This is a genomic window from Streptomyces gobiensis (genome assembly GCF_021216675.1).
Taxonomy (GTDB): Bacteria; Actinomycetota; Actinomycetes; order Streptomycetales; family Streptomycetaceae; genus Streptomyces; species Streptomyces gobiensis.
Genome location: NZ_CP086120.1, coordinates 394,906 through 451,796 on the forward strand (window position 1 = coordinate 394,906; position 56,891 = coordinate 451,796).

At 68.2% G+C, this 56,891-nt stretch carries 51 protein-coding genes and 3 rRNA genes (1 of these 54 running past the window's edge); 13 read left to right on the plus strand and 41 right to left on the minus strand.

All coding sequences use genetic code 11. The annotated features are described in order from the left end of the window. Positions 1-44: 44 nt before the first annotated feature. From test1122_RS01930 to test1122_RS01975, 10 genes are all read right to left on the minus strand, one after another. Positions 45-491, minus strand: a complete 447-nt coding sequence (locus tag test1122_RS01930; RefSeq protein ID WP_232267407.1) for a YidB family protein — start codon at positions 489-491, stop codon at positions 45-47. Between the two features lie 129 nt (positions 492-620). Then, positions 621-1,643 (minus strand): pseudouridine synthase, encoded by a 1,023-nt coding sequence (locus test1122_RS01935; protein WP_232267408.1) that lies wholly within the window; start codon positions 1,641-1,643, stop codon positions 621-623. Positions 1,644-1,656: 13 nt separating this feature from the next. Further along, positions 1,657-2,310: an SMC-Scp complex subunit ScpB gene (gene scpB / locus test1122_RS01940; RefSeq protein WP_232267409.1), complete on the minus strand. Its 654-nt coding sequence runs from the start codon at positions 2,308-2,310 to the stop codon at positions 1,657-1,659. Further along, on the minus strand, positions 2,307-3,434 hold the full coding sequence (locus test1122_RS01945) for a segregation/condensation protein A (RefSeq protein WP_232267410.1): 1,128 nt from the start codon (positions 3,432-3,434) through the stop codon (positions 2,307-2,309). The genes scpB and test1122_RS01945 overlap by 4 nt, the downstream gene beginning before the upstream one ends. Before the next feature lie 167 nt (positions 3,435-3,601). Further along, positions 3,602-4,234 carry a hypothetical protein gene (locus test1122_RS01950; protein WP_232267411.1) on the minus strand — a complete coding sequence of 211 codons (633 nt, stop codon included), beginning with the start codon at positions 4,232-4,234 and terminating at the stop codon, positions 3,602-3,604. Next, entirely contained in the window at positions 4,231-5,412 is a 1,182-nt protein-coding gene (locus tag test1122_RS01955) for a ParA family protein (RefSeq protein ID WP_232267412.1), read from the minus strand. Before test1122_RS01955 ends, test1122_RS01950 begins: the two co-directional genes overlap by 4 nt. A gap of 342 nt (positions 5,413-5,754) precedes the next feature. Further along, positions 5,755-6,870 carry an alanine dehydrogenase gene (gene ald / locus test1122_RS01960; RefSeq protein WP_232271712.1) on the minus strand — a complete coding sequence of 372 codons (1,116 nt, stop codon included), beginning with the start codon at positions 6,868-6,870 and terminating at the stop codon, positions 5,755-5,757. 201 nt (positions 6,871-7,071) lie between these two features. After that, complete coding sequence (locus test1122_RS01965) at positions 7,072-9,096, minus strand: tetratricopeptide repeat protein (RefSeq protein ID WP_232267413.1); 2,025 nt, start codon at positions 9,094-9,096, stop codon at positions 7,072-7,074. A gap of 514 nt (positions 9,097-9,610) precedes the next feature. After that, the gene (locus test1122_RS01970; protein WP_232267414.1) at positions 9,611-10,240 is read right to left on the minus strand and encodes an NUDIX domain-containing protein; all 630 of its coding nucleotides are present in this window, start codon (positions 10,238-10,240) and stop codon (positions 9,611-9,613) included. 3 nt (positions 10,241-10,243) lie between these two features. After that, positions 10,244-11,890, minus strand: a complete 1,647-nt coding sequence (locus test1122_RS01975) for a CTP synthase (RefSeq protein ID WP_232271713.1) — start codon at positions 11,888-11,890, stop codon at positions 10,244-10,246. A 314-nt stretch (positions 11,891-12,204) separates the two neighbouring features. Here test1122_RS01975 and test1122_RS01980 point away from each other — a divergent pair, with 314 nt between their 5' ends. Continuing rightward, the gene (locus test1122_RS01980) at positions 12,205-14,016 is read left to right on the plus strand and encodes a glycoside hydrolase family 15 protein (protein ID WP_232267415.1); all 1,812 of its coding nucleotides are present in this window, start codon (positions 12,205-12,207) and stop codon (positions 14,014-14,016) included. A 36-nt stretch (positions 14,017-14,052) separates the two neighbouring features. Here the strand turns inward: test1122_RS01980 and test1122_RS01985 are convergent, their stop codons facing one another. Both test1122_RS01985 and test1122_RS01990 read right to left on the minus strand, forming a co-directional pair. Then, positions 14,053-14,592: a beta-1,3-glucanase family protein gene (locus test1122_RS01985; RefSeq protein WP_479685730.1), complete on the minus strand. Its 540-nt coding sequence runs from the start codon at positions 14,590-14,592 to the stop codon at positions 14,053-14,055. Next, positions 14,589-15,515 carry a glycoside hydrolase family 16 protein gene (locus tag test1122_RS01990; protein WP_232267416.1) on the minus strand — a complete coding sequence of 309 codons (927 nt, stop codon included), beginning with the start codon at positions 15,513-15,515 and terminating at the stop codon, positions 14,589-14,591. The genes test1122_RS01985 and test1122_RS01990 overlap by 4 nt, the downstream gene beginning before the upstream one ends. A 110-nt stretch (positions 15,516-15,625) precedes the next feature. On the opposite strand from test1122_RS01990, the gene test1122_RS01995 reads away from it, so the two are divergent. Then, entirely contained in the window at positions 15,626-16,657 is a 1,032-nt protein-coding gene (locus tag test1122_RS01995; protein WP_232267417.1) for a LacI family DNA-binding transcriptional regulator, read from the plus strand. 9 nt (positions 16,658-16,666) lie between these two features. Here the strand turns inward: test1122_RS01995 and test1122_RS02000 are convergent, their stop codons facing one another. The 6 genes from test1122_RS02000 to test1122_RS02025 all read right to left on the minus strand — a co-directional run bounded on the left by test1122_RS02000 (position 16,667) and on the right by test1122_RS02025 (position 23,355). Beyond that, positions 16,667-17,824: a glycosyltransferase family 4 protein gene (locus tag test1122_RS02000; protein WP_232271714.1), complete on the minus strand. Its 1,158-nt coding sequence runs from the start codon at positions 17,822-17,824 to the stop codon at positions 16,667-16,669. Between the two features lie 244 nt (positions 17,825-18,068). Further along, entirely contained in the window at positions 18,069-19,811 is a 1,743-nt protein-coding gene (gene recN / locus test1122_RS02005) for a DNA repair protein RecN (RefSeq protein WP_232267418.1), read from the minus strand. Positions 19,812-20,266: 455 nt separating this feature from the next. Further along, positions 20,267-21,160: an NAD kinase gene (locus tag test1122_RS02010; protein WP_232271715.1), complete on the minus strand. Its 894-nt coding sequence runs from the start codon at positions 21,158-21,160 to the stop codon at positions 20,267-20,269. Positions 21,161-21,168: 8 nt separating this feature from the next. Beyond that, a complete protein-coding gene (locus test1122_RS02015; protein ID WP_232267419.1) occupies positions 21,169-21,990 on the minus strand; it encodes a TlyA family RNA methyltransferase in 822 nt (273 codons plus the stop codon). Positions 21,991-21,997: 7 nt separating this feature from the next. Next, entirely contained in the window at positions 21,998-22,273 is a 276-nt protein-coding gene (locus tag test1122_RS02020) for a hypothetical protein (protein WP_232267420.1), read from the minus strand. A 59-nt stretch (positions 22,274-22,332) separates the two neighbouring features. Next, positions 22,333-23,355 carry an HAD hydrolase-like protein gene (locus test1122_RS02025; RefSeq protein ID WP_232267421.1) on the minus strand — a complete coding sequence of 341 codons (1,023 nt, stop codon included), beginning with the start codon at positions 23,353-23,355 and terminating at the stop codon, positions 22,333-22,335. 126 nt (positions 23,356-23,481) lie between these two features. On the opposite strand from test1122_RS02025, the gene test1122_RS02030 reads away from it, so the two are divergent. After that, positions 23,482-24,744: a DUF1015 family protein gene (locus test1122_RS02030; protein WP_232267422.1), complete on the plus strand. Its 1,263-nt coding sequence runs from the start codon at positions 23,482-23,484 to the stop codon at positions 24,742-24,744. Positions 24,745-24,767: 23 nt separating this feature from the next. On the opposite strand, the gene test1122_RS02035 is transcribed toward test1122_RS02030, so the two are convergent. The 6 genes from test1122_RS02035 to test1122_RS02060 form a co-directional block, all read right to left on the minus strand. Then, a complete protein-coding gene (locus test1122_RS02035; protein WP_232267423.1) occupies positions 24,768-25,472 on the minus strand; it encodes a tetratricopeptide repeat protein in 705 nt (234 codons plus the stop codon). Beyond that, entirely contained in the window at positions 25,451-26,212 is a 762-nt protein-coding gene (locus test1122_RS02040) for a hypothetical protein (RefSeq protein WP_232267424.1), read from the minus strand. Before test1122_RS02040 ends, test1122_RS02035 begins: the two co-directional genes overlap by 22 nt. A gap of 209 nt (positions 26,213-26,421) precedes the next feature. Continuing rightward, positions 26,422-26,538, minus strand: a 5S ribosomal RNA gene (gene rrf / locus test1122_RS02045). Between the two features lie 105 nt (positions 26,539-26,643). Continuing rightward, positions 26,644-29,769, minus strand: a 23S ribosomal RNA gene (locus test1122_RS02050). A 310-nt stretch (positions 29,770-30,079) separates the two neighbouring features. Further along, positions 30,080-31,612: ribosomal RNA gene (locus test1122_RS02055) — 16S ribosomal RNA — on the minus strand. Together the 16S, 23S and 5S rRNA genes form the textbook arrangement of a ribosomal RNA operon. Before the next feature lie 402 nt (positions 31,613-32,014). Further along, on the minus strand, positions 32,015-32,686 hold the full coding sequence (locus test1122_RS02060) for a DNA-3-methyladenine glycosylase (RefSeq protein WP_232267425.1): 672 nt from the start codon (positions 32,684-32,686) through the stop codon (positions 32,015-32,017). Positions 32,687-32,721: 35 nt separating this feature from the next. On the opposite strand from test1122_RS02060, the gene test1122_RS02065 reads away from it, so the two are divergent. Continuing rightward, entirely contained in the window at positions 32,722-33,504 is a 783-nt protein-coding gene (locus test1122_RS02065; RefSeq protein WP_232267426.1) for a sporulation protein, read from the plus strand. 11 nt (positions 33,505-33,515) lie between these two features. On the opposite strand, the gene test1122_RS02070 is transcribed toward test1122_RS02065, so the two are convergent. Together test1122_RS02070 and test1122_RS02075 are read right to left on the minus strand one after the other, a co-directional pair. After that, positions 33,516-33,962 (minus strand): barstar family protein, encoded by a 447-nt coding sequence (locus tag test1122_RS02070; protein WP_232267427.1) that lies wholly within the window; start codon positions 33,960-33,962, stop codon positions 33,516-33,518. Continuing rightward, positions 33,959-34,378, minus strand: a complete 420-nt coding sequence (locus test1122_RS02075) for a guanyl-specific ribonuclease (protein ID WP_232267428.1) — start codon at positions 34,376-34,378, stop codon at positions 33,959-33,961. Before test1122_RS02075 ends, test1122_RS02070 begins: the two co-directional genes overlap by 4 nt. 80 nt (positions 34,379-34,458) lie before the next feature. Here test1122_RS02075 and test1122_RS02080 point away from each other — a divergent pair, with 80 nt between their 5' ends. Together test1122_RS02080 and test1122_RS02085 are read left to right on the plus strand one after the other, a co-directional pair. Next, positions 34,459-34,998 (plus strand): YbhB/YbcL family Raf kinase inhibitor-like protein, encoded by a 540-nt coding sequence (locus test1122_RS02080; RefSeq protein WP_232267429.1) that lies wholly within the window; start codon positions 34,459-34,461, stop codon positions 34,996-34,998. A gap of 324 nt (positions 34,999-35,322) precedes the next feature. Continuing rightward, positions 35,323-35,832, plus strand: a complete 510-nt coding sequence (locus test1122_RS02085; protein WP_232267430.1) for an HNH endonuclease — start codon at positions 35,323-35,325, stop codon at positions 35,830-35,832. A gap of 102 nt (positions 35,833-35,934) precedes the next feature. Here the strand turns inward: test1122_RS02085 and test1122_RS02090 are convergent, their stop codons facing one another. The 3 genes from test1122_RS02090 to test1122_RS02100 form a co-directional block, all read right to left on the minus strand. Then, positions 35,935-36,870 carry an SPFH domain-containing protein gene (locus tag test1122_RS02090; protein WP_232267431.1) on the minus strand — a complete coding sequence of 312 codons (936 nt, stop codon included), beginning with the start codon at positions 36,868-36,870 and terminating at the stop codon, positions 35,935-35,937. A gap of 73 nt (positions 36,871-36,943) precedes the next feature. Further along, a complete protein-coding gene (locus test1122_RS02095; RefSeq protein ID WP_232267432.1) occupies positions 36,944-37,366 on the minus strand; it encodes an NfeD family protein in 423 nt (140 codons plus the stop codon). 79 nt (positions 37,367-37,445) lie between these two features. Next, positions 37,446-38,237, minus strand: a complete 792-nt coding sequence (locus test1122_RS02100) for an ABC transporter ATP-binding protein (RefSeq protein ID WP_232267433.1) — start codon at positions 38,235-38,237, stop codon at positions 37,446-37,448. 118 nt (positions 38,238-38,355) lie between these two features. Between test1122_RS02100 and test1122_RS02105 the strand changes: the two genes are divergently transcribed. Beyond that, complete coding sequence (locus test1122_RS02105) at positions 38,356-39,144, plus strand: hypothetical protein (protein WP_232267434.1); 789 nt, start codon at positions 38,356-38,358, stop codon at positions 39,142-39,144. Positions 39,145-39,216: 72 nt separating this feature from the next. Here test1122_RS02105 and test1122_RS02110 read toward each other — a convergent pair whose 3' ends face one another. From test1122_RS02110 to test1122_RS02125, 4 genes are all read right to left on the minus strand, one after another. Continuing rightward, positions 39,217-39,456, minus strand: a complete 240-nt coding sequence (locus test1122_RS02110; protein ID WP_232267435.1) for a chaplin — start codon at positions 39,454-39,456, stop codon at positions 39,217-39,219. A gap of 196 nt (positions 39,457-39,652) precedes the next feature. Beyond that, positions 39,653-39,898 carry a chaplin gene (locus test1122_RS02115; protein WP_232267436.1) on the minus strand — a complete coding sequence of 82 codons (246 nt, stop codon included), beginning with the start codon at positions 39,896-39,898 and terminating at the stop codon, positions 39,653-39,655. 169 nt (positions 39,899-40,067) lie between these two features. Continuing rightward, positions 40,068-40,709 (minus strand): response regulator, encoded by a 642-nt coding sequence (locus tag test1122_RS02120; protein WP_232267437.1) that lies wholly within the window; start codon positions 40,707-40,709, stop codon positions 40,068-40,070. Beyond that, the gene (locus tag test1122_RS02125) at positions 40,702-41,841 is read right to left on the minus strand and encodes a GAF domain-containing sensor histidine kinase (protein WP_422396903.1); all 1,140 of its coding nucleotides are present in this window, start codon (positions 41,839-41,841) and stop codon (positions 40,702-40,704) included. The genes test1122_RS02120 and test1122_RS02125 overlap by 8 nt, the downstream gene beginning before the upstream one ends. A 332-nt stretch (positions 41,842-42,173) precedes the next feature. On the opposite strand from test1122_RS02125, the gene test1122_RS02130 reads away from it, so the two are divergent. Further along, positions 42,174-42,659: a lytic transglycosylase domain-containing protein gene (locus test1122_RS02130; protein ID WP_232267438.1), complete on the plus strand. Its 486-nt coding sequence runs from the start codon at positions 42,174-42,176 to the stop codon at positions 42,657-42,659. A gap of 81 nt (positions 42,660-42,740) precedes the next feature. On the opposite strand, the gene test1122_RS02135 is transcribed toward test1122_RS02130, so the two are convergent. Continuing rightward, entirely contained in the window at positions 42,741-45,323 is a 2,583-nt protein-coding gene (locus test1122_RS02135) for an FHA domain-containing protein (RefSeq protein WP_232267439.1), read from the minus strand. A gap of 287 nt (positions 45,324-45,610) precedes the next feature. On the opposite strand from test1122_RS02135, the gene serB reads away from it, so the two are divergent. Beyond that, the gene (gene serB, locus test1122_RS02140) at positions 45,611-46,855 is read left to right on the plus strand and encodes a phosphoserine phosphatase SerB (RefSeq protein WP_232267440.1); all 1,245 of its coding nucleotides are present in this window, start codon (positions 45,611-45,613) and stop codon (positions 46,853-46,855) included. A gap of 165 nt (positions 46,856-47,020) precedes the next feature. Here the strand turns inward: serB and test1122_RS02145 are convergent, their stop codons facing one another. From test1122_RS02145 to test1122_RS02155, 4 genes are all read right to left on the minus strand, one after another. Then, entirely contained in the window at positions 47,021-47,536 is a 516-nt protein-coding gene (locus tag test1122_RS02145) for a SixA phosphatase family protein (RefSeq protein ID WP_232267441.1), read from the minus strand. A gap of 85 nt (positions 47,537-47,621) precedes the next feature. Continuing rightward, complete coding sequence (locus tag test1122_RS02150; protein WP_232267442.1) at positions 47,622-47,831, minus strand: hypothetical protein; 210 nt, start codon at positions 47,829-47,831, stop codon at positions 47,622-47,624. Positions 47,832-48,129: 298 nt separating this feature from the next. Further along, positions 48,130-48,246: an SGM_5486 family transporter-associated protein gene (locus test1122_RS26540; RefSeq protein ID WP_277879787.1), complete on the minus strand. Its 117-nt coding sequence runs from the start codon at positions 48,244-48,246 to the stop codon at positions 48,130-48,132. A 17-nt stretch (positions 48,247-48,263) separates the two neighbouring features. Next, positions 48,264-49,565, minus strand: a complete 1,302-nt coding sequence (locus test1122_RS02155) for a CynX/NimT family MFS transporter (RefSeq protein ID WP_232267443.1) — start codon at positions 49,563-49,565, stop codon at positions 48,264-48,266. Between the two features lie 63 nt (positions 49,566-49,628). Between test1122_RS02155 and test1122_RS02160 the strand changes: the two genes are divergently transcribed. Next, a complete protein-coding gene (locus tag test1122_RS02160; protein WP_232267444.1) occupies positions 49,629-50,309 on the plus strand; it encodes a FadR/GntR family transcriptional regulator in 681 nt (226 codons plus the stop codon). 290 nt (positions 50,310-50,599) lie between these two features. On the opposite strand, the gene fabI is transcribed toward test1122_RS02160, so the two are convergent. Beyond that, the gene (fabI, locus tag test1122_RS02165) at positions 50,600-51,361 is read right to left on the minus strand and encodes an enoyl-ACP reductase FabI (RefSeq protein ID WP_232267445.1); all 762 of its coding nucleotides are present in this window, start codon (positions 51,359-51,361) and stop codon (positions 50,600-50,602) included. A 5-nt stretch (positions 51,362-51,366) separates the two neighbouring features. Beyond that, entirely contained in the window at positions 51,367-52,071 is a 705-nt protein-coding gene (fabG, locus tag test1122_RS02170; protein ID WP_232267446.1) for a 3-oxoacyl-[acyl-carrier-protein] reductase, read from the minus strand. A gap of 230 nt (positions 52,072-52,301) precedes the next feature. Here fabG and test1122_RS02175 point away from each other — a divergent pair, with 230 nt between their 5' ends. The 3 genes from test1122_RS02175 (at position 52,302) to tyrS (ending at position 56,740) form a co-directional block, all read left to right on the plus strand. Next, complete coding sequence (locus test1122_RS02175; RefSeq protein WP_422397055.1) at positions 52,302-53,783, plus strand: TldD/PmbA family protein; 1,482 nt, start codon at positions 52,302-52,304, stop codon at positions 53,781-53,783. 88 nt (positions 53,784-53,871) lie between these two features. Continuing rightward, positions 53,872-55,272: a metallopeptidase TldD-related protein gene (locus tag test1122_RS02180; protein WP_232267448.1), complete on the plus strand. Its 1,401-nt coding sequence runs from the start codon at positions 53,872-53,874 to the stop codon at positions 55,270-55,272. A gap of 58 nt (positions 55,273-55,330) precedes the next feature. Next, positions 55,331-56,740 (plus strand): tyrosine--tRNA ligase, encoded by a 1,410-nt coding sequence (tyrS, locus tag test1122_RS02185; protein WP_232267449.1) that lies wholly within the window; start codon positions 55,331-55,333, stop codon positions 56,738-56,740. A gap of 91 nt (positions 56,741-56,831) precedes the next feature. Here the strand turns inward: tyrS and test1122_RS02190 are convergent, their stop codons facing one another. Next, on the minus strand, positions 56,832-56,891 hold the final stretch of the coding sequence (locus test1122_RS02190; RefSeq protein ID WP_232267450.1) for a GlsB/YeaQ/YmgE family stress response membrane protein. The gene runs 213 nt beyond the window's last position; the window shows 60 of its 273 coding nt (coding positions 214-273); the start codon falls outside the window, past its right edge; it ends in the stop codon at positions 56,832-56,834.

Sequence of the window (56,891 nt, forward strand, 5' to 3'; positions counted from 1 at the left end):
TCCTGACCAGCGTAACGACCGCCTGATGAGGCACCGGCCGGGAGTCAGCCCCGGGCGCGCGTCCGCTGCTCGACGACCTCCCGCAGGGAGCCGCCCGAGGGGACCCGGCCGCCGGGGGTGAGCGCGTCGACAGCCGTTGGCAGGCTCTGGGCGAGCTGGTCGGCGGCCTCTTCCGGGGAGACCCCGGCCTGCTGGGCGACCTGCTCAAGCGCGCCCTCGGGCAACGCCTTGGTGACCTGCTCGGCGGAGACCGGCTCATTCTCGTCGCCGGACACCCAGGACCGGGCCTGATCGCCGAGCCCGCCCGCGCTGAGGCACTTCAGCAGGCCCTCCAGGGGGTTGACGCTCCCCCCGCCGCCCTGCGACTCCAGCAGCCCAAGGAGCGCCGCCAGGACGTTTCCGGCCATGTCCGTGTCCGCGCCGCCGGTCCCGCTCTGCTTGCCGAGCAGTCCGCCGAGAAGCCTCTCGAGGCCGGGGTCATCGCCTGCCATGGTGCGCGCCTTTCGTAGCGGCTGTTCCCTCCGTAATTCTCCGGGTCTGTACCCATTACGCCACTCGGCCAGTGGCGCGCGGGCGGCAAGGCGGAGGCCGCCGCCGCGCGGGCCAGGCCTGCCTGGACCCTAGAGACCGACCTCGTTCATCAGCATGCCGACCTCGGTGTTGGTCATCCGGCGCAGCCAGCCCGACTTCTGGTCGCCCAGGGCGATGGGGCCGAAGCGGGTGCGGACGAGCTTGTCGACCGGGAAGCCCGCCTCGGCGAGCATCCGGCGGACAATGTGCTTCCGGCCCTCGTGCAGGGAGACCTCGACCAGATAGTTCTTGCCGGTGTTCTCGACGACCTTGAAGTGGTCGGCGCGGGCGTAGCCGTCGTCGAGCTTGATGCCGTCCTTGAGGCGCTTGCCGAGGTCGCGCGGGATGGGGCCCTGGATGGCGGCGAGGTAGGTCTTACGGACGCCGTAGCGGGGGTGAGTAAGGCGGTGGGCGAGCTCACCGTGGTTGGTGAGCAGGATGAGGCCCTCGGTCTCGGTGTCGAGACGTCCGACATGGAAGAGCCGGGTCTCCCGGTTCTGGACGTAGTCGCCCAGGCACTGGCGGCCCTCGGGGTCCTCCATTGAGGAGACCACTCCGGCTGGCTTGTTGAGGGCGAAGAAGAGGAACGACTGGGTGGCGATGGTCAGCCCGTCGACCTTGATCTCGTCCTTCTCCGGGTCGACCCGCATCCCCTGCTCGATGACGATCTTCCCATTGACCTCGACCCGGGCCTGCTCGATCAGTTCTTCGCAGGCGCGGCGGGAGCCAAGACCCGCACGGGCGAGGACCTTCTGCAGCCGCTCGCCATCCTGCTCGCCGAAGGTTTTGGGCATTTTTGCCTGCGGTTTGTCGTGGCGGGCGCGGTTGCGCTCCTCGATCTGCGCGTCGTACTCCCGGGGGCGGGCCGGTGCGGTCCGCTTACGGCCGGCCTTGCCGCCCCCCTTGGGTCCGGGGCCGCCCTTGGCCCCGCCCGTGCCGTGGCGGCGCTCCTCGGGGCGGGGGCGGCCGGAGCCCTTCTGCTTGTCGTCGCGGCCTCCCCCAGCCCTGGGCTGGGCGGGGCGCCCGCTCGCGCCCCGGTAGTTCCGGTTGCTGTTCCTGCCGCTGCTTCGCATCAAAGGTTCCGTCTTACGTCTGGGGATCGCCGCTGTCGTCTACATCGAACGACGGCACGCCCTCCTGGCTTTCGCCCTCGACGGCGTCCGCCTCGGGGAGGAAGGGCGCCAGCTCCGGTAGTTCATCCAGGCCGCGCAGGCCCATCCGCTCCAGGAAATAGTGCGTCGTCACATACAGGATCGCACCTGTTTCAGGTTCGGCGCCCGCCTCCTCCACCAGACCGCGCTGCAACAGGGTACGCATCACACCGTCGCAGTTCACTCCGCGTACCGCCGAGACCCGTGAGCGGCTGACGGGCTGCCGGTAGGCGACCACGGCGAGGGTCTCCAGCGCGGCCTGGGTGAGCCGGGCCTGCTGGCCGTCCAGGACGAAGTTCTCGACGGCGTCGGCGTACTCGGGGCGCGTATAGAAACGCCAGCCCCCGGCGATGAGCCGCAGCTCAAAGCCGCGGCGCTGCTGGGCGTACTCATCGGCGAGCTCACGCAGCGCGTCGGCGACGGCGCGCCGGGGGCGCTCCAGGACCTTCGCCAGGTGTTCCTCGGTAGCGGGCTCATCGACGACCATGAGGACCGCTTCCAGGGCTGGCTTGAGCTCCAGCTCGGCGACCGTGCTGGTCCCGGTGGGTGGCTCCTGGGGGCCGGACGGCTGGGCTGTCTCGTCACTCATGAGCTCGTTTCTTCCTCTCGCTCCCGCTGCTGTGGCTCCTGGTCGAACTCATCCGTGACCAGCGGCCGCGCCTCTTCGCCGCCGCTCCAGCGGACGGTGAGCGCACCAAGCGCGTCCTCCTGGTCGAGAACGACCGCGCGCTCACGGTAGAGCTCGAGGAGGGCGAGGAAGCGGGCGACGACGGTGAGGGTGTCGGGGGCGTCCGCGGTCAGCGTCTGGAAGCTGGCCTCACCCAGCTCGCGCAGCCGGGCGATGACCACCTCGGCCTGTTCCCGCACGCTGACCAGTGGGGCGTGAATGTGGTCGACGTAGACCTGTGGCTTCGGCTTGGGCTGCATCGCCTTCACGGCGAGCTTGGCGAATCCCTCGGGGCCGATGCTGATGACGACCTCGGGCAGCAGCTCGGCGTGGTGTGGTTCGAGACCGACCGTACGGGGGTGGCGGCGGGCCTCGGCCACCAGCCGGTCGGCGAAGATATCGGCGATCTGCCGGTACGCGCGGTACTGCAACAGCCGGGCGAAGAGCAGGTCGCGGGCCTCCAGCAGGGCGAGATCGGCCTCGTCCTCGACCTCGGCGGCGGGCAGCAGCCGGGCGGCCTTGAGGTCGAGCAGGGTCGCGGCGACGACGAGGAACTCGGTGGTCTGGTCGAGATCCCAGTCCGGGCCCATGGCGTGGATGTGTGCCATGAACTCATCGGTGACCTTGGAGAGGGCGACCTCCGTGACATCCAGCTTGTGCTTGGAGATCAGTTGGAGGAGCAGATCGAAGGGCCCCTCGAAGTTGTCGAGGACAACCTTGAACCGGCCGTCGTCAGGCTCCACCCCGGCTTCGCGATCCACCACCGCAGCCGGTCCGGCCTCCGGACCGGACTCCGGTCCGGACCCCGACCCGGATTCCGTTCCGGTCTCAGGCCCGGACTCAGGCTCCGGGGCGGGCTTCCGCTGCGGCTCAGTCTGCGGGGCGGGGGCGGGGGCGGGAGCCGCGTGCGATTCCGGCTCCGGCTGCTCCTGGGGCTCCCGTACGGTCTCCGGTCCGGCCGCCTCCGCAGGCGCGGCCCCCGGCCCCCGGCCGAGGGCACGGCGGGGTGCTCGGCGGGCGGGCACAGAGTCGTCGGAAGCGGTCATCGCGGGGCAGACTACCGCCCAGCCATCCCGTGACACTCACGGCACAAGGCCGCCCCGGACAGCAACCATCAATTGCGCAACCCTTCCCCGAGCAACCAGGTCTGCGAGTGGGGGCACCTCCCAGCGTTAGCTGGGGGAGGCGCCGGTTCAGGCGCGAAAACCCCCGCTTACCGTCCGCGCAGGCGGCGGACGAGGATGCTCGCGTCGCCACGTGACTCAAGGTCGGCGAGTACCACGGCCACCGCTTCCCGGACGATACGGCCGCGGTCGACGGCGAGCCCATGTTCACCACGGAGCACAAGCCGGGCGTGTTCGAGGTCCATCAGCTCCTCGGCGGAGACATAGACCGTGATCTTCTCATCATGGCGCTCCCGCCCGCTGGGGCGGCGCGGCGCGGACCGTCCGCGGCGCTGTGCGCCTCCCCCGGCCGCCTGGCGGCCGCTCTTCGCCGGAGCTGGCTGCTGGCCCGTCCTGGCGCCGCGGGGCTGGCCCGTGCCCTGTTGTCCCGGCACCGGACCCTTGGCGGAGCCTGTGGCGCGCGGCTGCGGGGCCTCTCGGCCGCTGTGCTCGTCCGCGGCGGCCGGACTTCCCGGCTGCGCGGGCGCACCCCCGACCTCACCACCGCCGGACTCCTCCGCCACGGTGTGCTCGGCGGCGGCGGACTCCCCGGTCGGGGCAGGCACCCGGGCACCGGACGCTCCGCCGGAGACCTCACCGTTGGCCTGCTGCTGAGGGGAGGAGGACTGCACCGCGGACCCCCCGGTCGTGCGGAACAGTTCGTCGGCTGCCGGGAGACTCACTCGGCGTGGCACCGGGCGAGCACCTCCCTGGCAAGCTGGCGATAGGCGGCGGCGCCCACGGAGTTGGAGGCGTATGTGGTGATCGGCTCACCGGCGACCGTGGTCTCCGGGAAGCGGACCGTACGCCCGATCACCGTGTGGTAGACGTTGTCGTCGAACGCCTCGACCACCCGGGCCAGCACTTCTCGGCTGTGCACGGTACGCGAGTCGTACATCGTGGCCAGGATCCCATCGAGCTCCAGCTCCGGGTTGAGCCGTTCCTGTACCTTCTCGATGGTCTCGGTCAGCAGCGCCACCCCGCGCAGTGCGAAGAACTCACACTCCAGCGGCACGATCACCTTGTGCGCGGCGGTCAGCGCGTTGACCGTCAGCAGGCCCAGCGAGGGCTGGCAGTCGATGACAATGAAGTCGTAGTCGGCCAGCAGCGGCTGCAACGCGCGCTGCAGTGTCGACTCTCTGGCGACTTCGCTGACCAACTGCACTTCCGCGGCTGACAAATCGATATTGCTGGGCAGCAGGTCCATCCCCGCGACCGCCGTCTTCAGCAACACCTCGTCGGGCGCCATACCCCGCTCCATGAGCAGGTTGTAGACGGTCAGATCGAGCTCCATCGGGTTGACGCCGAGACCGACCGAGAGCGCGCCCTGCGGATCGAAGTCGACGAGCAGCACCCGGCGGCCGTATTCGGCGAGCGCGGCGCCCAGGTTGATGGTCGAGGTGGTCTTGCCGACCCCGCCCTTCTGGTTGCACATCGCGATGATCTTCGCCGGGCCGTGCTCGGTGACGGGTCCGGGGATCGGAAAGTACGGCAGCGGGCGGCCCGTTGGCCCGATGCGCTCACGGCGCTGGCGGGCCGCGTCAGGCGCGAGCGTGGCCGCGTACTCGGGATCCGGCTCGTACTCCGCGTCGGGGTCGTAGAAGTGACCCTGGGGGAGGTCGCCGTAGGGGGCGTCATCGTAGTCGGCGAGACGGTCGGTCTTGCCGCCCGTACGGTCGCCGGCCATGGCGTTCACGTGGTGTCCGTCCATGCTCTGGTGGGCTGTCATGCTTGGTGGATCCTGGTGGGCGGTGAAGGTGTGGACAGCGACGGAGCCGACAGCCTTGAGCCCCGCGGGCCCCTGGCCCAGCGCAGGCGCTCCTGGTTGACCACCCCCGGGAGTAAATGTCGACTCATTCACAAGTCGTCTTACCTCCTTGGTGACCAGGAAATTTCTAGACAGGTCAGCGTGGCACCATGCCGACGGTTGGCGACTCTATGGCGTGTCGGTGGTTCGCAGCAACACAATCCGCCGGACACGGCACGATGTGTCGGCAATCGAACACCCGGCTGTCAAGGGCGCAAGACGCGGGTCCCCGAGGTTTTCGGGGCATGCGAAAGGGTTAATCACCGCCACTCAAGGCGAGTTGACCCAGCATAGAAAAATAGCCGATACGGCACCGGCCGGACCTCGGTCGCCAAGGTCCGGCCGGTGATGTCGCGTTGGTGATGTTGACGTCTGTCCCTGACGTCACACCCCGGGTCAGCCCAGCAGCTTACCCAGCTCGGCATGCTCCAGCCCGTGTGCCTCGGCGACCGGACCGTAAACGACCTCGCCGTCATGAGTGTTGAGGCCCTTGGCCAGCGCCGGATCACGGCGCAGCGCCTCCACCCAGCCGCGGTTGGCCAGCTCGACGATGTACGGCAGCGTGGCGTTGGTCAGCGCGTAGGTCGAGGTGTTGGGCACCGCGCCGGGCATATTGGCCACGCAGTAGAAGACCGAGTCGTGCACCCGGAAGGTGGGCTCGGCATGCGTGGTGGGACGGGAGTCCTCGAAGCAGCCGCCCTGGTCGATCGCGATGTCGACAAGGACACTTCCCGGCTTCATCCGGGAGACGAGCTCATTGGTGACCAGCTTCGGTGCCTTGGCACCGGGGATGAGCACCGCACCGATGACCAGGTCGGCCGCCAGGACCGCCTTCTCCAGCTCGTAGGCGTTGGAGGTGACCGTCTGCACCTTGGTACCGAAGATCTTGTCCGCCTCGCGGAGCTTGTTGACGTCCTTGTCGAGCAGGGTGACATGGAATCCCATGCCGACCGCGATCTGGGTGGCGCTCCAGCCGGAGACACCGCCACCGATGACGACGGCCCTGCCCGCGTGCACACCCGGGACGCCACCCGGCAACACACCGCGTCCGCCGGCCGACCGCATCAGGTGGTACGCGCCGACCTGCGGGGCGATCCGGCCCGCGACCTCGGACATCGGGGCGAGCAGCGGCAGCGCGCGGTTCGCCGTCTCGACGGTCTCGTAGGCGATGGCCGTGGTGCCGGACTCCAGCAGGGCGTCGGTGCACTCGCGGGAGGCGGCGAGGTGGAGATAGGTGAAGAGCGTCTGGTCCTTGCGGAGCCGGTGATACTCCTCGGCGATCGGCTCCTTGACCTTCAAGAGCAGATCGGCGGTGGCCCACACCTCGTCCGCGGTGCCGAGGATCTCGGCTCCGGCGGCGGTGTACTCCTGGTCGGCGATGGAGGAGCCGAGACCGGCGCCCTGCTCCACGTAGACCTGGTGGCCGTTGCGCACGAGCTCGTGCACGCCGGCCGGCGTGATGGCCACGCGGAACTCGTTGTTCTTGACCTCGCGGGGGATACCGACCTTCACGTCGATCACGGTCCTTGATTCTGGGGTGCTGGAGATAGCGGGGCGTATCCGTCTGCGTCGGCATATACCGGCATAGAGGGGAGATACCAGAAGCAGCCGGGATGCCCACGGCTCAGCCAGTCTAATGAAGGATCTCGCCGTGTCCAGCCTTACAAAGAGCCAATCTTTTACTGGATCACTATGGATTTCGTAGGTGAGGCCTCAGAGGGTGTCTTCACTTGGGGACGAATCGGATGTTTTCCTCAGCAGCCGGTCCGCCACCGCACGGTGTGCCCGCGCCCCCGCTGTTTCACCCACCCGTTCACAAGTGTCCGCCAGCCGCAGGCTCAGTGCCGCCTGCAGCCGGTCGTCCCCGGCCTTGCGGGCCACATACAGGGCGTCGTAGCAGGTGCGCAGGGACTCCCGCGGGCGTCCCGCGTACTCCTGCACCCGCGCCACCTCGCTCAGCGCCCGGGCGAAGGCTTGCGGATTCCGTTGCCGCCGGTACACCGCGGCGGCCGCGCGCCAGGCGTGCAGTGCCTCGCCCCACTGCCCGGCATAGACCTGCACAGCGCCGATCCGGCTGTGCAGCCGGGCGGCGCCGTCGAGGTCGCCCTGGGTCTGGCACAGCGCGAGCGCCCGCCCGTACCAGTCGGCGGCGCGCGACCAGTCCGCCAGCTCGGCATAGGTGCCGCCCAGGGCGTCCATGGCCCGTACGGCGGCCTCCGTATCGCCGCCGCCCCGGACACCGCCATCCGCCCGAGCGGCCTCCAGAGCGGCACGATAGCGGGCCAGCGCCTCGGTCAGCCGTCCGGACCAGGCGTCCAGATCGCCGAGGTTGAGCAGGGCGGCGGCCCGCTCACGGTGCAGCTCACGGCGCTCGGCCACCCCGAGGACCAGCTCATGCAGCCGGTACTGCTCAGGGGCGACCTGCTCGGGTGTGCGGTGCGCGTTCAGCGCACGGGCCAGGGCGGCGATAAACCGCCGGGCGAGGTTGTCGAGCTCGCCTCCCCCGACTGCGAGCCGGGCGGCCGCGAGCAACGCGGGCAGCCGGGAGTCCAGCCAGGCCGCGGCCGCCGCGGGCGTGCCGAAGCGCATCGAACGCGGCTGACCGGCCAGCTCCCGGCGGGGCTCGGAGCCCTCCGGCTCGGTGATGGCCCAGCAGGAGTGCAGCTGCCGTACGGCCCGCTCCAGCATCCGGGCCCGGGCCAGCAGCACATCGGCCGGGCGCTCTCCAGCGGCCAGCAGTTCGCGCAACAGCGGATCCAGACAGCCGGGCACCCGGTAGGACTGGGCATCGCCGGGGTGCAGCAGACCGAAGCGGGCGAAGTCGTCGAGGGCGCTCTGGGCGTCGGACACCGAGCAGCCCGCGAGGGCGGAGGCGAGATGCGCGTCGACAAACCCGTCCGGGGCGAGAGGGAGCAGCCGGAGCAGCCGGGCGGCAGACGACGGCAGCACCTCATGGAGCAGCCGGAAGGCCCGGTGGAGCGGCCGGGGCTCATCAGACACCTCCGCGAGCCGCCGCGCCGCGTCCAGGACGGAAGCCTGCGGGTTCGCGGTGAGCCAGCCGCCCAGCAGGGTCAGCGCGGCGGGCAGATGGGCACAGGTCTCGGCCAGCGCCTCGGCGGCGCGGGGATCCACGGTGATACGGATCCCGGTGCCGGCCCGCTGGGCGAGCAGCTCAACGGAGGCCCAGCTGTCCAGGCCACCCAGGGTGCAGGGCCGGACATCCGGTACCCCGGTGAGCGGCCCCTCGGCGGTGGCCAGCACCAGGCAGCTCCGGGACTCCGGCAGCACCTCGACCAGCTGCTCGGCAGCGGCTACCTCGTCCAGGAACAGCAGAGCCCTGCGGCCGCTCAGTGCGGCCCGCAGGGCTTCGGTCAGCTCCTCCGCGGCCGCCCCCGGCGGTGCGGGCACCGCGGCCGCGTCCAGCAGATCCCGGGCGACGCGCTCCACGGGCACGACGCCACCGCCTGGATCGGTGAGCCGGACGCGCAGGATCCCATCGGGGTAGTCCTCGGCCACCTGCCGGATGAACTCCTCCGCGAGCGCGGTCCGGCCGGAACCCGGCTGCCCCGCGATCAGCAGCACCCGGCTGCGGTTGGCCGGTTTACCGGAGAGCGTGTCGAGCCCTGCGCGCTCGAGATCGGCCCGCATCTGGGCCAGCTCGCGCTCCCGGCCGACAAATCCCGCTGCTGCCCCCGCAGCCTCCGTGGGGGCGTTGCTGTGCACCACCTGATCCGTCACGGGCTGAGCGTAGTTCAGTGACCAGGCCATCACGCGATACGACAGGCGGCCGATCACCGCATCGGATCATCCCCGCGGTGCGGCTCCGCCGCGCGGCGGGGCTCCCCCCGGCTCCCGGGTGCCGCGGGTGGGTTTCCCCAATTCCCGCCCCTTCCCGTAACCGGGGCTTCGCCCCGGGCCCCCCGGGGTTGACCGAGTGCGGGCCGGTGGGCGGTGTTGTGCCCACCAAGCGTCGCGAGCCCCGTTGCGGGGCGGGCCGGAGCGTCGTGGCTGATGTGGGCGGGTGGTTGCGTAGCAGGGTGGACCTACGCCCCTCGCGGGGCTGGGGGCACCTCCCAGCGATAGCTGGGGGAGAGTGCCCACAACACAGGGTGGGGTCTGGGGGGCGGCAGCCCCCAATTTCGGGAAGGGGCCGGGTCAGGGGAACCCCACCGCCGACAACGGCGGCCGAAGCCCTCGGGGCGCCCCAGCGCCGAGAGGCGCGAGGGCGCCGCTGAAAAAGCGGTGGTCGCCGTCAGGAAAAAGGGCGGGCGGGCCATTCCGCGTCGGCTGGGCGCAGGGCGTCCACGCCATCGCCCGCCAGCGCGGCGCTGAGCGCGAGCACACCCACAGCGAGGCAGTTGTTGTGCAGCTCGCCCGCCAGCACGCCATGGACCAGATCCGCGAGGGGTGCCCTCTCCAGCTGCATGACGGCCTCCTCCTCGAAGACCTCGAAGCGTTCCCCCTCCGCCTCGGACAGCTCACGGGCGAGGAAGATCCGTACGGCCTCGTCACAGCCGCCTGGCGTCGTGTAGACGTCGGTGAGGACCCGCCAGTCCTCGGCCTTGACGTGCGCCTCCTCGTACAGCTCGCGCTGTGCGGCGCGCAGCGGGTTCTCACCGGGGACGTCGAGCAGCCCCGCCGGGATCTCCCACAGCTTCTGCCGCACCGGGTGCCGGTACTGGTTGAGCACCAGCACCCGGTCCTGGTCGTCCAGGGCGAGCACGGCGACCGAGCCGGGGTGCACCTGGTAGTCACGCCGGACGATCTTCCCGTCCGGCATGACGACGTCATCCGTACGGACGCTCGTCTTGTTGCCGGTGAAGGGGGTGGCGGTCGCGATGACCTCCCACTCCTCCGGGGTGTCCCAGAGCAGCTCCGCCATCGGTCAGACCCCCTGCCGGCGCGCGACGGCGGCCTTGACCAGGCCCGCGAAGAGCGGGTGCGGTCGGGTGGGACGGGAGCGCAGCTCGGGGTGAGCCTGGGTGGCGACCAGGTACGGGTGCGTCTCGCGCGGATACTCGACGTACTCGACGAGCTTGTTGTCCGGGGAGGTGCCGGAGAAGACGATCCCGGCCTTTTCCAGCTCGCCACGGTAGGCGTTGTTGACCTCGTAGCGGTGGCGGTGTCGCTCTTCCACATACGGCTGGTCGCCGTAGACCTCGCGGACGATCGAGCCCTCGGCGAGCTTCGCCGGGTACATACCGAGCCGCATGGTGCCGCCCATATCGCCCTCACCGGCGACGATGTCGAGTTGTTCCTCCATGGTGGAGATCACCGGATGCGCGGTGGCCTGGTCGAACTCCGTGGAGTTGGCGGCCTCGATGCCCGCCAGGTTGCGGGCGGCCTCGATGACGATGCACTGCAGCCCCAGACAGAGCCCGAGCAGCGGGACCTTGTTCTCCCGGGCGTAGGTGATCGCTGAGACCTTGCCCTCCACACCACGGTCGCCGAAGCCGCCCGGTACGCAGATGGCGTCCGCGTCGCCCAGCTGCTTCTTCGCGCCCTCGGCGGTCTTGCAGTCGTCCGAAGTCACCCACTTGATCTTGACACGGGTCCGGTTGGCGAAGCCGCCCGCACGGATCGCCTCGGTGACCGACAGATAAGCGTCGGGCAGGTCAATGTACTTGCCCACCAGCGCGATGGTGACCTCGTGGTCGGGCTGGTGGACCCGGCCGAGCAGGTCATCCCACTGGGTCCAGTCCACATCGCGGAACGGCAGATCGAGGCGGCGCACCACGTAGGCGTCCAGGCCCTCACTGTGCAGCACCTTGGGAATGTCGTAGATCGACTTGGCGTCGATGGCGGCAACGACCGCGGCATCGTCGACATCACACATCAGCGAGATCTTGCGCTTGATCGCGGTCGGCACCTCGCGGTCGGCGCGCAGCACGATCGCGTCCGGCTGGATGCCGATGCTGCGCAGCGCCGAGACCGAGTGCTGGGTCGGCTTGGTCTTGAGCTCGCCGGAGGGGCCGATGTAGGGCAGCAGCGAGATATGCACAACGAAGACATTGTCCCGGCCCACCTCGTGACGGACCTGGCGGACGGCCTCAAGGAACGGCAGCGACTCGATGTCGCCGACGGTACCGCCGACCTCGGTGATGACCACGTCGACATCCTCGGTCGCCATCCGGCGGATGCGGTGCTTGATCTCATTGGTGATGTGCGGGATGACCTGCACGGTGTCGCCCAGGTACTCACCACGCCGCTCCTTGGCGATCACCGAGGAGTAGACCTGGCCGGTAGTGACGTTGGCGGACCCGTCGAGGTCGACATCGAGGAAGCGCTCGTAGTGGCCGATGTCCAGATCGGTCTCGGCGCCGTCGTTGGTGACGAACACCTCACCGTGCTGGAACGGGTTCATCGTGCCAGGGTCGACATTGAGGTAGGGGTCGAGCTTCTGCATGGTGACCCGCAGGCCACGCGCCTTGAGGAGCGCCCCCAGGCTGGAGGCGGTGAGGCCCTTGCCAAGCGAGGAGGCGACACCCCCGGTGACGAAGAGGTGCTTGGTCGTCATGGATTTGGGCGGCATAGCCAAGAGGGGGCTCCCGTGGTCGCGAGGTGAGATGCGCATCAGCTCCCCTTATGCACTAGGGGTGCCGTCGCTGCGGTTCGGGGGTTTGTCGCCCTCCGCTCCACGGGCTACCAGGGTATCAGTCAATAAGAGAGGTCCTGCGATGCAACGTGAGGTGGTTAATACGTCAACGATGCCACCTCAGCGGCTTCCCCGACCTATCGTGACCATGGAGCGGATCAATGGTCCGCGACGTATCCTGCTCGGATACTCGATTGGGCAGGACGAAAGAATCGCACGTCCCATGGGGCGTCGCCGCAGTTCGACTGGAGATGCACGTGGCCGGGCGCATCGAGGATTACGCACTCATTGGGGATATGCAGACCGCCGCCCTCATTGGCAGGGATGGCGCAGCGGACTGGCTGTGTCTGCCCCGATTTGACTCCCATGCCGTATTCGCGGGCCTGCTGGGCACCGAGGAGCACGGCCTGTGGCGACTGGGCCCTGCCCCGGAGCGCGACGACGATGAGCCGCTGCCGGCGACCCGGCGCCGGTACCGTGGCGACTCGCTCATCCTGGAGTCGGAGTGGGATACCCCGCACGGCACCGTAAGAGTCACCGACTTCATGCCACCGCGTGACGGCGCACCCCAGTTGGTGCGGATCATCGAGGGCCTGAGCGGCCGGGTCCAGATGCGCTCCACGCTGCGTATGCGCTTCTCCTACGGCTGGGTCGTGCCGTGGGTGCACAAGGTGGGCCACCGCACGGTGGCGGTCGCGGGCCCCGACTCCGTATGGCTGGACACCGATGTCGAGACGCACGGCGAGCATCTGACCACCTACTCGGACTTCACCGTGTCTCCGGGCGAACGGATCTCCTTCACTATCAGCTGGCAGCCCTCGCACAAGGAGCCGCCCGCGCTGCCGGAGCCCGAGGTGGCGCTGGAGACGACCCAGGACTTCTGGCGCGAATGGGTTGAGCACTGCACGTATCACGGCCCCTACCGGGAAGCGGTCATCCGCTCGCTGATCACCCTCAAGGCTCTCACCTATGCCCCGACCGGTGGCATCATCGCCGCACCGACCACCTCGCTGCCGGAGGAGATCGGCGGCGTCCGGAACTGGGACTACCGCTTCACCTGGCTCCGCGACGCGGCGATCACTCTGTCGTCCCTGCTGCGCACCGGTTACCACGAGGAGGCCCGTGCCTGGCGCGAATGGCTGCTGCGCGCGGTAGCGGGCGATCCCGAGAACCTGCAGATCATGTACGGCATCGCGGGCGAGCGGGAGCTGGGCGAGACGGAGCTGACCTGGCTGCCGGGTTACGAGGGCTCCAAGCCGGTCCGGGTCGGCAACGGCGCGGCAGGCCAGCTCCAGCTCGATGTCTATGGCGAGGTCACCGAGGCGCTGCACCTGGCCCATATGACAGGGCTGGCCCGCAATGACTACGCAAGCCTGCTCCAGGTCAAGCTGATCCGCTACCTCGAAGATCACTGGGGCGAGCCGGATGAGGGGATCTGGGAGGTGCGCGGACCGCGTCGGCAGTTTGTGCACTCCAAGGTGATGGCCTGGGTCGCCGTCGACCGCACGGTCAAGCTGATCGAGTCGGGCGATGTCGATGGCCCGCTGGAGCGGTGGCGCGAGCTGCGCGACGACATCCATCGCGAGGTCTGCGAAAAGGGCTACGACAAGGAGCGCAACACCTTCACCCAGTTCTACGGCTCCCAGGAGCTGGACGCCTCACTGCTGCTCATCCCGCAGATGGGCTTTCTGCCACCGGACGACAAGCGGGTGATCGGCACGGTGGAGGCGATTCAGCGGGAGCTGTCCACGGAGGACGGCTTTGTGCTCCGCTACCCGACCACGGGCGCGGAAGCCGGCATCGACGGCCTTGAGGGCGACGAGGGGGCCTTCCTGGCCTGCTCGTTCTGGCTGGCGGACGATCTCGCGATGATCGGACGGGTCGACGAGGCACGGCAGCTCTTTGAAAAGCTGCTGTCCCTGCGGAACGACCTGGGGCTGCTCGCCGAGGAGTGGGATCCCCGGCTACAGCGCCAGGTCGGGAACTTTCCGCAGGCCTTCAGCCATGTTCCGCTGATTGACACCGCGCTCCGGCTGACCGCTTCCGGCGCGTACGGCGGCTGATCGGCACCTCCTGGGGTAGCTGGGGGAGGCGCCGGTTCAGCGCAGAAGCGGCGTCAGGGTCAGGGTGATCTGCTGGGGGGCGCTGTCCTCGATGTAGGAGGCAAAGCCCGCCACATCGTCAAAGGCGAAGGCATAGGCGCGGCCGTCCTCGGTCGCGGCGTGCATGGCCTTGGCGTAGTGGTGGGTGAGCTCCCCCCGGTAGAAGTCGGCGGGGTCAGTGGCCGGCTGAGCGGTATGGCTGTGTGCCGTGGTGCGGTTCAGGGATGCCGCGAGGATCGCGGCGACCGGCCCCGTGATCTCGTCGTTGGGTGCGGCCAGAGCACCGTCGCAGAAGAACACATCACGGGTGCTGGGCCGGTCGAAGATCACCTTGCCGGGCCCGTGGAAGATCAGCCGCCCCTCTGCCACGCGTCCCGTGAACTCACCGGCGTTGGTGGTGATGGTCAGGTCCCGGCTTTCGCAGGCCGACCACACCTGGTCGATATACGGGTCGAGGTAGTCCTCCGGGAAGCGCCCGGCGTCCAGACCGTGCCCCGGGGCGAGGACGCCGCGGAGCAGCGTCCTGCGCGTCATCACGGCCGCCCCCCGCCGCTCTGCTGTACGGAGACATAGTCGACGAGCATGAACGCGCCGGGTTCGGTGGCGTCGGTGGGGGTGGGGTGCCCGGCGACGGCGTCCGGGAAGGCGCCGCCCATGGCGAGGTTCAGCAGGACGAAGTGGCCATGGTGGGTGGCGTCGGCCCAGGTCTTGGCGTCCATATCGGCGGAGCTGACGGAGTGATATTCCCGGCCGTCGAGGTACCAGCGCAGATACTCGGTGGATCCAGTGCGGTCCAGTTCGAGCGCGTAGGTGTGGAAGTCGTCGGCGCAGCCCGGGCACTCGGCAGAGCCGCCCAGCCCCTCGGTCTCCTTGCATGGGCCGCCGGGGTTGACGCCGCAGTGCAGCACGCCCCAGGTGCGGTCGAGACCGTTGACGTTCTCCATGATGTCGAACTCACCGACACCGGGCCAGTTCCAGTAGTTGCCCCGGTAGTCAGCGCCCAGGGTCCAGAAGGCGGGCCAGTAGCCGAGCGCCGCGTCACCGGAGGTGTCGGGCAGCTGGATACCTGCCTCGATACGGAGCTTGCCGCCCTCGGGAGCCGCGAAGTCGGTGCGCCGGGTTTCAATCCGGCCGGAGGTCCAGGTGGCACCGTCCTTCAGCGCGGTGATCCTGAGGTGGCCTCCGCCGTCCAGCTGAAGGTTGGCCGGGTCGTCGGTGTACGTCTGTATCTCACCGGTGCCCCAGTTGGGCGGGCCGCCCTCATAGCCGGTGCCGGTGTCGACGATCCAGTCGTCACCGGATGGCAGGGATCCTGCCGCGCCGTCGAAGTCGGTGCGCCAGACCTCTGCCAGCGCGACGGGGTCCGGCTCCTGCGCGCTTGCGGCGGGGAGACAGAAAGCCGCCAGCGCCGCAAGGGAGGTCCCGGCGGCGGCCAGCCATCGCCGTTTATTCATGCCCATGTCATACGCTCCTCAATGCGTGGGGGTGAGAGCGCTCTCATGCCGTGACTCTGCACAGTGCCGACCGCGAGCGGTAGCGTCAAGACTCCGCGAGAGAATTGGAGTTCGATGTGCACGGTTCCCGCCCCACCCTTGAAGCGGTCGCCGCCCATGCCGGGGTGTCCCGGGCCACCGTCTCGCGGGTGGTCAACGGTGGTGCGGGGGTGCGCGATGAAGTACGCAAGCGGGTCCAGCAGTCGGTGACGGCACTTGGCTACATACCCAACAGCGCGGCGCGTTCGCTGGTCACCCGGCGCACCGGGGCGATCGCCGTGGTGATCGCCGAGCCGGAGACAAGGGTCTTCTCCGATCCCTTCTTCGCCCAGCAACTGCGCGGCATCAGCCGGGAGTTGTCCCGGCATGACCTGCAGCTCCTGCTACTGCTTCTGGAGCAGCGCACGGACTACGACCGTATCGGCCGTTATCTGTCCGGTGGACATGTCGACGGCGCGCTGATGTTCTCGCTGCACCGCGACGATCCGCTGCCCGCGATGGCCACGGATTCCGGGCTGCCCACCGTATTCGGCGGACGGCCCGGCTGGGAGAAGGCGGAGCGGGAACCACGGCCGCTGTATGTCGATACGGACAACCGGGGCGGCGCCCGTCAGGCCGTGACACACCTCCTGAAACGGGGCCGCCGCCGGATAGCCGTCATCACCGGGCCGCTGGATCAGACCTCGGCGCTGGACCGGCTGACGGGGTACCGGGACGCACTGGGCGTGACCGAGGCTGACCCGGCGCTGGTGGCCGACGGTGACTTCACCGCGGAGGGCGGCGAGCGCGCCATGGCCCAACTTCTGGACCGCTGCCCGGAACTGGACGCCGTCTTCGCGGGCAGCGATCTGATGGCCACCGGTGCGCTGCGGGCGCTGCGGGCCCGGGGGCGGCGGGTACCCGAGGATGTCGCGGTGGTCGGCTATGACGATCTGGAGCCCGCCGCCTGGGCGGAACCCGCGCTGACCACGGTGCGTCAGGATGTCCAGGAGATGGGCGCGATGATGGCCGCTCTGCTGCTGCGCCATCTCGGCCTCGGAGAGGAGGGTGAGCCACCGCCCACCCCCGTCATCACCCCGGCGCGGCTGGTCATACGGGCCTCCACCTGACCCGTGCGCTCAGCGGCCGGAGTGCGCCAGCTCATCGTAGACACTCAGCACCTGGGCGACGGTGGTGTCCTCGGTCGGCCAGGCGGCCGCCTGGGCACGGCCCGCCGCGGCCAGGCCCACCCGGCGCGCGGGGTCGGCCAGCAGCCCGGCGACGGCGGCGGCCAGCGCGTCGGCATCGCCGTAGGGCACCAGCACCGCGGCGTCACCGACCAGTTCCGGTACCCCGCCGACCTCGGTAGCCACCAGCGGAACCCCGGCGTACAGCGCTTCCTGGGCGAAGAGTGATCGCGCTTCCCAGGAGCCGGGGAGCACGGCGACATCGGCGGCGGCGAGCAGTCGAAGGGCGTCATCGCGTCGGCCCAGCAGCCGTACCGGCAGCGCCTCTGTGTCAATCCGGTGCTGCATCTCGGCCCGCCGCGTGCCTTCCCCCGCGATGGCGAGGAGTGGCGGTGGGCCGAGATGGCGCCAGGCGCGGGCCGCGGTGAGGAGGGAGTCGTGCCCCTGGTGCGGTTCGAGCCGTCCGATGGTGAAGACCAGGGGCCGCTCCACGGCGCCGAGTTCGGCACGCACCTTGGCGTGCAACCGGTCATCGTCACCGTACGGCGGTGGCGATCCCGGCGCCGCACCGTCGTCCTGGGCGCTGCGCGGCGCCGGGATGGCCACCGGCGCCAACCGGGCGTCGCGGGCGCCCCGTCGGCGAGCCCGTTCCACCAGGTCAGAGCTGGCGCCGAGCACCACCTTCGCCGCCTTGGCGACCCTTCGCTCCAGCAACCGCATCACCTGGGCCCGGAAGCCCTCCGTATGGGCCCGGGTGTGCCAGGTGACCACCAGCGGAATCCGGCGGCGCCGTCCACCCAGCGCGAGCGCCGCGAGCAACCCGGCGCGCAGCCCATGGGCGTGCACCAGATCGGCGTCGGCACAGACGGCTCGCAGCATGGAGACGGCCTCCGGCTCGGTACGGGCCGAGGTCGGCGCGAAGTGGGCCCCGGCGCTGGTGAAGCCGTAGCTCAGCTCGGCACCGCGCGGCGCGCAGACGGTCACCCGTACCCCGCGCGCGACCAGTCCCTCGGCGAGAGAGCGCACATGCGCCCCGGTACCCGCGCTGCCGCCGCCGAGGACCTGGACGGTGTGCAGCGACGCCTGGGCGTGCGGGGACAGTGCGGACATGCTGCTCACAACGGGTCGGACTCCTGGGTCGGATACATCGAGTACGTCAGGTATGTCAGATACGCAGTCGGGCGCAGCGCCCAGGATGCCAGCCCACGGGAGCGCGGTGACACCGCCGTCCAGCCGCTGCCGCGTCACTGAGCGGCCGCCACCACGCATGACCACCCACCTGGCCTAGTCAGGGCCTTGGTCAGCCCTCACCCAGCCCTCACCCAGTCGTCACCAGTCGTCACCCAGTCGTTACTCAGCCACTCTTACGGGCGGCGGCCAGCAGCTCTTCGGCATGCGCACGGGCCAGTTCGGAGTCCTCCTGCCCGGCGAGCATCCGGGACAGCTCGCGCACCCGGTCCTCGCCCACCATCGCCTGCACGCCGCTGCGGGTCACCGAGCCGTCATGCGTCTTCTCCACGACGAGGTGACGGTCGGCGAAGGCCGCGACCTGGGGCAGATGGGTGACGACCACGACCTGCGCGGTCTTCGCCAACCGGGCCAGCCGTCGGCCGACCTCGACCGCCGCCTTGCCGCCGACACCCGCGTCGACCTCGTCGAAGAGATAGGTGGGCACGGGATCGGCCCCCGCGAAGACGACCTCGACCGCGAGCATCACCCGGGACAGCTCACCGCCCGAGGCGCCCTTGGCGATCGGGCGCGGCGGCGCACCGGGGTGCGGGGCGAGCAGCAGCTCGACCTCGTCGGCGCCGTGCGGGCCGAAGGCGACGGTGCGGCCGCCGACCTCGATGCCCTCGGGATCCTCGGTCTGCCGCAGCTCCACGGTCACCCGGGCGTGTGGCATGGCGAGTTCGCCGAGTTCCTCGGTGACCGCGTCGGCGAAGCGCTTGGCCGCGTCGGTGCGCGCGTCGGTCAGGATCTGTGCCTGGGCGGCCAGTTCGGCGCGCAGGGTGTCGCGCTCGGTGGTGAGCGTGCCGATACGGTCGTCATCGCCCTCCAGGTCCGCCAGCCGGGCCGCGCTCTGTTCGGCCCAGGCCAGGACGGCCGAGACGTCCTCACCGTATTTGCGGGTGAGATGGGTGAGCGTGGCGCGGCGCTCCTCAACGGCGGCGAGCCGCAGCGGATCGGCGTCCAGATTGTCGGCGTATCCGGCGAGTTCGCCCGCCACATCGGAGAGCAGGATGGAGACCTCACCGAGCCGGTCGGCAAGCTGGGCCAGCGCCGGGTCGTGGGCGCGTACGGCCTCCAGCGCCCGGTGAGCGCCCGCGACCAGGGTGGCGGCGTCCACCCCCTCGGAGTCGGCGGGATCGCCTGCGAGGGCGCCATGAGCGGTGGTGGCGGCGGAGGCCAGGGCCTCGGCGTGCCCCAGCCGCTCGGCCTCGGCGGCGAGCTCGGTGTCCTCGCCGGCACGTGGCTCGGCTGCGGCGATCTCATCCAGGCCGAAGCGGAGCAGATCGGCTTCCTGGGCGCGCTCCCGGGCCCGGGTGGTGAGCTCCGTCAACTCGGCTGTGACGGCGCGCAGCCGCTTGTACGCCTCCGCATAGGCGGCCAGCGGCACGGAGACGGCCTCCCCCGCGTAGCGGTCGAGCGCCTGCCGCTGCCGGGCGGGGCGCAGCAGCCCCTGCTGGTCGGTCTGGCCATGCACGGCGACGAGGTCATCGCTCAGCTCGGTGAGCAGCCCGACGGGCGCGGACCGGCCGCCGACATGGGCGCGGGAGCGGCCCTCGGCGGAGACGGTACGGCTGATGAGCAGCGCCCCCTCATCGAGCTCGGCGCCCGCCTCCTGGGCCCGCCGCGCCGCGGGCGCGTCTGGCGGGACGACGATACGGCCCTCCACGACGGCGGCTTTGGCGCCGACCCGTACGAGCGCCGCGTCCGCGCGTCCGCCGAGCAACAGCCCAAGGCTGGTGACGACCATGGTCTTGCCCGCGCCGGTCTCACCGGTCACCGCGGTGAAGCCGGGGGACAGCTCGACCACGGCGTCGTCGATCACGCCCAGGGCTCTGATCCGCATCTCCTCCAACACGGATACGACCATACGAGGTTCCCAGCGGTTTCCGCACAGTGCCCCACAGCGGGCTCCCCCTGCGGGCGCCCGGTTACGCGGTGCCGGAGTGGGTTTCCCCTAAGCCCGCCCCTTCCCGCTGTACCGATATGCGGCTCCGCCGCGTGCGGGGCTTGCGCCCCGGGGCCCGGGGTTTGCCGGGTGCGGGCCGGTGGCCGGTGTTGTGCCCACCAAGCGTCGCGAGCTCCGTTGCGGGGTGGGCCGGAGCGTCGTGGCTGGTGTGGGTGGGTGGTTGCGTAGCAGGGCGGGCCCACGCCCCTCGCGGGGCTGGGGGCACCTCCTGGGGGCACCCCCAGCGTTAGCTGGGGGAGAAGTCTGGGGGAGAGTGCCACAACATGGGGGTGGGGGTCTGGGGGCGAAGCCCCCAGTTTCGGAAAGGGGCGGGTTAGGGGAATTCACCCGCAGCGGTGCTCAGCCCGCAGCGGGAATCAATGCGGGGCGCCGCGCCAGCCTGCCACCGGCAGGGCGAACTTCGCCACGAGACGGTCGGTGAAGAGGGCATGGTGCAGCCGGGCCAGCCGCACCGGCACCCCACCGCGCCGCACCTCCACCCGGGCCCCCGCGGGCAACTCCACCGTGCGCCGGCCATCACACCACAGCACCCCGTGCGGGGTCTCCGGCTGCACCTCCACAGCGAGCACCGAGTCGGGGGCGGTGACCAGCGGCTTGGCGAAGAGGGCGTGCGCGCTGATCGGCACCATCAGCAACGCCTCGACCTCCGGCCAGACGACCGGACCGCCCGCCGAGAAGGCGTAAGCCGTTGAGCCGGTCGGGGTGGCACAGACGACCCCGTCACCGCCGAACCGGGAGACCGGACGGCCGTCAACCTCAATAACAACCTCCAGCATCCGCTCGCGCGCGGCCTTCTCGACCGAAGCCTCGTTCAGCGCCCAGTCGTTGTACACAACCCGTCCGTCGGTACGGACCAGGATGTCCAGGGTCATCCGCTCCTCGACCTCGTAGTCCCGTCTCACCACCCGGTCGACGACCCGGTCGAGGTCATCGCGCTCCGCCTCCGCGAGAAAGCCGACCCGCCCCAGGTTGACGCCGAGCATCGGCACCCCGGAGGTCCGCGCGAACTCCGCGCCACGCAGCAGGGTGCCGTCCCCACCGAGCACGACCAGCAGCTCACAGCCCTCCAGGACGTCCGGCTTGGCCTCGACGGCCTCCACCGAGTCGGGCAGCGGCAGATCGCACGCCTCCTCGGCCAGCGCCCGTACCCGGATCCCACTGCGCAGCAGCCCCTGAACGACCAGCTCCGCGCTGCGGATGGCGGCGGGGCGGCCGGTGTGGGCCAGCAGAAAGACGGTACGGTCGCTCATCTCGGTCGTCACTGGGGGCCCTCCGCCACGGCACGGTCGACTTCCGCCGGGTCGAGGTCAGGCGCCCCGGCGCGCAACCACAGAAAATACTCGACGTTACCCGACGGTCCGGGCAGCGGACTGGCGGTCACGCCGAGCACGCCGAGGCCGAGCCGCGCGGCTTGGCCCGCGACGGTGCGTACCGCCTCAGCGCGCAGCTGCCCGCTCCGTACGACACCGCCGCTGCCCAGCCGCTCCTTGCCCACCTCGAACTGCGGCTTGACCATCAGCACCAGATCGGCGCCGGGAGCGCAGCAGCGTACGAGCGCGGGAAGCACGAGTCCCAGTGGGATGAAAGACAGATCTCCAACGACAAGGTCCACGGGCTGACCACCGATCTCCTCCAACGTCAACTCTCGTACGTTGGTACGGTCCCTGATGGTGACCCGCTCATCGCTCTGCAGCGACCAGGCGAGCTGTCCGTAGCCGACATCGACCGCGACGACCTCGGCGGCCCCGGCGCGCAGCAGCACATCGGTGAAGCCGCCCGTCGACGCTCCGGCGTCCAGCGCCCGACGCCCCTCGACCTTCAGGCCCTGCGGGGTGAACGCAGCCAGGGCGCCCGCGAGCTTGTGGCCGCCCCGGGAGACATAGTCCGGGTCGTTCTCGTCCTCCCGGACGACGATCGCCGCACTGGTCTCCACCTGGGTGGCGGGCTTGGTCGCGGCTGTCCCGCCGACGGTGACCCGGCCGGCGGCGATGAGTTGGCTGGCGTGCTCGCGTGAGCGGGCCAGTTTGCGGCGCACCAGCTCCGCGTCGAGTCGACTGCGGCGCGTGCGTGTTCCGGCCACCTGTGGTTCAGCTCCCGGGGTTGTGCTGGTCGAGCGCGGTCAGCGTGGAGCGCAGACCGCGGTGCACATCTTCGTACACCTCCAGATGACCCGAGACGGCGAGGTGGTCGGCGTCCTCCAGCCGTCGTAGCTGTGCGTCGACCTCCGCGTGTCCGGTGGGCACGACCCCCACCCCGAGAGGGAGCGTCCCCTCCTCATCCGTGCACTCGCGATCCGTGCACTCGCGCGGAGAGCTCAGCTCCTCCGGCTCACCCGGCTCACCACTGGGAATCGCCTCGTCCATACCCACGACGCTACACGGCGGCCCGCCGTAGGGCGGCCGTGACTCAGGGCTGCTGCCGGTCACAGCCCGAGCCGTGCCAGTGCCTTCCCCGGGTCCAGCTCACACACCCCGTCACCGGCCGCCGTCCAGGCCGCCGCGCACAGTGCCCGCAGGCCATCCAGCGGCTCGCCCTCCCCATCCAGGCCGAGGGCACCCGCGCCCGCCCGCGCGGTCCAGCCGCCACAGCGCCAGTCCACGCCTTCCGGCACGACTCTGGGGTGCGATATCAGCAGCCCGCGCAGATCCGCCGCCACATAGGTCGGCCGGTGCTCCGGGCGCGCCATAAGCAGCTGTGTCCCGTCGGTCACCCCGGTCAGCACCAGGAGCGAATCAACGCGCCCCTCGTGCGCCCCCTCGATGTCCGTGTCCAGTCGGTCCCCGATCACCAACGGCCGCTGTGCGCCCGTGCGCAGGATGGTCTCCCGGTGCATCGGCAGCTGAGGTTTCCCGGCCACCTGGGGCTCCGGCGCATCCCGCATCCACCGAGTGGCGATCCTCACGACCTCGACGGCTGCCCCGTTCCCCGGGGCGATGCCCCGGCCGCTCGGGATCGTCAGGTCGGTGTTGGACGCGAACCACGGCACCCCACGGCCCACCGCGATCGCCACCTCGGCCAGCCGCCCCCAGGGCAGCTCAGGGCCGCCGTAGCCCTGCACCACCGCCGCCGGGTCATCGTCCGCAGACTCCACCACCGTCAGCCCGCGCTCCCGCAGGGCGACCCGCAGGCCCGCGCCGCCAGCGCACAGCACACGCGCCCCTTCGGGCACCTGCTCAGCGATCAGCCTTGCCACAGCCTGTGCGGAGGTGATGACGTCCGTGGGCTCGGCTTGAACTCCGAGCCTGGTCAGATGGTCGGCCACCGTCTGCGGAGTGCGCGCGGCGTTGTTGGTCACATACGCCAGACGCATCCCGCCGCTGCGGGCCGCCGCCAGCGACTCCACCGCATGCACGACCGCCTCACCGCCCGCGTACACGACCCCGTCCAGGTCCAGCAGCGCCGTGTCATACGCGTCGCTCAGCGCCCGCTCGGAAGATCGCAGCATGGGTGTCCCGCTCCTCGTCATTCTCCCGGGCCTGGTACGCCATTCACCCGGACCTTGCACGCCCGTGCTTCCGATCATCCCTCACCCGCCCCTCCCCCAGAGCGCCGGGCGACATAGCATTCATGGATGCATGCAGACGGTCTCCGACTCGCCCCCTTCCGTGGCCTTCGGTACGCCCCGGAGCGGGTCAGCAGCCTTGCCGCCGTAACCTCACCGCCGTACGACGTGGTGGTCCGGCCCGATGGTGTGCTTCAGCTGGAGACCGCGGATCCGTACAACATCGTCCGGCTGATCCTGCCACAGACGGCTGACCCGGCCGCCCGGCACCGGCAGGCGGCCGACACCCTGCGCGAGTGGGAGTCCGCCGGTGTGCTCACCCGCGATCCCCAGCCGGCCCTCTATGTCTACGAGCAGCACAAGGGTGACGTCCTGCAGCGAGGTCTGATCGGCGCGCTGCGGCTGACCCCGCCGGAGGACGGCATTGTGCTGCCCCATGAGGATGTGATGCCCGAGGTCGTCGAGGACCGCGCCGCCCTGATGCGGGAGACGGCGGCCAATCTGGAGCCGCTGCTGCTCTCCTACCGGGGCAACGGCACCGCGACCGGCGCCACCGCCGTCATCGAACGTACCGTCCGTGGCACGCCGTTGCTGTCGACCACCACCGAGGACGGTTTCTCGCATCGCGTCTGGTCGGTCACGGATCCGGTCGAGCTCAAGGAGATCGATGCGGACCTCGCCCACCGGCACGCCCTCATCGGCGACGGCCATCACCGCTGGGCGACGTATCTGCGGCTGCGCGCCGAGCACGCCGACCGCTCTCCCTGGGACTACGGTCTGGTGCTCCTCGTCGACACCCTCCGCTATCCGCTGCGGGTACACGCCATCCACCGGGTCCTCCCCCGGCTCCCGGTCGCGGATGCCCTCGCCGGGCTGGGCGGTGCCTTCCGGTCCCGCACGGTCAAGGGCCCGCTGCCGCAGGCACTGGCCGAGCTGGAGGCGACACCCGGCAACGCCTTTCTGCTCTCCGGCGGTCCGGACTCCTTCCATCTGCTGGACCGCCCGGCACTGGAGCTCCTCGACCGCACGATCCGTACGGACCGCCCTCCGGCCTGGCGGGAGTTGGACGCCACGGTGCTGCACTCAGTGCTGCTCGACGAGATATGGCGGATCCCGGACCACCCGTCCGACATCAGCTATATCCACTCCTCTGAATCAGCCGTCGCTCAGGCCGAGCGGATGGGCGGTAGCGCGGTTCTGATGCGTGCCACCCCGGAAGAAACGGTTATGGAGCTGGCCCGCCAGGGTGTGACCATGCCCCGCAAGTCGACCTCTTTTGGCCCGAAACCGGCTTCCGGGCTGGTCCTGCGGACTCTCGACGACAGCGCCTGAGCAACCCTCTGACGGTCACGCCGTCACTGCGTCTCCTCGTCCGCCGCAGGGTCGAACGCGTCCACGAACTCCACCCCGTCCAGCTCAGCCAGCCGATCCGACGCATCGGTCGATCCGCTCTGGTCGGCCTCCAGTGCTTTCGCGAACCAGTCCCGCGCCTCGTCCTTGCGGCCGACCTCCAGCAGTGCGTCCGCATACGCGTAACGCAGCCGTGCCGACCACGGCTGGACGGAGCTCGAGGCCAGCTCCGGACTCTGCAGCGTCACCACCGCCGCATCGGCCTGCCCCATGTCACGCCGGGCACCGGCGGCGACGAGGCGCATCTCGACCTGCCCGGCCTTGTCGAGCTTCTGTACCGCTGGCTCACCTGCCATGGCGAGGGCCTTCTCAGGACGGCCCAGACCACGCTCACAGTCGGCCATCACCGGCCACAGATGCTGGGAACCCGTCATCCGCCGGGCCGCGCGGAACTCCGCGAGTGCTTCCGCGTACTTCTCCACACCGTAGGCGGCGAACCCCGCCGCCTCACGGACAGCCGGGACCCGCGACGCCAACCGCAGGGCGACCTTGGCATAGCCGTAAGCCTGCTCCGGTTCCTCGTCCAGAAGCCTGGCCACCATCACCAGGTTCTTGGCGACATCCTCCGCAAGGGTCTTCGGCAGGCTCATCAGTTCCTGTCGAACATCCCTGTCGATCTCCTCGCCGGTCACATCCTCGGGAATCGGCAACCGCCTGACCTGCTCCCGGTCCGGGCTGCGGTCGCGCTGACGGTCATCGCGCCGGTATCCCTCACGCCGCGGCCCACGCGGACCACCCCGGTCATCCCGGCCACGTCCCTGCCCCTGCCCATACGGGCGGCGACCGCCGCGGTCGTCTTCCCGACGCGGGCCACGGGGGCGCTCATCACGGTCGCGCCGGTCCCGGTCATCACGACGGAACGACGGACGATCACCCTCCCGACGCGGACCACGCGGCCGATCATCCCGATCCCGCCGGAAATCCCTACGATCATCATCACGCCGAGGCCCACGATCATCCCCACGCACACCACCACGATCACCGTCACGCCGATCATCACGCCGATACCCGCCCCGGTCATCCTCCCGACGCGGACCACGAGGACGCTCATCACGGTCGCGCCGGTCCCGGTCATCACGACGGAACGACGGACGATCACCCTCCCGACGCGGACCACGCGGCCGATCATCCCGATCCCGCCGGAAATCCCTACGATCATCATCACGCCGAGGCCCACGATCATCCCCACGCACACCACCACGATCACCGTCACGCCGATCATCACGCCGATACCCGCCCCGGTCATCCTCCCGACGCGGACCACGAGGACGCTCATCACGATCGCGCCGATCCCGGTCATCACGACGGAACGACGGACGATCATCCCTGTCTGGACGGACGTCCCGCCGGTCATCACGCCGGTCCCCTCGGCGAAAACCACCGCGGTCACCGCCACCCTGCCGCTGCGGCCGCTCGGACCGCTCCGGCCTACCGGACCGCTCCTCCGGTGAGTTGGACATCGACGTGACTCCTGTCTTGGGGTGTACACAATCATTCTCGCGCACCAGCTCGTCTGGTGCGCTTCGAAAGGGTGAGGAAAACAAAAAGGACCGTTGGTCCCAGCATGAACGCTGGGACCAACGGTCCTCTTCAAAGATTGTTCGGCGGCGTCCTACTCTCCCACACGGTCCCCCATGCAGTACCATCGGCGCTGAAAGGCTTAGCTTCCGGGTTCGAAATGTAACCGGGCGTTTCCCCTTCGCCATGACCACCGAAACCCTATTGGGTCTAGCGAACAAGCACACTCTTCAATTGATGTGTTCCAGCTCAACCGGAATAGCTGTTCGTTACCCGGGAACTACACAGTGGACGCGAGCAACTGCGGACAAGCCCTCGGCCTATTAGTACCAGTCAACTCCAACCGTTACCGGTCTTCCATATCTGGCCTATCAACCCAGTCGTCTACTGGGAGCCTTAACCCCTCATGGGGGAGGGAGTCCTCATCTCGAAGCAGGCTTCCCGCTTAGATGCTTTCAGCGGTTATCCTTTCCGAACGTAGCCAACCAGCCATGCCCTTGGCAGAACAACTGGCACACCAGAGGTCCGTCCGTCCCGGTCCTCTCGTACTAGGGACAGCCCTTCTCAAGACTCCTACGCGCACAGCGGATAGGGACCGAACTGTCTCACGACGTTCTAAACCCAGCTCGCGTACCGCTTTAATGGGCGAACAGCCCAACCCTTGGGACCGACTCCAGCCCCAGGATGCGACGAGCCGACATCGAGGTGCCAAACCATCCCGTCGATATGGACTCTTGGGGAAGATCAGCCTGTTATCCCCGGGGTACCTTTTATCCGTTGAGCGACGGCGCTTCCACAAGCCACCGCCGGATCACTAGTCCCGACTTTCGTCCCTGCTCGACCCGTCAGTCTCACAGTCAAGCTCCCTTGTGCACTTACACTCAACACCTGATTACCAACCAGGCTGAGGGAACCTTTGGGCGCCTCCGTTACCCTTTAGGAGGCAACCGCCCCAGTTAAACTACCCACCAGACACTGTCCCTGATCCGGATCACGGACCCAGGTTAGACATCCAGCACGACCAGAGTGGTATTTCAACAACGACTCCACCCATACTGGCGTACGGGCTTCACAGTCTCCCACCTATCCTACACAAGCCGAACCGAACACCAATATCAAGCTATAGTAAAGGTCCCGGGGTCTTTCCGTCCTGCTGCGCGAAACGAGCATCTTTACTCGTAATGCAATTTCACCGGGCCTATGGTTGAGACAGTCAAGAAGTCGTTACGCCATTCGTGCAGGTCGGAACTTACCCGACAAGGAATTTCGCTACCTTAGGATGGTTATAGTTACCACCGCCGTTTACTGGCGCTTAAGTTCTCAGCCTCGCCCACCCCGAAGAGTGAACTAACCGGTCCCCTTAACGTTCCAGCACCGGGCAGGCGTCAGTCCGTATACATCGCCTTACAGCTTCGCACGGACCTGTGTTTTTAGTAAACAGTCGCTTCTCGCTGGTCTCTGCGGCCACCCCCAGCTCAAGACGTAAAGTCCATCACCAGGTGTGGCCCCCCTTCTCCCGAAGTTACGGGGGCATTTTGCCGAGTTCCTTAACCATAGTTCACCCGAACGCCTCGGTATTCTCTACCTGACCACCTGAGTCGGTTTAGGGTACGGGCCGCCATGAAACATCGCTAGAGGCTTTTCTCGACAGCATAGGATCATCCACTTCACCACAATCGGCTCGGCATCAGGTCTCACCCTCGTGAGAGACGGATTTACCTATCTCTCGGGCTACACCCTTACCCCGGGACAACCACCGCCCGGGCTGGACTACCTTCCTGCGTCACCCCATCACTCATCTACTACAAGTCTGGTTCGCCGGCTCCACCACTCCCCTTCACCCGAAGGATCCAGGGCGGCTTCACGGACTTAGCATCGCTTGATTCGATGTTGGGCGCTTCAAAGCGGGTACCGGAATATCAACCGGTTATCCATCGACTACGCCTGTCGGCCTCGCCTTAGGTCCCGACTTACCCTGGGCAGATCAGCTTGACCCAGGAACCCTTAGTCAATCGGCGCACACGTTTCTCACGCATGTATCGCTACTCATGCCTGCATTCTCACTCGTGAACCATCCACAACTCGCTTACGCGGCTGCTTCACCCGGCACACGACGCTCCCCTACCCATCACAGTCCCCGTTAGAGGTATGTACTGCAATGACACGACTTCGGCGGTGTGCTTGAGCCCCGCTACATTGTCGGCGCGGAATCACTTGACCAGTGAGCTATTACGCACTCTTTCAAGGATGGCTGCTTCTAAGCCAACCTCCTGGTTGTCTCTGCGACTCCACATCCTTTCCCACTTAGCACACGCTTAGGGGCCTTAGTCGATGCTCTGGGCTGTTTCCCTCTCGACCATGGAGCTTATCCCCCACAGTCTCACTGCCGCGCTCTCACTTACCGGCATTCGGAGTTTGGCTAAGGTCAGTAACCCGGTAGGGCCCATCGCCTATCCAGTGCTCTACCTCCGGCAAGAAACACACGACGCTGCACCTAAATGCATTTCGGGGAGAACCAGCTATCACGGAGTTTGATTGGCCTTTCACCCCTAACCACAGGTCATCCCCCAGGTTTTCAACCCTGGTGGGTTCGGGCCTCCACGACCTCTTACAGCCGCTTCACCCTGCCCATGGCTAGATCACTCCGCTTCGGGTCTTGAGCATGCTACTCAAACGCCCTCTTAGGACTCGCTTTCGCTACGGCTCCCCCACACGGGTTAACCTCGCAACATACCGCAAACTCGCAGGCTCATTCTTCAAAAGGCACGCAGTCACGACGTTAAGCACAAGTACTTAACGCGACGCTCCCACGGCTTGTAGGCACACGGTTTCAGGTACTATTTCACTCCGCTCCCGCGGTACTTTTCACCATTCCCTCACGGTACTATCCGCTATCGGTCACCAGGGAATATTTAGGCTTAACGGGTGGTCCCGCCAGATTCACACAGGATTTCTCGGGCCCTATGCTACTTGGGTGTCGCACAAACAAGCCGTACAGATTTCAGCTACGGGGGTCTTACCCTCTACGCCGGGCCTTTCGCATGCCCTTCGCCTATCCATACGGTTTCTTACTTGCCCAGCCGCCGGCAGACGACTGAAGTACGATCCCACAACCCCGCATGCGCAACCCCTGCCGGGTATCACACACATACGGTTTAGCCTCATCCAGTTTCGCTCGCCACTACTCCCGGAATCACGGTTGTTTTCTCTTCCTGCGGGTACTGAGATGTTTCACTTCCCCGCGTTCCCTCCACATACCCTATGAGTTCAGGTACGGGTGACAGCCCATGACGACTGCCGGGTTTCCCCATTCGGACACCCCCGGATCACAGCTCGGTTGACAGCTCCCCGGGGCCTATCGCGGCCTCCCACGTCCTTCATCGGTTCCTGGTGCCAAGGCATCCACCGTGCGCCCTTAAAAACTTGGCCACAGATGCTCGCGTCCACTGTGCAGTTCTCAAACAACGACCAGCCACCCACCACCCCACCCCATACAGGACGAGTTCACTGGGACCGGCACCGAAGGAACGAGCAAAGCCCGCACCCTCAGACACCCAACAGCGTGCCCGACCGGCCCTCACACCCGCCTCGTTCCACACTCACAAGGAGCAGTACTAGAAGAAGGCCATGAAGATGCCAGCCGAGTAGTCAACGTTCCACCCATGAGCAACCAGCACCGGACACTCGCCGGTGTACTGGCCTCTGACCCAGCCGGAGCCGGGTAAGAAGTGCTCCTTAGAAAGGAGGTGATCCAGCCGCACCTTCCGGTACGGCTACCTTGTTACGACTTCGTCCCAATCGCCAGTCCCACCTTCGACGATTCCCTCCCCACAAGGGGGTTGGGCCACCGGCTTCGGGTGTTACCGACTTTCGTGACGTGACGGGCGGTGTGTACAAGGCCCGGGAACGTATTCACCGCAGCAATGCTGATCTGCGATTACTAGCGACTCCGACTTCATGGGGTCGAGTTGCAGACCCCAATCCGAACTGAGACCGGCTTTTTGAGATTCGCTCCACCTCACGGCATCGCAGCTCATTGTACCGGCCATTGTAGCACGTGTGCAGCCCAAGACATAAGGGGCATGATGACTTGACGTCGTCCCCACCTTCCTCCGAGTTGACCCCGGCAGTCTCCTGTGAGTCCCCACCACCCCGAAGAGCGTGCTGGCAACACAGAATAAGGGTTGCGCTCGTTGCGGGACTTAACCCAACATCTCACGACACGAGCTGACGACAGCCATGCACCACCTGTACACCGACCCAAAGGGGGGCACCATCTCTGATGCTTTCCGGTGTATGTCAAGCCTTGGTAAGGTTCTTCGCGTTGCGTCGAATTAAGCCACATGCTCCGCCGCTTGTGCGGGCCCCCGTCAATTCCTTTGAGTTTTAGCCTTGCGGCCGTACTCCCCAGGCGGGGAACTTAATGCGTTAGCTGCGGCACGGACGACGTGGAATGTCGCCCACACCTAGTTCCCAACGTTTACGGCGTGGACTACCAGGGTATCTAATCCTGTTCGCTCCCCACGCTTTCGCTCCTCAGCGTCAGTATCGGCCCAGAGATCCGCCTTCGCCACCGGTGTTCCTCCTGATATCTGCGCATTTCACCGCTACACCAGGAATTCCGATCTCCCCTACCGAACTCTAGCCTGCCCGTATCGAATGCAGACCCGGGGTTAAGCCCCGGGCTTTCACATCCGACGCGACAAGCCGCCTACGAGCTCTTTACGCCCAATAATTCCGGACAACGCTCGCACCCTACGTATTACCGCGGCTGCTGGCACGTAGTTAGCCGGTGCTTCTTCTGCAGGTACCGTCACCCGAAAGCTTCTTCCCTGCTGAAAGAGGTTTACAACCCGAAGGCCGTCATCCCTCACGCGGCGTCGCTGCATCAGGCTTCCGCCCATTGTGCAATATTCCCCACTGCTGCCTCCCGTAGGAGTCTGGGCCGTGTCTCAGTCCCAGTGTGGCCGGTCGCCCTCTCAGGCCGGCTACCCGTCGTCGCCTTGGTAGGCCATCACCCCACCAACAAGCTGATAGGCCGCGGGCTCATCCTGCACCGCCGGAGCTTTCCACACACATCAGATGCCTGAGTGTGTCGTATCCGGTATTAGACCCCGTTTCCAGGGCTTGTCCCAGAGTGCAGGGCAGATTGCCCACGTGTTACTCACCCGTTCGCCACTAATCCACCACCGAAGCGGCTTCATCGTTCGACTTGCATGTGTTAAGCACGCCGCCAGCGTTCGTCCTGAGCCAGGATCAAACTCTCCGTGAATGCTTCAATTCACGAGAGCGGCACCACCGGACGGAATAAGTCCGAGGTGCACAGCGTCCTCGCTGTAAATTTTTCTCAAAAGAACCTCATCCCCAGCAATGCGGGGGACGGGGTATCAACATATCTGGCGTTGACTTTTGGCACGCTGTTGAGTTCTCAAGGAACGGACGCTTCCTTCGGATCCCCGTTTTACCGGCTTTCCTCCGGGCGCTTCCCTTCGTGTGTCCACTACTTTAGCGGATTTCCCTGCGAGCTCCTAATCGAGCTTTTCAAGTCAGTTTTTGGCACACCAAAACTGACCCCGTCTGGGAATCGTAGGTAGTGGTTGGCCGCTTCAGGCTGCTTCCACTCGGCCTTGCGGTCGTTGTGGATGCCCTTCCTGCTCAAGCGGCTCGGACTACGTTAGGCGCCGTTCGCCCCTGCGTCAAGTCCCGTACGACGGCGACGGGGTTGGTGTGCCCGGTAGGGGCTCACCGTGGGGTCCCCGTCGATCCAGAAGCGCCACGGGTGGGTTGCGCCGTCGCCGCCCACCCCGGTGCGGGGGCCGCTGCGTACCCGTTCGCCCACGGGCTCGGCGCTCGTCAGGAGCCGGAGCGGGGCCTCCTCCTGGCCGCTGCATACATCGGCGCCGTTCAGCTGGCCGTCGACACCGAGCGCGGTGGCCAGCCGGGCCGGGCCCTTCGCCAGCTCGCTGTCGCTGCGGGCCTTCGGGCGACGCTTACGCGCGAGTTCCTTGCCGGTCAGCACCTCTCCGCCGCGGAGCAGGACCCCGCTGGCCGTCCCGTCCGTCTCGCAGACGATGTTGAGGCAGTGCCACATCCCGTAGGTGAAGTAGACATAGGCGTGGCCGGGCGGGCCGAACATGACGGCGTTGCGGTTGGTGGGTCCACGGAAGGCGTGCGATCCGGGGTCCCGCTCGCCCGCGTACGCCTCGACCTCCGTCAGCCGGAGCTCGATCGGTCCGTCGGGTGTCATACGGACCAGGATGTGGCCGAGCAGTTCTGGGGCTACGTCAAGGACGGGGCGGTCGAAGAAGGTGCGCGGGAGGGCAGTACGGTCACGGCCAGCGATCATGTCGCCGAGGGTACCGAGGGACGGGAAAGGACGAGATGGCCATCAAGAAACTGTTCGCGAGCGTGGGGTTCGGCGGAGCTTCGGTCGAGACACTGCTGGTCGAGCCCAATGTGCTGCCGGGCGGGGTCGTGCACGGGGAGGTGCGGATTCAGGGGGGTGCGGTCGCTCAGCGTATTCAGGGCCTCTCTGTCGGTTTGCAGGCGAAGGTGGAGGTGGAGAGCCAGGACGGCGAGGTACTGCGGAACATCGGGTTTCACCGCCAGCAGCTGGGTGGCGAGTTTGAGCTTCAGCCGGGGGCGACGCATGTGGTGCCCTTCGGGCTCAGCGTGCCGTGGGAGACACCCGTCACCATGTTCCTCGGCCAGCACCTGACCGGTACGCACATTGGTGTGACGACACAGCTCGACATCGCCCGGGCCGTCGACTCCGGCGATCTCGATCCGATCAATGTGCACCCGCTGCCTGCCCAGCAGGCGCTGCTGGACTCCTTCGGGGCTCTCGGCTTCCGGTTCAAGAACGCGGACATAGAGGAGGGCCGGGTGCGTGGAACGCGGCAGCAGCTCCCCTTCTACCAGGAGATCGAGTTCCACGCTCCGCCGCAGTACCGAGGGCTCAAGGAGGTCGAGCTGACGTTTGTCGCGGATGGCCAGGCGATGGATGTCGTGCTGGAAATGGACAAGAAGCCCGGCTTGTTCTCTGAGCACAGCGACTCCTACCGCTGTTTCCAGGTCGACCTGGCGAACTTCCAGCAGACCGACTGGACCGGCTACCTCAACCACTGGCTGGCAGAGGTGGGCGGCAGGCGCAGCTGGCTCTGACCCGGGCGGGATCAGCCCAGCAGAGCCGTCATCGGGATCTCCCGGGCCGACCAGTAGCCCGAGGCCGCGGCGAGGACCTCGGCGGCGGTGGTGGCGTCGCCGGGGGCCGCCTGTTCGAAGCCGTCCCAGTCGCGGGTGACCAGCAGGTAGCCGCGGGGCTCACCCCACCAGGACAGGTCCGTGAGGGAGTCGGCCAGCGCGTCCCAGTTGTGCCCGAACCAGTCGGGAAGCGCCAGCGCGCGTGCGCAGCGGTCAAGAAAGGCGGCCTTGTCCCGTACACCGCCCAGGTCGACGGCCGCACTGTGCCAGCCCGCGGCCCCCGCCGCTCCGAGCATCTCGGGCAGCTCCGTGTCAGGGGCGGCGGGCTGCCAACGGTAGATTCCGGGTGGCACGGAGCCGTCGAACACACCGGAGAGATCCGTGTCCGGCAGCTCGGGAAGATATACGGGGCTGGTCATGGTTGCACCACCGCCTTGAAGGTGTCGTAGTGGTCACTGGTGTAGTACCGCTCGCCGTTCTCGCCGGTGACGATGCGGCGAGCGCCACGGTCGCGGGAGCCAGGAGTGGGGACGGTGTACTCGCGGTAGTAGCCGCGGGCCTGTCGTGGAAGGCGGCGCTCGAAGTTGCCGAAGACGGTGCCGTCTTTCCGGTAGGGGAACGGTCCGCCGTCATCGATGAGCCGCAGGGTCTCCCGGGCTTGCTCGGGGAGCTGGTCCGGGGTGACGACCGCCATCCCGTGGGCCCAGGAGGGAGTGGCGATGGCGGTTGGGCTTTCGGCCACAGAACCGTTTGAGCCATCGGATCCGTTGGAGCCACAGCCGGTCAGCAGCAGCGCCAGCGCGGTCAGGAGAGCGAGCAGCGTCTTTCGTAGCACCCGGACATGGTCCCAGCCGTGGCGGCCGGGGATCGTTAGGCTGGCCGTTGCAGCGATTCGCGCGATCAGGAGGTTCCAACGTGACCGAGCAGAAGCGGCGCCCGCTCCCCCATGACTTCCATCCTCCGGTGCCGTCGTTCACGGTGGTCAGCGATGATGTGACCGAGGGGGAACGGCTGTCGGAGGCGCAGCTCCGCGCCGGGGGCGACACCTCGCCGCACCTGCGCTGGGAGGGGTTCCCGGAAGGCACGAAGAGCTTCGCTGTCACCTGCTTCGACCCGGACGCGCCAACCGGTAGTGGCTTCTGGCACTGGACGGTCTTCGACATTCCCGCTTCCGTGACCGAACTCCCCGCCGGGGCAGGCTCGGGTGACTTCAAGGGGCTGCCGGAGGGAGCTGTGCAGGTACGCAACGACTACGGCACCCAGGGCTTCGGCGGCGCCGCGCCGCCGGCCGGTGATGGACCGCACCGCTATGTCTTCACGGTGTACGCGGTGGACCGGGAGAAGCTCGGGCCGGACGCGGATGCTACGCCGGCCGTGGTTGGCTTCCATTTGCGGTTCAAGGCCATCGGGCGCGCCCAGCTGATCGGCGAGTACGAAGAGCTGGCCGAGGTCTGAGCCGGGGGTCCCTCAGCGAAAATCCGTTGCGCCCCGTCGTCCGGAAACGCACAGTGGTAGCCGGCAGTCGGCACCGCAGTGCGGAGGCGGCGGGGCGCGGGTGCGCCAGCCATCTGTCGGAGTCCGGCCGGGGGCCGGATGACCGCGTCGACTGCCTCTTATTCAAGCTGTCCCTTCAGCTGTCCCTTATTCAGGCTCTCTTCTTGCCGCTGGGCAGCGGCCACCTCCCGTACACCGTAAGGAAATTGCGTTGTCCACCGGATCGGGCACCGGCACAGTGGTGCCAACCCGCCATGGGGCGGGGCCGATGGTGAGGTGGACGGGATGCGCGAGACGTTGGTGCTCAACGCGAGCTTTGAGCCGCTGTCGACGGTGTCACTGCGGCGAGCTGTGGTGCTGGTGATGCAGGACAAGGCCGTCGTCGAACAGTCGCATCCTGGGCTGCGGGTGCGGGCTACCAGTATTGATCTTCCAGTGCCGCAGGTGATCAGGCTCTGCCGCTATGTCAGGGTGCCGTTCCGACAACGGGCGCCGTGGTCGCGGCGCGGTGTGCTGATACGTGACCGGCACCGGTGTGCGTACTGCGGACGGCGCGCGACCACGGTGGACCATGTGGTGCCGAAATCGCACGGTGGCGGCGACACCTGGCTCAATACGGTCGCGGCATGTCCGGAGGACAACCACCGCAAGGCCGACCGTACGCCCGCCCAGGCCGGAATGCGGTTGCTGGCCAAGCCCTTCGAGCCGACGCCGGCGGACACGTTGCTGCTGGCGCTGGGGCTGCGGGACGGTGAGACGCTGCCGGAGTGGCTGCCGCTGCCCACGCCCGCCTGAACTGACCTGGCCGCCCGGGCATGGCTGCGGCCCCGCTGCCGGAGCACCGGGGCGCAGCCATTCCCGTATGCGTACGCCTACGCATACGCATACGGGAAGCGGTCAGTCGATCGAGGGCCGCTCAGTGGATGGCTTGCTCATGCCGGGCCCATTGCCGCCGCCCGGTGCCCGGAAGCCGTCGAGTGCACCGCCGAGGCCCTTGAGGGCGTCGCCGATCTCGCTTGGCACGATCCACAGTTTGTTGGCGTCGCCCTCGGCGATCTTCGGCAGCATCTGGAGGTACTGGTACGACAGCAGCTTCTGGTCCGGGTCTCCGGCGTGGATGGACTCGAAGACCGTGCGGATGGCCTGTGCCTCACCCTCGGCGCGCAGCGCGGCGGCCTTGGCGTCACCTTCGGCACGCAGGATCTCGGACTGCTTGTGGCCTTCGGCCTGCAGGATCTCGGACTGCCGGACACCTTCGGCCTGGAGGATCGCGGCGCGCTTGTCCCGGTCGGCGCGCATCTGCTTCTCCATCGAGTCCTGGATGGAGGTGGGCGGCTCGATGGCCTTCAGCTCAACTCGGTTGACCCGGATGCCCCACTTGCCGGTGGCCTCGTCGAGGACGCCGCGCAGTGCCGCGTTGATCTCCTCCCGGGAGGTGAGGGTCCGCTCCAGGTCCATGCCACCAATGATGTTACGGAGAGTGGTGACGGTGAGCTGCTCGATCGCCTGGATGTAGCTGGCGACCTCATAGGTCGCGGCCCGGGCGTCGGTCACCTGGTAGTAGATCACCGTGTCGATGTTGACGACCAGGTTGTCCTGGGTGATCACCGGCTGCGGAGGGAAGGGCACGACCTGCTCACGGAGGTCGATGCGGTTGCGGACCGTATCGATGAACGGCACAACGATGTTGAGGCCCGCGTTCAGCGTGCGGGTGTAACGGCCGAAACGCTCCACAATGGCGGCGCTGGCCTGCGGAATCACCTGGATCGTCTTGATGAGTGCGATGAATACCAGCACCACCAGGATGATCAGCACGATGATGACGGCGTCCATCGTGTCCCCCTAGACGGTTAGTTGACTGTGACTGTGGGCTGTGACTGTGGGCTGTGCGGTGAGTCGGCGGCTATCACATCACGACAGCGGTCGCCCCGTCGATCTCCACGACATCGACCTGGCTGCCGGGTTCGTAGGCTTCGCCCGAGTCAAGTGCCCGTGCCGACCAGACCTCACCACCGAGCTTGATCCGGCCGCCGTTGCTGTCCACCCGTTCGAGTACGACCGCGTGCTGGCCCTTGAGCGCGTCGACGCCGCTCGCCAGCTCCGGGCGTTCGGCGCGCATGCGCTTCGCCACGGGGCGTACGACTACGATCAGCGCGGTCGATACGACAGCGAAAACCACCACTTGCGCTACGGGTCCCCCGCCAAGCCCGGCCGCGATCGCCCCCGCTGCAGCACCGACCGCCAGCATCCCGAATTCGGGCATGGCGGTCATGACCAGCGGGATTCCGAGCCCTACGGCGGCTACCAGCCACCACACCCATGCATCCACGAGGTCATGGTATGCGCGTAGCACCGCCAGGGACAGAGCGGGGAACGCAGCCCCGCTGGGTTCGGATCAGCGCCTGGTGTCAGCCCAGGGGCAGGCCGTTCGCGACCCAGCGGTCGCCACGGCGTTCGACTACGAGCGGCAGGCCGAAGCAGCGGGAGAGGTTGCTGGAGGTCATCTCGGTCTCCAGCGGTCCCGCCGCGAGCACCTTGCCCTGTCGGATCATCAGGACGTGGGTGAAGCCCGGAGCGATCTCCTCGACATGGTGGGTGACCATGATCATGGAGGGTGCGTAGGGGTCACGGGCGAGCCGTCCGAGGCGTCGTACCAGGTCCTCGCGGCCGCCCAGATCGAGTCCGGCCGCGGGCTCGTCCAGCAGGAGCAGCTCGGGGTCGGTCATCATCGCGCGGGCGATCTGGGTGCGCTTGCGCTCGCCCTCGGAGAGGGTGCCGAACTGGCGGTCCGGGAAGTCGCTCATGCCGAGCCGGTCCAGGAAGGCGCGGGCGCGCTCCTCGTCGACGGCGTCGTAGTGCTCATGCCAGTGGGCGGTCATCCCGTAGGCGGCGGTGAGCACCGTCTCCAGCACGGTCTGGGAGCGCGGCAGCTTCTCGGCCAGGGCACTGCCGGCCATGCCGATACGCGGGCGGAGCTCGAAGACGTCGACGCTGCCGAGCCGCTCGCCGAGGATGGTGGCGGTTCCGGTGGTCGGGAAGAGATAGCTGGAGGCGACATTGAGCAGCGTGGTCTTGCCGGCGCCGTTGGGGCCGAGGATGATCCAGCGCTCCCCTTCTTTGACCGACCAGGAGACCTCGTCCACCAGAGCCCGACCCTCGCGGACCACGGATACGTCCACCAGCTCCAGTACATCGCTCATGAGCGCGTTGTCTCCCATTGCAGTCGCGTGTGTCTATGCCTGTAGGCACGATCCCCAGGGCAAACCTACGCCACGCGTCCCGTGCTCCGGCCGCCAGGCTTGTCCCTAAGGTGGGGGGATGCTCGAGGAACCTCGTTCGGGGCGGTTGGCCGCCTGGGGAAACGCGCTGTTCGCCGGAGAGATCTCACCGGATGACGCGGCTTCGCGGATCGTCGCGGAGGACGCCGTACATCGGGTCGCCGGGCTGCCGGGCGAGTCGGCGCCGGTGGCGCTGACGCTGGCGTTGGGGCGGCTGCGGTCGTTGGGGGCGGTCGGATTGCGGGTGGCGCTGCCGGTGCCGGGGCACCCGCTGGGGCTGAGTGGGCCGCCGGAGTTCAATGCGCGGGCGCTGGACGCCGAGGAGGCGGTGCTCGTATCGGGCGCCGCGCTGGGGCTGGTGCCGGAGGTGTTCCAGGCGGGCCCGGAGGGTGACCTGCATGTGGAGACCGTCTGGCACTGTCTGCCGGTCCGGGAGGCGCCGCCCGCGGATGTGCCGTCGCTGGGCGAGGCCGAGCGGGAGCTGGCTCACGCCCTGCGGGAAACCACCGAGGCCCTGACGCGACTGGATGTGGCCGGTTCGGGCCCGGTGACACGAGCCGCGCTGGAGGCTTATCAGGCGCGGATGGAGGCCGGGCGGCAGCTGTTGGCGCCCGGGTATCCGCCACGTGCGGTACGGGTGCTGGAGCTGGCGCAGCGGGTGGCGGCGCTGATCGCCATCGCGCATGGGCCGGAGCATGGCGGCGCGGTGAGCGCGTCGGGGATCGCGGCACGCATGGAACTGCTGCGTCCGGTGGAGCGTACGGCGCGACGGGCGCAGGTGGCGGCGTATAACGCTTATGCGGAGGACCTGGAGCGCAGGCGCAGTTGAGCGTAAAATCGCGAAAGCCCCGCAGGAACCGGCTGTTCCGCGGGGCCTTCTTCGCTGCGTCGCTGCTGCGGCTCAGTCGTTGACGCACTTGTTCCCGAAGGTGGGGTTCAGGAGGCCGATGATGTTGATGGAGTTGCCACAGAGGTTGATCGGCACGTGAATCGGGACCTGAACGATGTTGCCGGAGATGACGCCCGGGGAGCCCACGGCATGGGCTTCGGCACCCGAGTCGGCGACTGCGGACCCAGCGGAGGTGCTAGCGGCGACGCCGGTAGCGGCGAGGGCGATAGCGACCTTCTTGGCAGCGTTCATGGGAAGTGTTCCTCCAGGTTACGGTCAACGACTCCAGCCGCGGAGCCACATGCTGAGAAACGCGGGAGCTTCCCCGATGACACGGGCCAGCGTCGCTAGCCGCCCATTCGGAGCATTAAGGCAGGAAACGAGGGTCGGCCCCCAGGCGTTGCCGTGGGGGCCGACGGGCGCGGCAGACGGTTCCGCGCCGCTGCGCTCACTTAGTAACGCACTTGTTCCCGAAGTGCGGGTTCAGAAGGCCAATGACCGAGAGGGTGTTGTCGCAGATGTTCGCCCCCACCGTGACCGGGATCTGAACGTTGTTACCGGAGGCAACACCGGGCGAGTGCTGGGCGTTGCCGTGGGCCTTCCCGCCATCGGTGGCGGAAGCGACACCAGCACCGGCTGCGACGAGCCCACCAGCCACCATCGTGATGGCCGTGACCTTCTTCAGGTTCTTCACTTTCTTGACCCTCCTTGCGATCGCTGCGACCAGTCGCCGCAGCACGCCATGGAAAACGGGCCGGGGCCGATCAGGATGCGCCGGTGGGGCGACAATCACACGACGGTATGAATCTCAGATAAGAACGCACCGAACCATTGCGGCTGTTCACTCCGTACGGCAGTGTTTGTCAGCTGGTCAGGCCGTGTCGGACCGCCCACAGCGCGGCCTGGGTCCGGTCCGCGACATCGAGCTTCATCAGGATGTTCGAGACATGTGTCTTGACCGTCTTCTCGGAGAGCACCAAGGCCCGCGCGATCTCCCGGTTGGAGCGGCCGTCCGCGATCAGCCCCAGCACCTCGCGCTCCCGGTCGGTCAGCGAACCACCCCTCCCCTGGCCTCCTGAGGCGCCCTCCTCAGCGAGCAGCGCCCCCGCCACCTCCGGTTGCAGCAGCACATGTCCGGCGTGCACGGAACGGATCGCGCCCGCCAGCGCGTCCGGGTCGACGTCCTTGTAGACATATCCCGCGGCGCCCGCGCGCAAGGCCGGGACAACGGTGCGCTGTTCGGTGAAGCTGGTGACGACCAGCACCCGGGCGGGATGGTTCAGTTCCCGGAGCCGGCGCAGCGCCTCGATGCCGTGGGTGCCGGGCATCTTCACATCCATCAAGACGACATCGGGGCGCAGTTCCTCGGCGCGGGCCACCCCCTCCGCGCCGTCGGACGCCTCGCCCACCACCTCGATATCGTCCTGGACTTCGAGGAATGTGCGCAGTCCGCGCCGTACGACCTGGTGGTCATCGACGAGCAGCACACGGATCCGGTCATTCACCGGGCACCTCCATCTCGATTACGGTGCCCTTGCCGGGCTCCGACACCACGGTCAGGGCGCCGCCGACCCCGCTGGCCCGGTCACGCATGGACACCAGGCCCAGATGACGTCCGGCCCGGCGGACCGCGATGGGGTCAAAGCCGCTGCCGTTGTCGGTCACACGCAGCACGACGTCGCCGTCGCGCCGGGTCAGGGCTACCCCGACCCGGCTGGCGGCGGAGTGTCGCAGGGCATTGTGCAGCGCCTCCTGTGCCACCCGCAGCAGCGCCTCTTCCTGAGCGGCGGGGAGCGCCCGTACGCCCTGACAGTCGAAGGTGACGGCGGCCGAGTGGGCACGGTCGAGTACCTGGATCTGGGTACGCAGGGTGGCGACGAGGCCGTCGTCCTCCAGAGCGGCGGGGCGCAGCTCGACCACGGCGGCGCGCAGCTCGTCGGCGGCCTCGGCGGCGAGCCCGGCGACTTGGTGCAGTTCGGCCTTGGCACGGTCCGGGTCGCGGTCGACCAGGGCCGCGGCGGCCTGAGCGGTGAGGCGCAGTGAGAAGAGCTTCTGAGCGACGGCGTCATGCAGCTCATGGGCGATACGGGCTCGCTCACCAGCGATGGTGAGTTCACGGCCGCGCTCATGGAGCCGGGCGTTGGTCAGCGCGATGGCGGCGTGCTCGGCGAGGATGCGCAGCAACGCCTCGTCCTCTTCGGTGAAGGCGCAGCCACCGGCCGGCTTGTCGCACCGCTTGTTGGCGAGGAAGAGCGCGCCCAGCACTTCGTCGCCGTCGGCGATCGGCATCCCGAGGAAGTCGGACATCTCGGGGTGAGCGGCGGGCCAGCCCTCGAAGCGGGGATCCTGGCGGACATCGGCGAGACGCTGTGGGGTGCCCTGCTGGAGCATCGCGGCGAGGATGCCGTGCTGGCGGGGCAGCGGGCCGATGGCCTTCCACTCTTCGTCGCTGACGCCGTCCACCACGAACTGGGCGAAGCCGCCGCGGTCGTCGGGGACGCCGAGCGCCGCGTATTCGGCGTCCAGGAGGTCGCGGGCGGAGCGGACGATCGTCTGGAGGACGTCGCGCACCTCGAGCTGCCGGTTCATGGCAAGGAGTGCGGCGCTGACAGCGGACAGCCCGGTTCTGAGCACCATGCTGATCACCGTACCGGCGCCTCCCCCAGCTGCCGCTGGGTGGTACACGGTCTGCCCCGTGGTGGCTACGACGGGTATCAGGGCGCGGACCCTCTGTCGGTCCCCAGCGGGGCGGATGTGAGACGGCACATAGGGCCCACATCACTTACGAAACCGCGTAGTGGAGAAAAGCGGGCATTTCAGCCCAGCAGCCCTTTAAGAGGAGCTCCGACTGGGGCGGTTCCACTAGACAAGGTAGTAAATGTCCTCTTTGCCCTCTGTCTTTTGACTCGCTAACAATGTCTGGCGGCGCAGGGAGCCTGCGTCAAGGCAACCGGAAGGTCCCCTCCTCTATGCCCGTCCATACCGCTCCCCTCTCCCGCCGTCAGACCCGGGCCCGTAAGGCCGCCGTAGGTTTCACCACCGTCGGCGCCGTGACCCTGGCCTTCTCGGCCCTCACGGGAACGGCACACGCGCAGCCGCAGGCGGACAAGGGCCGCTCAGCGCAGCAGACCGCGAGCCTCTCCGCTGAGCTCGCGGCCGCCTCCTCCGGCGATTCGAAGAAGATCGCCAAGAAGCTGATCGGCAACCGGACCCAGTACCAGTGCTTCGCCAAGATCGTGGAGCACGAGAGCGGCTGGGACCACACCGCGCGCAACTCCAGCAGCGGCGCCTACGGTCTGGTCCAGGCGCTGCCCGCCACCAAGATGGCCTCGGCCGGCTCCGACTGGCGGACCAACCCGGCCACCCAGATCAAGTGGGGCATGGACTACATGAAGGACCGCTACGGAAGCCCGTGTGACGCCTGGTCCTTCTGGCAGAAGAACAACTGGTACTGATCGCGCACCGCGCCCCCATACGCCGAGGGCGGTGGCGCCCCGGTCCGGGGGGCCACCGCCCCCTCGTATGGCGTGAGACGGCTACTTACGCATGACCTCCGGCTCGTGGCGGCGCAGGAAGCGCGCCACGACGACACCGCAGAGCACGGCCATGGTGAGCAGCACACCCATATTGAGGAGCCACTGGCTCACCTCGTGCTCCCACAGCGGATCCGGATTCCCCCGCTCCCAGGGCAGCAGAACGTTGAGCTGCACGGTGTTGCCCATACCGGCGACCGCCCAGCGCGAGGGCATCAGCCAGACCAGCTGCTCCACCCCGACCTTGTCGTGGATCTGGAACAGCACTCCGGTGAAGACCACCTGGACGATGGCGAACATGACCAGCAGCGGCATGGTCTTCTCGGCGGTCTTGACCAGCGACGAGATGATCAGGCCGACCATCATCGAGGCAAGACCCAGAGCGATGACGACCAGGGTCATCTCCACGGCCGGGGAGCCGGTGAAGAGCACGCCCTCAGCGGGCATCTTCCGGGGCAGGAAGCCGATGCCACAGATGATCACGCCCTGCAGGGCAGTGATCAGACCGAGCACGATCACCTTGGACATCAGATACGCGGACCGGGACAGGCCGGTCGCCCGTTCCCGTTCGTAGATGACCCGTTCCTTGATCAGCTCACGGACCGAGTTGGCGGCGGCGGAGAAGCACATACCGACCGCGAGGATCAGCAGGATGGTGCTGGCGTCCCGGTTGGTGAAGCCCGTCCGCTGCGGGCCGAAGCCCAGGCCGTGGTCGGAGGGGATCACGACGCTCACCACGCCGAGGACGGCGGGCAGGATCAGCATCAGCGCCATAAAGCCGCGGTCGGAGGCGATGACCGAGGCGTAGCGGCGCATCAGGGTCCACAGCTGGGAGCCCCAGCTCTGCGGCTTGCGCAGCCGGGTCTGCTGTTGCTGCCACTGCACCGGCTGCGGGGCGACGGCGTCGATGTCCGCGGCGTACATCTGGTAGTGCTCCGAGCCGCGCCAGCGGCTCATCCAGTCGTAGTCGCGGTAGTTCTCGAAGGCGGAGAAGACATCCGCCCAGGAGCCATAGCCGAAGAAGTTCAGCGCCTCCTCCGGCGGCCCGAAGTAGGCCACGCCGCCACCGGGTGCCATCACCAGCAGCCGGTCGCACAGCTGAAGCTCGGCCACCGAGTGGGTGACGACGAGGACGGTGCGGCCGTCGTCGGCCAGGCCCCGCAGCAGCTGCATCACATCGCGGTCCATGCCCGGGTCGAGGCCGGAGGTCGGCTCGTCCAGGAAGATCAGCGATGGTTTGGTCAGCAGCTCAAGGGCGACGGAGACCCGCTTGCGCTGGCCTCCGGAGAGGGAGTTGATCTTCTTGTCCGCATGGATGTCGAGCTTCAGCTCCGCGAGGACTTCCTCGACCCTGGCGTTGCGCTCGGCCTCGGCGACATCGCCGGGGAAGCGGAGCTTGGCGGCGTAGCGCAGCGCGGTACGGACCTTCAGGGCGGTATGCAGGATGTCGTCCTGCGGGACCAGGCCGATGCGGTGCCGCAGCTCGGCGAACTGCGTATACAGATTCCGGTTGTCGTAAAGGACTTCGCCCTGATTGGCGGGGCGGTAGCCGGTGAGCGCCTTGAGCAGGGTGGACTTGCCGGATCCGGAGGGGCCGATGACGCCGATGACGGACTTCTCGGGGACGCCGAAGGAGACGTCGTTGAGGATCGTTACGCCGTCGCCCACCTGCACGGTCAGATGGCGGGCCGCGAAGGAGACCTCACCGGTGTCGACGAACTCCTCAAGCCGGTCGCCGACCAGCCGGAAGGTGGAGTGGCCGATGCCGACGATGTCGCTGGGGCCGATCTGCTGACGGCCGTTCTTCGGCAGCTGCTGACCGTTGACGTACGTACCGTTGTGGCTGCCGAGGTCATGGATCTCGTAGCGGCCGTCGGGGCTGGCCTGGAACTCGGCGTGCAGCCGGGAGACCTGCAGGTCGGAGACGACCAGCTCATTCTCCAGCGCACGACCGATACGCATCACACGGCCGAGCGAGAGCTGGTGGAAGGTGGTCGGGCTGCGGTCGCCGTTCCTGCCCTGCGGCGGCGTGCCCTGCTGGGGCATTCCCTGTGGCGGTATGCCCTGGCCGCCGCCCTTCTGGGGTGGCACAGCGGCCTGCTGCGGCGGCTGTGCCTGCTGCCACGCAGCGGGCTGCTGGGGTGGCTGGGCCTGCGGATACTGGACTTGCTGGGGGTGCTGGGGGTGCGGCGGCTGCTGGGGCCAGCCAGCCTGCCCAGCCTGCGGCTGCGGTTGCTGCGGTTGCGGTTGCTGCTGCGGAGGGACGGCAGGGGCCTGCTGCTGGGCCATCGCGGCGGAGCCGGTGAGGCTCAACCGCGGGCCATCAGTGGCGTTGCCCAGATTCACCGTCGTGCCCGGGCCGATCTCCATCTGCTGGATCCGCTGGCCATGCACATACGTGCCGTTGGTGCTGCCATGGTCCTCAATGATCCAACTGCGCCCGCCCCAGCGCACGGTAGCGTGCCGCCACGAGACTCTGGCGTCCTCCACCACGAGATCACCCTGCGGATCGCGGCCCAGGGTGTACGACCGGGACGGGTCCAACGCCCAGGTCTGTCCGTTCAGTTCCAGTACGAGTTCCGGCACTCCATGCCCCACAAAGTTGTCCCCCGAGCTACTCCCGGCGAAGGGAGTCTAGGGATGGCGAACATCGTGGGGCACTATTCCAGGCTCCGCCGCCGAACAGGAAGTCACCCCGGAGGAAGCACCTCGCCGGACTCCACCGAGTCGCCGGAAACCACCTGCCAATCGACAACCCGACCATTGGCCGAAAACCGAATGAATGGGTACATTCCACCTACGAGAGACTGTGCTGTCCGAGGTACGGACAGGCGTACGAGGCGTATGCGGCTCCCGATACCGTTGGATATACCATGAGCGCATCGCAGACCCCCCTGCCTCCCACCGGCGTGCCCGGTGAGGACACTCCCACTCTCCTGGTCAAGATCTTTGGCAAGGACCGCCCTGGCATCACCGCGGGACTATTCGACACCCTGGCCGCCTACTCATTGATCGTCGTGGACATCGAGCAGGTGGTCACCCGGGGCCGTATCACCCTGTGCGCGCTGGTCACCGCGCCGACCGGGCAAGGCAGCGGCACCACCGAGGGCGCGCTGCGGGCCACCGTGCACAGCTGGGCCGAGTCCATGAAGCTGCAAGCGGAGATCATTTCCGGCCGGGGCGACAACCGCCCGCGCGGCAGCGGACGTTCACATGTCACCGTGCTCGGCCACCCGCTGACGACCCAGTCCACGGCTGCCATCGCGGGCTGTATCACTGGTATCGGCGGCAACATCGACCGTATCTTCCGACTGGCCAAGTACCCGGTGACCGCGATGGAGTTCGAGGTCTCGGGTGCCGAGACCGGGCTGCTGCGCACCGCGCTGGCAACCGAGTCGGCGGCCCTCGGAGTGGATGTGGCCGTCGTCGCCTCCGGGCTGCAGCGCCGCGCACAGCGGCTGGTCGTGATGGATGTGGACTCCACCCTCATCCAGGACGAGGTCATCGAGCTCTTCGCGGCGCACGCGGGCTGCGCCGACAAGGTCGCCGAGATCACCACCGCCGCGATGCGCGGTGAACTGGACTTCGAGCAGTCCCTGCACGCGCGGGTGGCGCTGCTCGCCGGGCTGGACGAGTCCGTCGTGGACGAGGTACGGACCGAGGTCCGGCTCACCCCCGGTGCCCGCACGCTCGTCCGTACCCTCAAGCGGCTCGGCTATCAGGTGGGGGTCGTCTCGGGTGGTTTCACCCAGGTCACCGATGATCTCCAGGACAAGCTCGGGCTGGACTTCGCCTCAGCCAACACCCTTGAGATCAAGGACGGGAAGCTGACCGGCCAGGTCACCGGGGAGATCGTGGACCGGGCCGGGAAGGCCCGGCTGCTGCGCCGCTTCGCCGAGCAGGCCGGGGTACCGCTGGCACAGACGGTGGCGATCGGCGATGGCGCCAACGATCTGGACATGCTCAACGCGGCGGGCCTCGGTGTCGCCTTCAACGCCAAGCCGCTGGTGCGCGAGGCCGCGCACACCGCCGTCAATGTGCCCTTCCTGGACACCGTGCTCTATCTGCTGGGCATCACCCGCGAGGAAGTCGAGGCAGCGGCCACCCACGAACAGTGACCCGCTACGGGGTTTGCCGGAGCGCCTGGGCTGGTGTGGGTGGTGGGTTGCGTAGAGAGCCGGGCCTACCTCCAAAACCCCAGCGACGTGGGCAGTCAGGAGCGCCTGGGGGCGTTTCGGCGCCAGCGGGGGGTGGGCACTCGGGCCTCCCCAAGGAAGGCCGGGCTACCGCGGGGTCCAGTACTCGGCCAGCCGGGCGGCACCGGGCTCAAGGGACTTCCAGGAGCCGTTGAAGGTCAGCACGGCCATGGCGGAGGTGGGAAATCCACGTTGGCTCATCCGGGCCGCGGCACCACTCTGGCTCTCGCCTGGCAGCACCTCGGCCAGCCCCTGGATGCCGGGGTTATGGCCGATGATGAGCAGGTCCTTGACCTCGTCGGAGATCTCGTTGATCACTGCGATCAGCTCACCGGGAGAAGCGTCGTAGATCCGCTTCTCGTAGACGGTCTTGGGGCGCTGCGGTAGTTGGTGAACCACCAGTTTCCAGGTCTCGCGAGTCCGGGCAGCGGTGGAGCAGAGGGTGAGATCGGGGGTGATGCCCTGGGCGGCGAGCCAGTCACCGGCGACCGGGGCGTCCTTGCGTCCTCGCTCCGCGAGTGGCCGCTCATGATCAGCCACCTGGGGCCAGTCGGCCTTGGCGTGTCGGAGAAGGACGATCCTGCGGGGCACATCGACGCTCATGCTCCCCAGCTTCCCATGAAACCCGCCACAGGGCTCGGGGTGTTGAGGCTGCTCCCCGGCACGGGTGATACGCCAGTACAGGAGATCAGCTCCCCAGCGACTGCTGGAGGTATCCCAGGAACTGGGCGACCGGCAGGCCGACGGCGTCGTTGGCCCGGGCCTCACCACCACCGACGGACAGCGCCAGCAGCACGGCAAAGACGGTCACCGGAAGCACGACGGCCCACCAGCGCAACCGCTTACCCACACCGCTGGCCGCCGGGCAGGAGGTCCGCGTGTGCGCACGGGCCGTCATGGAACTCGCCTCCGTCAGCTTCGTCGATCTTCGAGCGGTGTACCTCGAAGTTACGGAAGCGCGGGAGGCGTTCCCATCCGGTGAACCACCCACTTACCCCGGAGCCCACCCCCTAGGGAACAGTGGTGCCAGCCCCCGGGCAACAATGACTACGGGCCATGAAACCCGAACCATCAATTGAGCCACCCCAACGACGAGCAACCAGGTCCGCGAAAGCGGCTGGGGGCACCTCCCTGGGGGCACCTCCCAGCGGTAGCTGGGGAAGGAGTCTGGGGGAGATTTAGCCGCAAAGGCTGGCTCAGGGGGCGGCGATGGCGGCGATCACGCCGATGAGGACGGTGATACCGATCATCGCCCCGAAGACCATCAGCAGCTTCTTCTGTCCGTTGCCGGGATTGGGATCGAGCACTGGCATACGGCCCAGTGTCGCATTCAGTCGCCGTCCTCGACGCAGCGGTCCCGCCCCGCGAAGACACCGACCGTAATCTGGGCGAGCATCAGCGTCACCAGCAAGGTGAGCGGGGCATGCCAGCCGCCGCTGCTGTCATGCAGCGCGCCGACCAGGAGCGGCCCGGGAATGGCGAGCAGATAGCCGGTGCCCTGTACGAAGGCGGAGAGCTTGGCGACCCCGGCGCTGCTTCGCGCCCGCATGCCGATCATGGTCAGTACGAGCGGAAAGGCACAGTTGGAGACACCGAGCAGCAGCGCCCAAGCCCAGGCACCACCGGCCGGGGCCAGCCAGAGCCCGGCGTACGCGCTCAGACCGCACAGCCCGAGGACAACAACGATCGGCCCCTGGTGGCTGAGCCGGGCGGCGATCCGGGGCAGCACGAAGGAGAGCGGGACTCCCAGTCCCATGGTGACCGCGAGCAGTACCCCGGCGGTGACGGCGGGGACCCCGGCGTCCCGGAAGATCTGCGGCAGCCAGCCGAGGGTGACGTAGGCGGCGGTGGCCTGGAAGCCGAAGAAGACACCGAGCGCCCAGGCGGTGGTGGAGCGGGTGATCGGAACCGGCACCGTTTCCGCGGTTACCGGCCGGGAGTCGGCCCGCGGGATCTCGCGGGCCGTACGGCTGCGCAGCAGCACGCCGGTCCAGGGCAACACGGCGAGCGCGGCCAGGAGCGCCCAGAGGCCGAGACCGACGCGCCAACTGCCGCCCAGCGCCTGGGCCACAGGAACGGTCAGCGCGGCCGCGGCCGCGGTGCCCAGGGCCAGCGACATGGAGTAGAGCCCCGTCATGGTGCCGACCCGGTCCGGGAACCAGCGCTTGACGATCACGGGCATCAGCACATTGCTGACCGCTATACCGGCCAGTGCGAGGGCGCTGGTGAGCAGGAAGACCACGGTGCCGCCCGCCAGCGGGCGCAGTGCCAGACCAGCGGTGATCGCCGCCATTCCGGCGAGCACCACGGCGGCGGGGCCCCAGCGGCGGGCCAGTCGGGGCGCGACGCCGCCGAACAGCGCGAAGCACAGTGCCGGCATCGAGGTGAGCAGACCCGCGACGGTGCCGCTCATCCCCAGGGCGTCCCGGGCCTCCGCCAGCAGTGGACCGAGTCCGGCAACGGCCGGACGGAGATTGAGGGCTGCCAGGATGAGGCCGACGAGCACAAGGCGGAGGGTCCAGGGCGAGGAAGCGACAGCCGCCGCACGGCCCCGGCTCGCTGCCGGGCCGTCGGAGCCGGCGGATGTGTCGTGCGTGAGCTGGTCGTGCGTGAGCTGGTCGTCCCTGGCCATGGCGGCCATCATAGAATCATAGGATGTATTACCGCCAACCGCTGTCGACCTGTCAGGAGAGCCATGCCGCTGACCTCGCCCCGTCGCTCGGCTCTCGCCGACCAGGTCATCGACGAGCTGCGCGACCAGATCACCTCCGGTGAGTGGCCCGTCGGCTCCCGCATCCCCACCGAGCCCGAGCTGGTCGAACAGCTGGGGGTGGCCCGTAACACGGTGCGCGAGGCGATCCGGGCGCTCGCCCACAACGGGCTGCTGGACATCCGGCAGGGTTCGGGCACGTATGTGCTGGCGACCAGCGAGCTGGCCGGGGTGATGCACCGGCGCTTCGCGCACGCCGACCCCCAGCATGTCGCCGAACTGCGCTCCACCCTGGAGGCGGAGGGTGCCCGGCTGGCCGCACGGCGGCGCACCGAGCAGGATCTACGGCAGCTGGAGACCCTGCTGGAGCGGCGGGAGGCCGCGTGGGCGACGGGTGAGGTGGAGCGGTTTGTGGAAGCGGACGCGACGTTGCATCTGGCGGTCGTGAAGGCCTCGCACAACGAGGTGCTGACCGCTCTCTACGCCGATCTGGGCGCCGTCCTGCGTGACTTTCTCCGCTGGGATGTGGGCGAGAAGCTGCACCCCGAGGAGCATCTGGATCACCATCGCATGGTGGCGGCGATCCGCGACGGCGACGCGGATGCCGCGGCGCGGGAGGCCGGGTCGTACGCGCTTCCCTGCCGCGGGGTCACCCCGCCGGGGTGACCCCGCGCCCCTCGGGGCGCCCGGGTGGGCGTCCCCGAACCCGCCCCTTCCCGGAACCGGGGCTCACGCCCCGGGCCCCGGATGTCCCTCGGGTGCGGGTCTGTTGTGCCCACCCTCCCCCAGCTACCTCCCCCAGACTCCGTCTGGGAGGTGCCCCCAGGAGGTGCCCCCACGCCCTGCGGAACGACTGCCCACAACACTGTGGGGTCTGGGGGCGCAAGCCCCCGGTTTCGGGAAGGGGAGGTTAGGGGAAGTCCGCCAGCGCCTGGGCCCCGGGTGCTACGCGGGTGTTACGCGCCCATCATGTGTACGCCGCCGTCGACGTGCACGATCTCGCCTGTCGTCTTCGGGAAGAAGTCCGACAGCAGGCCGACGACGCCGCGGCCCGCGGGCTCCGGGTCGGCCAGGTCCCAGCCGATCGGGGCGCGGTGGTTCCACACGTCCGCCAGCTCCTCGAAGCCCGGGATGGACTTGGCGGCCATTGACTTGAGCGGGCCCGCCGAGACCAGGTTGCAGCGGACGTTCTTGGCGCCCAGGTCACGCGCGAGGTAGCGGTTGGTGGACTCCAGGGCCGCCTTGGCCACGCCCATCCAGTCGTACTTCGGCCAGGCGATCTGCGCGTCGAAGGTGAGGCCGACGACCGAGCCACCGCGCGGCATCAGCGGCAGGCAGGCCATGGTCAGCGACTTGAGCGAGTACGCCGAGACATGCACGGCGGTACCGACGTCTTCCCAGCTCGCCTCCAGGAAGTTGAAGGCGCCCTGCGGGCCGAAGGCGATGGAGTGCACAATGCCGTCCAGGCCGTCGACATGCTCACGCACCTTGTCGGCCAAGCCGTCCAGCTGCTCCTGGTTGGTCACGTCCAGCTCGATCACCGGTGCGGGCTTGGGCAGCCGCTTGGCGATCCGCTCCACGAGGGAGAGCCGCCCGAAGCCGGTCAGGATCACCTCGGCGCCCTCCTCCTGGGCGACCTTGGCCGCGTGGAAGGCGATGGACCCCTCGGTGAGGACTCCGGTGACGAGGATGCGCTTGCCAGCGAGGATTCCGCTCATATCGTTCAGTGACCCATGCCCAATCCGCCGTCAACCGGGATGACGGCTCCAGTGATGTACGCGGCCTCGTCGGAAGCCAGGAAGCGCACCGAGGCGGCGATCTCCTCGGGCTGCGCGTAGCGGCCCAGCGGGACCTGGCCCACGATGCCCGCACGCTGCTCCTCGCTGAGCGCACGCGTCATGTCGGTGTCGACGAAACCCGGCGCGACGACATTGCAGGTGATGTTGCGGGAGCCCAGCTCGCGGGCGAGCGAGCGGGCGAAGCCGACCAGACCGGCCTTGGAGGCGGCGTAGTTGGCCTGCCCCGCCGAACCCAGCAGGCCGACGACGGAGGAGATCAGCACGATACGGCCCTTGCGGGCCCGCAGCATGCCGCGCGAGGCGCGCTTGACGACCCGGAAGGTACCGGTGAGGTTGGTCTCGAGGACCGAGGTGAAGTCCTCCTCGGACATCCGCAGCAACAGCTGATCACGGGTGACACCGGCGTTGGCCACCAGCACCTCGACCGCGCCCTGCTTCTCCTCGATCTCCTTGTAGGCCTGCTCCACCTGCTCGGAGTCGGTGATGTCGCACTTCACCGCCAAGAACCCCGCCGGGGGCTCGCCCGAGCGGTAGGTGATGGCGACCTTGTCGCCTGCCTCGGCGAGGGCACGCGCGATGGCGAGGCCGATGCCGCGGTTGCCTCCGGTGACGAGAACCGAGCGGCTCAAGGGACCACCTTCTTCTCTTGCTGTGTCGTGGGTAGTCGGCTGTGCAGTACGAAACTATCGGGCCGCAGCCCCTGAGGAAGAATCGGGCACCGACAGGGGGCACCATTGGCCCGCTGTTGGATCCCTACAGAAATACCGGCATGAACCTCCGGAACAAGGCATGATCGGTTAGCCGACCATGGGAGGAAGCCTTGCCTCATTCCATCGATGAGACCTTCACCGCACTGCCGATGCGCGCGCTCGCCGACGCCGCGCTGGCGCGTGCCCGGTCACTGGGCGCCGAGCATGCCGACTTCCGCTTTGAGCGGGTGCGGAGTGCGTCCTGGCGGCTACGGGACGCGAAACTGTCCGGCGCCTCGGACACCACCGACACCGGATACGCGGTGCGGGTGGTGCACAGCGGGGCCTGGGGCTTCGCCGCCGGGGTGGATCTGACCATGGACGCTGCCGCCGGGGTGGCCTCCCAGGCCGTGGCGATGGCCAAGCTGTCGGCGAAGGTGATCCAGGCGGCCGGTTCGGACGAGCGGGTGGAGCTGGCGGAGGAGCCGGTGCACGGGGAGCGTAGCTGGGTCTCCAGCTACGAGATCAACCCCTTCGACATCCCGGATGAGCACAAGACCGGGCAGCTCGCCCAGTGGAGCCAGCGGCTGCTGTCGGCAGACGCGGTCTCCCATGTCGACGCGGCGCTGCTGACCGTGCAGGAGAACAAGTTCTACGCCGATACGGCCGGTACGGTCACCACACAGCAGCGGGTACGGCTGCATCCGCAGCTCACCGCGGTGGCGGTGAGCGACTCAGGTGACTTCGAATCGATGCGCACCATCGCACCTCCGGTCGGCCGGGGCTGGGAGTATCTGCAGGGAACGGGCTGGGACTGGGACGCCGAGCTGGCGCGGGTTCCCGGGCTGCTCGCCGAGAAGATGGCGGCGCCCGGTGTGGAGCCCGGGCGCTACGACCTGGTGGTGGATCCGTCCAATCTCTGGCTCACCATCCATGAGTCGATCGGCCACGCCACGGAGCTGGACCGGGCACTGGGCTATGAGGCGGCGTACGCGGGCACCTCATTCGCCACCTTCGACCAGCTCGGCACGTTGAAGTACGGCTCGAAGATCATGAATGTGACCGGTGACCGCACTGCCGAGCACGGTCTGGCGACCATCGGCTACGACGACGAGGGCGTCGCGGCGCAGTCCTGGGATCTGGTCAGGGACGGTGTGCTTGTCGGCTACCAGCTGGACCGCAGGATCGCGAAGCTGACGGGCCTGGGCCGGTCGAACGGCTGCGCCTTCGCGGACTCACCCGGGCATGTGCCGGTGCAGCGGATGGCGAACGTATCGCTGCGGCCCGCGCCGGACGGGCCGTCCACCGAGGAGCTGATCGGAGGTGTGGACCGCGGCATCTATGTGGTCGGCGACCGGTCGTGGTCGATCGATATGCAGCGCTACAACTTCCAGTTCACCGGGCAGCGTTTCTTCCGGATCGAGAACGGAAAGCTGGCGGGTCAGCTGCGGGATGTCGCCTATCAGGCGACCACCACCGACTTCTGGGGCTCGATGGACGCGGTCGGCGGGCCGCAGACGTACGTCCTGGGCGGCGCGTTCAACTGCGGCAAGGCCCAGCCGGGCCAGATCGCCGCCGTCTCGCACGGCTGCCCCTCCGCCCTGTTCCGCGGCGTCAATATCCTCAACACCAGCCAGGAGGCCGGACGGTGAACGGCACCCGCACCACAGATTCCGGCTGGGGGTCCGGGGGTTACCACTCGGGTCAGCACAGCCTCAACACCAGCCAGGAGGCCGGACGGTGACCAAGCCCATCGCTCCCCATGAGGTCGTCGAGCGTGCTCTGGAGCTTTCGCGTGCCGATGGCTGTGTCGTGATCGCCGATGAGCACACCAGCGCCAATCTGCGCTGGGCGGGCAACGCGCTGACGACGAACGGCGTCACCCGTGGCCGTGCGCTCACGGTCATCGCCACCGTCGACGGCGCACGGGGCACCGCCTCGGGTGTGGTCTCCCATTCAGCGGTGACCGCCGATGAGCTGGAACCGCTCGTACGAGCCGCCGAGGACGCCGCCCGTACCGCGGGGCCGGCCGAGGACGCCCAGCCGCTGGTCGAGGGGGTGCCCGGCTCTCCTGACTTCACCGAGGCCCCTGCCGAGACCTCCTCGGACGTGTTCGCTGCCTTCGCCCCGGCCCTCGGGGAGTCCTTCGCCCGCGCTCGGGCCGGCGGCCGCGAGCTGTACGGCTTCGCCAGCCACGAGGTTGTGTCCAGCTACCTCGGTACGTCCACGGGACTGCGGCTCCGCCATGATCAGCCCACTGGGTCGCTGGAGCTGAACGCGAAGTCCGCGGATCATACGAAGTCCGCCTGGGCGGGGCGGGCGACCCGTGACTTCACGGATGTGGACCCGGCCGCGCTCGACGCCGAACTCGCCCAGCGGTTCGACTGGTCCGAGCGGCGGCTCGAGCTGCCCGCCGGGCGGTACGAGACGCTGCTGCCGCCAACCGCCGTGGCGGACCTGCTGATCTACCAGTTCTGGTCGTCCGGGGCCCGGGACGCCGCCGAGGGCCGGACCGTGTTCAGCAAGGCGGGCGGTGGGACCCGGGTCGGGGAGAGGCTGTCGGAGCTACCCCTGACGCTGCGCAGCGACCCGGGTGCCCCAGGGCTGGAGGCGGCGCCCTTCGTTATCGCGCACTCCTCCGGGGACGACGCCTCCGTCTTCGACAACGGGCTGCCGCTGACGGCCACCGACTGGATCCACGAGGGCGAGCTGACCCATCTGCTCACCACCCGGCACTCGGCGGGCCTGACCGGGCTGCCGGTGACGCCGCCGGTCGGCAATCTCATTCTGGAGGGCGGCGGCGGCCGCTCGCTGGACGAGATGGTCGCGGGCTCCGGGCATGACGGGCCCGCGCTGCTGCTGACCTGCCTCTGGTACATCCGCGAGGTGGATCCGGCCACCCTGCTGCTCACCGGGCTGACCCGGGATGGCGTCTATCTCGTACGGGACGGCGAGGTGGTCGGTGCGGTGAACAACTTCCGCTTCAATGAGTCCCCGGTCGATCTGCTCTCCCGCGCCACCGAGGCCGGGCGCAGCGAGGGCACGCTGCCCCGGGAGTGGTCGGACTGGTTCAACCGCACCGCGATGCCCGCGCTGCGTATCCCGGACTTCAATATGAGCTCCGTCAGCCGGGGCGTATGACGGGACCCAATAGACTCGACCTGTCCTCCGTCCGACCAGCATCCACAGGAACACCACGATGACACGCCTCGGCGACTCCGTCGCACGCGCCAGCGCACTGCTGGCGCAAAACCTCTCCTCCGACTCGACCGTGGAGCAGCTGCTCACGGAGACCAAGGCGAGGCGCTATCTGGACCTGACGGACCTGTCGGCGAAGGAGCAGGCCGAGCTGATCGCCGCCCGCTCGGTCGAGGTCCTGCCGGGCGCCGACAAGCTGGCCGAGCGGATCGAGGAGCGCCGCGCTGAGGGCAGGGGACTGGGCATCAAGCTGGGTATCGACCCGACCGCGGCCGATATGCATCTGGGCCATGCCGTGCCGGTGATCATCCTCAGCCGTTTCCAGCGGATGGGGCATGACGTCACCCTGCTCATCGGTGACTTCACCGCCAAGATCGGCGACCCGTCGGGCCGCACGGCCGAGCGGCCGCCACTGACCGATGAGGACATCGCCAGGAACCTCGCGGGCTACCGGGGGCAGGTGCGGCCCTTCGTCGACTTCGAGAAGGTCAGCTTCCGGCAGAACAGCGAGTGGCTGGCCCCCTATACCTTCCCTGAGCTGCTGGGTCTCCTCGCCCAGGTGCCGGTCTCGCAGCTGCTCCAGCGTGAGGACTTCCGCAGCCGGCTCGCGGCTGGCTCCGGGCTGACGATGTCGGAGCTGCTCTACCCGATCGCGCAGGCCCTCGACTCTGTGGCGCTGGAGTGCGATGTGGAGCTGGGCGGCGCCGACCAGCTGCTGAATCTGCAGATGGGCCGGAAACTGATGGAGCTGCGTGGCCAGCAGCCGCAGCTCGTGGTGACCATGCCGCTGATCGAGGGCACGGACGGCACCGGCGCCAAGATGTCCAAGTCCAAGAACAACTACGTCGGGCTGACGTCATCCGCCGATGATGTCTTCGGGAAGATCATGTCGATTCCGGACCGGCTGATGGAGCCCTACCTCAAGGCCTGGACCGAGTGGACGGACGAGGAGATCGCCCTCGCTCTTTCCCGGATCGAGGAGAAGTCGCTGCATCCGATGGATCTGAAGAAGATCCTGGCCGGTGAGGTGGTGGCGGCGCTGTACGGCGTGGAGGCGGCGACAGCGGCGCGGGCGGGCTTTACCGCCCAGTTCTCCAAGAAGTCCTTCCACGATGTCGGGACCCTGCCGTCCGTGGACGCGGGTGAGCACGGCGGGGAGGGCATCGCCGCCATTCTCACCAGGGTTCTCGAGTTCACCCCCAGCGCCTCGGCCGCCCGCCGGATCGCCAAGCAGAACGGTCTGCGGCTGGTCGTCGAGACCGGCGGCGGTCAGGAGACGGTCGTGCTGCCCGAGGCGGACGCGCTGCGCCCGCTGGCCGAGGTCGTCCCGGAGAAGCTGGCCGAGGCGGGTGTCTCGGGCACCGTCTACCTCAAGGCGGGCCGCAAGGTCGCCGAGATCAAGGGGCTGTAGCCGGCCTCCCGGCCTCCCGGCCTCCCGGCCCCTCAGGCATACGGCGGCCGGGGTGCTCTGCCCAGCACCCCGGCCGTTCTCGCAGCTGTCGCTAGCGGGTTTTCCTGCCTCTGACCGACCCCCACAGCGGTGTGCCAAGGGCCACGATGAG

What these genes read in the sequence shown, in the direction of transcription:
- test1122_RS01930 (WP_232267407.1), bottom strand. Translation starts at nt 491, where the DNA reads ATGGCAGGCGATGACCCCGGCCTCGAGAGGCTTCTCGGCGGACTGCTC.
- test1122_RS01935 (WP_232267408.1), bottom strand. Translation starts at nt 1,643, where the DNA reads ATGCGAAGCAGCGGCAGGAACAGCAACCGGAACTACCGGGGCGCGAGC.
- scpB (WP_232267409.1), bottom strand. Translation starts at nt 2,310, where the DNA reads ATGAGTGACGAGACAGCCCAGCCGTCCGGCCCCCAGGAGCCACCCACC.
- test1122_RS01945 (WP_232267410.1), bottom strand. Translation starts at nt 3,434, where the DNA reads ATGACCGCTTCCGACGACTCTGTGCCCGCCCGCCGAGCACCCCGCCGT.
- test1122_RS01970 (WP_232267414.1), bottom strand. Translation starts at nt 10,240, where the DNA reads ATGGCGGAGCTGCTCTGGGACACCCCGGAGGAGTGGGAGGTCATCGCG.
- test1122_RS01975 (WP_232271713.1), bottom strand. Translation starts at nt 11,890, where the DNA reads ATGCCGCCCAAATCCATGACGACCAAGCACCTCTTCGTCACCGGGGGT.
- test1122_RS01980 (WP_232267415.1), top strand. Translation starts at nt 12,205, where the DNA reads ATGCACGTGGCCGGGCGCATCGAGGATTACGCACTCATTGGGGATATG.
- test1122_RS01990 (WP_232267416.1), bottom strand. Translation starts at nt 15,515, where the DNA reads ATGGGCATGAATAAACGGCGATGGCTGGCCGCCGCCGGGACCTCCCTT.
- test1122_RS02000 (WP_232271714.1), bottom strand. Translation starts at nt 17,824, where the DNA reads ATGTCCGCACTGTCCCCGCACGCCCAGGCGTCGCTGCACACCGTCCAG.
- recN (WP_232267418.1), bottom strand. Translation starts at nt 19,811, where the DNA reads ATGGTCGTATCCGTGTTGGAGGAGATGCGGATCAGAGCCCTGGGCGTG.
- test1122_RS02010 (WP_232271715.1), bottom strand. Translation starts at nt 21,160, where the DNA reads ATGAGCGACCGTACCGTCTTTCTGCTGGCCCACACCGGCCGCCCCGCC.
- test1122_RS02020 (WP_232267420.1), bottom strand. Translation starts at nt 22,273, where the DNA reads ATGGACGAGGCGATTCCCAGTGGTGAGCCGGGTGAGCCGGAGGAGCTG.
- test1122_RS02025 (WP_232267421.1), bottom strand. Translation starts at nt 23,355, where the DNA reads ATGCTGCGATCTTCCGAGCGGGCGCTGAGCGACGCGTATGACACGGCG.
- test1122_RS02030 (WP_232267422.1), top strand. Translation starts at nt 23,482, where the DNA reads ATGCATGCAGACGGTCTCCGACTCGCCCCCTTCCGTGGCCTTCGGTAC.
- test1122_RS02060 (WP_232267425.1), bottom strand. Translation starts at nt 32,686, where the DNA reads ATGATCGCTGGCCGTGACCGTACTGCCCTCCCGCGCACCTTCTTCGAC.
- test1122_RS02065 (WP_232267426.1), top strand. Translation starts at nt 32,722, where the DNA reads ATGGCCATCAAGAAACTGTTCGCGAGCGTGGGGTTCGGCGGAGCTTCG.
- test1122_RS02070 (WP_232267427.1), bottom strand. Translation starts at nt 33,962, where the DNA reads ATGACCAGCCCCGTATATCTTCCCGAGCTGCCGGACACGGATCTCTCC.
- test1122_RS02085 (WP_232267430.1), top strand. Translation starts at nt 35,323, where the DNA reads ATGCGCGAGACGTTGGTGCTCAACGCGAGCTTTGAGCCGCTGTCGACG.
- test1122_RS02090 (WP_232267431.1), bottom strand. Translation starts at nt 36,870, where the DNA reads ATGGACGCCGTCATCATCGTGCTGATCATCCTGGTGGTGCTGGTATTC.
- test1122_RS02100 (WP_232267433.1), bottom strand. Translation starts at nt 38,237, where the DNA reads ATGAGCGATGTACTGGAGCTGGTGGACGTATCCGTGGTCCGCGAGGGT.
- test1122_RS02105 (WP_232267434.1), top strand. Translation starts at nt 38,356, where the DNA reads ATGCTCGAGGAACCTCGTTCGGGGCGGTTGGCCGCCTGGGGAAACGCG.
- test1122_RS02110 (WP_232267435.1), bottom strand. Translation starts at nt 39,456, where the DNA reads ATGAACGCTGCCAAGAAGGTCGCTATCGCCCTCGCCGCTACCGGCGTC.
- test1122_RS02125 (WP_422396903.1), bottom strand. Translation starts at nt 41,841, where the DNA reads ATGGTGCTCAGAACCGGGCTGTCCGCTGTCAGCGCCGCACTCCTTGCC.
- test1122_RS02130 (WP_232267438.1), top strand. Translation starts at nt 42,174, where the DNA reads ATGCCCGTCCATACCGCTCCCCTCTCCCGCCGTCAGACCCGGGCCCGT.
- serB (WP_232267440.1), top strand. Translation starts at nt 45,611, where the DNA reads ATGAGCGCATCGCAGACCCCCCTGCCTCCCACCGGCGTGCCCGGTGAG.
- test1122_RS02145 (WP_232267441.1), bottom strand. Translation starts at nt 47,536, where the DNA reads ATGAGCGTCGATGTGCCCCGCAGGATCGTCCTTCTCCGACACGCCAAG.
- test1122_RS02150 (WP_232267442.1), bottom strand. Translation starts at nt 47,831, where the DNA reads ATGACGGCCCGTGCGCACACGCGGACCTCCTGCCCGGCGGCCAGCGGT.
- test1122_RS26540 (WP_277879787.1), bottom strand. Translation starts at nt 48,246, where the DNA reads ATGCCAGTGCTCGATCCCAATCCCGGCAACGGACAGAAGAAGCTGCTG.
- test1122_RS02155 (WP_232267443.1), bottom strand. Translation starts at nt 49,565, where the DNA reads ATGGCCAGGGACGACCAGCTCACGCACGACCAGCTCACGCACGACACA.
- test1122_RS02160 (WP_232267444.1), top strand. Translation starts at nt 49,629, where the DNA reads ATGCCGCTGACCTCGCCCCGTCGCTCGGCTCTCGCCGACCAGGTCATC.
- fabI (WP_232267445.1), bottom strand. Translation starts at nt 51,361, where the DNA reads ATGAGCGGAATCCTCGCTGGCAAGCGCATCCTCGTCACCGGAGTCCTC.
- test1122_RS02175 (WP_422397055.1), top strand. Translation starts at nt 52,302, where the DNA reads ATGCGCGCGCTCGCCGACGCCGCGCTGGCGCGTGCCCGGTCACTGGGC.
- tyrS (WP_232267449.1), top strand. Translation starts at nt 55,331, where the DNA reads ATGACACGCCTCGGCGACTCCGTCGCACGCGCCAGCGCACTGCTGGCG.